Source organism: Pseudomonas sp. GW821-FHT02B10, assembly GCF_059421865.1.
Map to the genome: position 1 here is coordinate 29701 of NZ_JBWKVU010000003.1, position 57671 is coordinate 87371.

General features: G+C 65.0%; 48 protein-coding genes and 2 pseudogenes (1 of these 50 running past the window's edge). 27 read left to right on the forward strand and 23 right to left on the reverse strand.

Annotated elements, in window-relative coordinates; translation table 11 throughout:
- Window positions 1-133: 133 nt before the first annotated feature.
- Both AC07VU_RS07600 and vimR read right to left on the reverse strand, forming a co-directional pair.
- Window positions 134-1510: an MFS transporter gene (locus tag AC07VU_RS07600; protein ID WP_007923281.1), complete on the reverse strand. Its 1377-nt coding sequence runs from the start codon at window positions 1508-1510 to the stop codon at window positions 134-136.
- Window positions 1511-1619: 109 nt separating this feature from the next.
- On the reverse strand, window positions 1620-2549 hold the full coding sequence (gene vimR / locus AC07VU_RS07605) for a transcription regulator VimR (protein WP_277587773.1): 930 nt from the start codon (window positions 2547-2549) through the stop codon (window positions 1620-1622).
- A gap of 134 nt (window positions 2550-2683) precedes the next feature.
- Here vimR and AC07VU_RS07610 point away from each other — a divergent pair, with 134 nt between their 5' ends.
- From AC07VU_RS07610 to AC07VU_RS07620, 3 genes are all read left to right on the forward strand, one after another.
- Entirely contained in the window at window positions 2684-2974 is a 291-nt protein-coding gene (locus AC07VU_RS07610; RefSeq protein ID WP_274305422.1) for a putative quinol monooxygenase, read from the forward strand.
- Window positions 2975-3007: 33 nt separating this feature from the next.
- On the forward strand, window positions 3008-4021 hold the full coding sequence (locus tag AC07VU_RS07615; protein WP_495029676.1) for a zinc-binding alcohol dehydrogenase family protein: 1014 nt from the start codon (window positions 3008-3010) through the stop codon (window positions 4019-4021).
- 145 nt (window positions 4022-4166) lie between these two features.
- Complete coding sequence (locus tag AC07VU_RS07620; protein WP_007923286.1) at window positions 4167-4346, forward strand: hypothetical protein; 180 nt, start codon at window positions 4167-4169, stop codon at window positions 4344-4346.
- Here the strand turns inward: AC07VU_RS07620 and AC07VU_RS07625 are convergent, their stop codons facing one another.
- Both AC07VU_RS07625 and AC07VU_RS07630 read right to left on the reverse strand, forming a co-directional pair.
- Entirely contained in the window at window positions 4347-5543 is a 1197-nt protein-coding gene (locus tag AC07VU_RS07625; protein WP_102680518.1) for a multidrug effflux MFS transporter, read from the reverse strand.
- A gap of 107 nt (window positions 5544-5650) precedes the next feature.
- Window positions 5651-5848 (reverse strand): heavy-metal-associated domain-containing protein, encoded by a 198-nt coding sequence (locus AC07VU_RS07630; RefSeq protein ID WP_007923288.1) that lies wholly within the window; start codon window positions 5846-5848, stop codon window positions 5651-5653.
- 148 nt (window positions 5849-5996) lie between these two features.
- On the opposite strand from AC07VU_RS07630, the gene AC07VU_RS07635 reads away from it, so the two are divergent.
- The 3 genes from AC07VU_RS07635 to cueR all read left to right on the forward strand — a co-directional run bounded on the left by AC07VU_RS07635 (window position 5997) and on the right by cueR (window position 9346).
- The gene (locus AC07VU_RS07635) at window positions 5997-6380 is read left to right on the forward strand and encodes a hypothetical protein (RefSeq protein WP_007923289.1); all 384 of its coding nucleotides are present in this window, start codon (window positions 5997-5999) and stop codon (window positions 6378-6380) included.
- A 165-nt stretch (window positions 6381-6545) separates the two neighbouring features.
- Window positions 6546-8942, forward strand: a complete 2397-nt coding sequence (locus tag AC07VU_RS07640) for a heavy metal translocating P-type ATPase (RefSeq protein ID WP_274305420.1) — start codon at window positions 6546-6548, stop codon at window positions 8940-8942.
- Window positions 8939-9346 carry a Cu(I)-responsive transcriptional regulator gene (gene cueR / locus AC07VU_RS07645; protein ID WP_053259511.1) on the forward strand — a complete coding sequence of 136 codons (408 nt, stop codon included), beginning with the start codon at window positions 8939-8941 and terminating at the stop codon, window positions 9344-9346. The genes AC07VU_RS07640 and cueR overlap by 4 nt, the downstream gene beginning before the upstream one ends.
- A 159-nt stretch (window positions 9347-9505) precedes the next feature.
- Here the strand turns inward: cueR and AC07VU_RS07650 are convergent, their stop codons facing one another.
- A complete protein-coding gene (locus AC07VU_RS07650) occupies window positions 9506-10402 on the reverse strand; it encodes a PA4780 family RIO1-like protein kinase (RefSeq protein ID WP_495029677.1) in 897 nt (298 codons plus the stop codon).
- Window positions 10403-10674: 272 nt separating this feature from the next.
- Window positions 10675-11952 carry an acetyl-CoA C-acetyltransferase gene (locus tag AC07VU_RS07655; RefSeq protein WP_457275566.1) on the reverse strand — a complete coding sequence of 426 codons (1278 nt, stop codon included), beginning with the start codon at window positions 11950-11952 and terminating at the stop codon, window positions 10675-10677.
- 174 nt (window positions 11953-12126) lie between these two features.
- Here AC07VU_RS07655 and AC07VU_RS07660 point away from each other — a divergent pair, with 174 nt between their 5' ends.
- The gene (locus tag AC07VU_RS07660; RefSeq protein WP_495029678.1) at window positions 12127-13479 is read left to right on the forward strand and encodes a 3-oxoacyl-ACP reductase; all 1353 of its coding nucleotides are present in this window, start codon (window positions 12127-12129) and stop codon (window positions 13477-13479) included.
- 2 nt (window positions 13480-13481) lie between these two features.
- Window positions 13482-14336, forward strand: a complete 855-nt coding sequence (locus tag AC07VU_RS07665; RefSeq protein WP_457275564.1) for a MaoC family dehydratase — start codon at window positions 13482-13484, stop codon at window positions 14334-14336.
- A gap of 7 nt (window positions 14337-14343) precedes the next feature.
- Here AC07VU_RS07665 and AC07VU_RS07670 read toward each other — a convergent pair whose 3' ends face one another.
- On the reverse strand, window positions 14344-14793 hold the full coding sequence (locus AC07VU_RS07670; RefSeq protein ID WP_007928728.1) for a DMT family transporter: 450 nt from the start codon (window positions 14791-14793) through the stop codon (window positions 14344-14346).
- Window positions 14794-15167: 374 nt separating this feature from the next.
- On the opposite strand from AC07VU_RS07670, the gene AC07VU_RS07675 reads away from it, so the two are divergent.
- Both AC07VU_RS07675 and AC07VU_RS07680 read left to right on the forward strand, forming a co-directional pair.
- Window positions 15168-16766 carry a collagen-like triple helix repeat-containing protein gene (locus tag AC07VU_RS07675; protein WP_495029679.1) on the forward strand — a complete coding sequence of 533 codons (1599 nt, stop codon included), beginning with the start codon at window positions 15168-15170 and terminating at the stop codon, window positions 16764-16766.
- A gap of 198 nt (window positions 16767-16964) precedes the next feature.
- The gene (locus tag AC07VU_RS07680) at window positions 16965-18635 is read left to right on the forward strand and encodes a ShlB/FhaC/HecB family hemolysin secretion/activation protein (RefSeq protein ID WP_495029680.1); all 1671 of its coding nucleotides are present in this window, start codon (window positions 16965-16967) and stop codon (window positions 18633-18635) included.
- A gap of 63 nt (window positions 18636-18698) precedes the next feature.
- Here the strand turns inward: AC07VU_RS07680 and AC07VU_RS07685 are convergent.
- From AC07VU_RS07685 to AC07VU_RS07695, 3 genes and pseudogenes are all read right to left on the reverse strand, one after another.
- A pseudogene (locus tag AC07VU_RS07685) lies at window positions 18699-19079 on the reverse strand (autotransporter outer membrane beta-barrel domain-containing protein); the annotation flags it as partial.
- 6 nt (window positions 19080-19085) lie between these two features.
- Window positions 19086-19499 (reverse strand): response regulator, encoded by a 414-nt coding sequence (locus AC07VU_RS07690; RefSeq protein WP_457275559.1) that lies wholly within the window; start codon window positions 19497-19499, stop codon window positions 19086-19088.
- A 68-nt stretch (window positions 19500-19567) separates the two neighbouring features.
- Window positions 19568-19801, reverse strand: coding sequence for a Flp family type IVb pilin (locus AC07VU_RS07695; RefSeq protein WP_101336736.1), 234 nt, complete (start codon window positions 19799-19801; stop codon window positions 19568-19570).
- Window positions 19802-20123: 322 nt separating this feature from the next.
- Here AC07VU_RS07695 and cpaB point away from each other — a divergent pair, with 322 nt between their 5' ends.
- From cpaB to AC07VU_RS07725, 6 genes are read left to right on the forward strand one after another with little or no spacing between them, the layout of a single operon-like run.
- Window positions 20124-21062, forward strand: coding sequence for a Flp pilus assembly protein CpaB (gene cpaB, locus AC07VU_RS07700; RefSeq protein WP_493185783.1), 939 nt, complete (start codon window positions 20124-20126; stop codon window positions 21060-21062).
- Window positions 21063-21082: 20 nt separating this feature from the next.
- Window positions 21083-21241 (forward strand): hypothetical protein, encoded by a 159-nt coding sequence (locus AC07VU_RS07705; RefSeq protein ID WP_495029681.1) that lies wholly within the window; start codon window positions 21083-21085, stop codon window positions 21239-21241.
- Window positions 21238-22428 (forward strand): CpaE/TadZ family protein, encoded by a 1191-nt coding sequence (locus AC07VU_RS07710; protein ID WP_087092537.1) that lies wholly within the window; start codon window positions 21238-21240, stop codon window positions 22426-22428. The genes AC07VU_RS07705 and AC07VU_RS07710 overlap by 4 nt, the downstream gene beginning before the upstream one ends.
- A complete protein-coding gene (locus AC07VU_RS07715; RefSeq protein ID WP_495029682.1) occupies window positions 22425-23699 on the forward strand; it encodes a TadA family conjugal transfer-associated ATPase in 1275 nt (424 codons plus the stop codon). The genes AC07VU_RS07710 and AC07VU_RS07715 overlap by 4 nt, the downstream gene beginning before the upstream one ends.
- An 18-nt stretch (window positions 23700-23717) precedes the next feature.
- A complete protein-coding gene (locus AC07VU_RS07720) occupies window positions 23718-24602 on the forward strand; it encodes a type II secretion system F family protein (RefSeq protein ID WP_495029683.1) in 885 nt (294 codons plus the stop codon).
- A 1-nt stretch (window position 24603) separates the two neighbouring features.
- Complete coding sequence (locus AC07VU_RS07725) at window positions 24604-25494, forward strand: type II secretion system F family protein (protein ID WP_495029684.1); 891 nt, start codon at window positions 24604-24606, stop codon at window positions 25492-25494.
- 97 nt (window positions 25495-25591) lie between these two features.
- Here the strand turns inward: AC07VU_RS07725 and AC07VU_RS07730 are convergent, their stop codons facing one another.
- Together AC07VU_RS07730 and AC07VU_RS07735 are read right to left on the reverse strand one after the other, a co-directional pair.
- A complete protein-coding gene (locus AC07VU_RS07730) occupies window positions 25592-26380 on the reverse strand; it encodes a response regulator transcription factor (RefSeq protein ID WP_495029685.1) in 789 nt (262 codons plus the stop codon).
- 121 nt (window positions 26381-26501) lie between these two features.
- Complete coding sequence (locus AC07VU_RS07735) at window positions 26502-26972, reverse strand: prepilin peptidase (protein WP_102680528.1); 471 nt, start codon at window positions 26970-26972, stop codon at window positions 26502-26504.
- A gap of 75 nt (window positions 26973-27047) precedes the next feature.
- On the opposite strand from AC07VU_RS07735, the gene AC07VU_RS07740 reads away from it, so the two are divergent.
- Together AC07VU_RS07740 and AC07VU_RS07745 are read left to right on the forward strand one after the other, a co-directional pair.
- Window positions 27048-27494, forward strand: a complete 447-nt coding sequence (locus tag AC07VU_RS07740) for a TadE/TadG family type IV pilus assembly protein (protein WP_495029686.1) — start codon at window positions 27048-27050, stop codon at window positions 27492-27494.
- A complete protein-coding gene (locus AC07VU_RS07745) occupies window positions 27491-30259 on the forward strand; it encodes a PAS domain-containing sensor histidine kinase (protein WP_495029687.1) in 2769 nt (922 codons plus the stop codon). Before AC07VU_RS07740 ends, AC07VU_RS07745 begins: the two co-directional genes overlap by 4 nt.
- Here the strand turns inward: AC07VU_RS07745 and AC07VU_RS07750 are convergent.
- The 6 genes from AC07VU_RS07750 to pbpC form a co-directional block, all read right to left on the reverse strand.
- A complete protein-coding gene (locus AC07VU_RS07750; RefSeq protein ID WP_495029688.1) occupies window positions 30244-32169 on the reverse strand; it encodes a TadG family pilus assembly protein in 1926 nt (641 codons plus the stop codon). The genes AC07VU_RS07745 and AC07VU_RS07750 overlap by 16 nt on opposite strands.
- Window positions 32170-32326: 157 nt before the next feature.
- Window positions 32327-32884, reverse strand: coding sequence for a DUF4136 domain-containing protein (locus tag AC07VU_RS07755; protein ID WP_495029689.1), 558 nt, complete (start codon window positions 32882-32884; stop codon window positions 32327-32329).
- Window positions 32885-32925: 41 nt separating this feature from the next.
- Entirely contained in the window at window positions 32926-33537 is a 612-nt protein-coding gene (locus AC07VU_RS07760; protein ID WP_087092542.1) for a DUF4136 domain-containing protein, read from the reverse strand.
- 12 nt (window positions 33538-33549) lie between these two features.
- On the reverse strand, window positions 33550-34299 hold the full coding sequence (locus AC07VU_RS07765) for a methyltransferase (protein WP_007928683.1): 750 nt from the start codon (window positions 34297-34299) through the stop codon (window positions 33550-33552).
- Entirely contained in the window at window positions 34299-34601 is a 303-nt protein-coding gene (locus AC07VU_RS07770) for a MazG-like family protein (RefSeq protein ID WP_007928682.1), read from the reverse strand. Before AC07VU_RS07770 ends, AC07VU_RS07765 begins: the two co-directional genes overlap by 1 nt.
- 66 nt (window positions 34602-34667) lie before the next feature.
- Window positions 34668-36980, reverse strand: a complete 2313-nt coding sequence (pbpC, locus tag AC07VU_RS07775) for a peptidoglycan glycosyltransferase PbpC (protein WP_495029828.1) — start codon at window positions 36978-36980, stop codon at window positions 34668-34670.
- Window positions 36981-37197: 217 nt separating this feature from the next.
- Here pbpC and AC07VU_RS07780 point away from each other — a divergent pair, with 217 nt between their 5' ends.
- On the forward strand, window positions 37198-37491 hold the full coding sequence (locus AC07VU_RS07780) for a hypothetical protein (RefSeq protein WP_007921634.1): 294 nt from the start codon (window positions 37198-37200) through the stop codon (window positions 37489-37491).
- Window positions 37492-37571: 80 nt separating this feature from the next.
- Here AC07VU_RS07780 and AC07VU_RS07785 read toward each other — a convergent pair whose 3' ends face one another.
- A complete protein-coding gene (locus AC07VU_RS07785) occupies window positions 37572-42476 on the reverse strand; it encodes an alpha-2-macroglobulin family protein (protein ID WP_495029690.1) in 4905 nt (1634 codons plus the stop codon).
- 178 nt (window positions 42477-42654) lie between these two features.
- Between AC07VU_RS07785 and AC07VU_RS07790 the strand changes: the two genes are divergently transcribed.
- Window positions 42655-44001, forward strand: coding sequence for an MATE family efflux transporter (locus AC07VU_RS07790; RefSeq protein WP_495029691.1), 1347 nt, complete (start codon window positions 42655-42657; stop codon window positions 43999-44001).
- Window positions 44002-44061: 60 nt separating this feature from the next.
- Here the strand turns inward: AC07VU_RS07790 and speA are convergent, their stop codons facing one another.
- The 4 genes from speA to AC07VU_RS07810 form a co-directional block, all read right to left on the reverse strand.
- Window positions 44062-45975: an arginine decarboxylase gene (gene speA, locus AC07VU_RS07795; protein ID WP_009041986.1), complete on the reverse strand. Its 1914-nt coding sequence runs from the start codon at window positions 45973-45975 to the stop codon at window positions 44062-44064.
- 223 nt (window positions 45976-46198) lie between these two features.
- Entirely contained in the window at window positions 46199-46570 is a 372-nt protein-coding gene (locus AC07VU_RS07800) for a translation initiation factor Sui1 (RefSeq protein WP_007921638.1), read from the reverse strand.
- A 296-nt stretch (window positions 46571-46866) separates the two neighbouring features.
- Entirely contained in the window at window positions 46867-47403 is a 537-nt protein-coding gene (locus AC07VU_RS07805) for an NUDIX hydrolase (RefSeq protein ID WP_495029692.1), read from the reverse strand.
- 3 nt (window positions 47404-47406) lie between these two features.
- Entirely contained in the window at window positions 47407-48474 is a 1068-nt protein-coding gene (locus AC07VU_RS07810; protein WP_274305401.1) for a DUF2333 family protein, read from the reverse strand.
- A 292-nt stretch (window positions 48475-48766) separates the two neighbouring features.
- Here AC07VU_RS07810 and AC07VU_RS07815 point away from each other — a divergent pair, with 292 nt between their 5' ends.
- The 7 genes and pseudogenes from AC07VU_RS07815 to prmA form a co-directional block, all read left to right on the forward strand.
- Window positions 48767-50431: a response regulator gene (locus AC07VU_RS07815; protein WP_007921641.1), complete on the forward strand. Its 1665-nt coding sequence runs from the start codon at window positions 48767-48769 to the stop codon at window positions 50429-50431.
- 1510 nt (window positions 50432-51941) lie between these two features.
- Window positions 51942-52448 (forward strand): annotated as a pseudogene (locus AC07VU_RS07820) (methyl-accepting chemotaxis protein); the annotation flags it as partial.
- 185 nt (window positions 52449-52633) lie between these two features.
- Window positions 52634-54427 carry a protein-disulfide reductase DsbD gene (locus AC07VU_RS07825; RefSeq protein WP_495029693.1) on the forward strand — a complete coding sequence of 598 codons (1794 nt, stop codon included), beginning with the start codon at window positions 52634-52636 and terminating at the stop codon, window positions 54425-54427.
- Between the two features lie 144 nt (window positions 54428-54571).
- Complete coding sequence (aroQ, locus tag AC07VU_RS07830) at window positions 54572-55027, forward strand: type II 3-dehydroquinate dehydratase (RefSeq protein WP_007921644.1); 456 nt, start codon at window positions 54572-54574, stop codon at window positions 55025-55027.
- Window positions 55028-55051: 24 nt separating this feature from the next.
- Entirely contained in the window at window positions 55052-55513 is a 462-nt protein-coding gene (gene accB / locus AC07VU_RS07835) for an acetyl-CoA carboxylase biotin carboxyl carrier protein (RefSeq protein WP_007921645.1), read from the forward strand.
- Window positions 55514-55530: 17 nt separating this feature from the next.
- A complete protein-coding gene (gene accC / locus AC07VU_RS07840) occupies window positions 55531-56886 on the forward strand; it encodes an acetyl-CoA carboxylase biotin carboxylase subunit (RefSeq protein ID WP_007921646.1) in 1356 nt (451 codons plus the stop codon).
- 288 nt (window positions 56887-57174) lie between these two features.
- Window positions 57175-57671 carry the 5' portion of a 50S ribosomal protein L11 methyltransferase gene (prmA, locus tag AC07VU_RS07845; RefSeq protein WP_102680536.1) on the forward strand. The gene runs 382 nt beyond the window's last position, so 497 of the gene's 879 nt are visible here — the first part of the coding sequence; the start codon lies at window positions 57175-57177; its stop codon lies beyond the right edge, outside the window.

A 57671-nucleotide genomic window follows, 5' to 3' on the forward strand; every position in this document is an offset into this window, starting at 1 on the left:
GAACCACCCGACCACGCCGCGACCGCACTATGTAGCCGCTGCCGAAGGCTGCGCTCGACCGCGAAGCGGGCGCCGCTTGAGGGCCTCGAAAGGTTCTTCGAACCTTATCGCAGCCTGCGGCAGCGGCTACAGATCAAACGCCGACTTCGCTCAACTCTTCCAGCGTCTTGCCCCGGGTCTCCATCCCGAACAGCCAGACCACCGCCGCGGCGACCGCGAAACACAGCGCGCCCAGGGCGAACACCCCACCCTGCCCGGTCATCGGGAACACCACGCCGGTCACCAACGGCCCGAGCAGCGACCCGATGCGCCCCACCGCCGAGGCGAACCCGGAGCCGGTAGCCCGCGCCGAGGTGGGATACAACTCGGGCGTGTAGGTGTAGAGCACCGCCCACATGCCGAACAGGAAGAACTGCATCAACAGGCCGGAGCTGATCAGCAGCGCCACGTTGCCGCCGAACACCGCGCTCTGCCCGTAGAAGAACGCCATGACCCCACCGCCCAGCAAGGTGATCACGCACACCGGCTTGCGCCCCCAACGTTCCACCAGCCAGGCGGCCATGAGGAAGCCGGGAATCCCGCCGAGGGAAATCAGCACCGTGTAGTACACCGACTGGGTCACGGCGAAACCCGACTGCTGCAACAAGGCACTGAGCCACGAGGTCAGGCCATAAAAACCCAGCAGGGCAAAGAACCACACACTCCAGATCATCATCGTGCGCTGGCGATAGAGCGGCGACCAGATCTCGCGCAAGGCCGAGAAGAAGTGCCCCGGCACGCTCTCCACCCGCGGCAGGCGCACCGGCTCGGGCAGGTCCGCGCGCTGCAGCGAGGCGCGGACCTTATCCTCGATCCGCCGCAGCACCTGGTCGGCATCGGCGTGCCGCCCGGCCTGCTCCAGCCAACGCGGCGACTCGGGGATGAAGAAACGGATCGCCAGCACGAACACCGCCGGGATCGCCAGGACCAGGAAGATGTCGCGCCAGCCGATCAGCGGCAGCAGGAAGTACGAGAGCACGCCCGCCGCGACAAAACCCAGCGGCCAGAAGCCGTCCATCAAGGCGATATAGCGCCCGCGCCGCTTGGCCGGGATCATCTCCGAGAGCATCGACTGGGCGATGGGAAACTCCATGCCCATGCCGATCCCCAGCAGCACCCGGAACAGGGTCAGGCTGTCCACCGTCTGCGCCGTGGAGCACAGGTAACTGGCGATGCCCCAGAGCACGATGCTCCACTGGAACACCGGCTTGCGCCCGAAGCGGTCGGCGAGCATGCCCGACAGCGACGCGCCGACCACCATGCCGAAGAAGCTCGAACTGGCCAGCAGGCCGGCCTGGGCCGTGCTCAGGCCGAACTCGGCTTTGATCGAGCCGAGCAGGAACGTCATCATCGCCAGGTCCATGGAGTCGAAGAAAAACGCCAGGGCGATGATGATGAAAATGACCCGGTGATAACCGCTGATGGGCAAGCGTTCCAGACGCTCTGCCGCACTGTACCCCTGACTTGCCATGCCCCGCCCCCCCGATTGAATGGTCTGCAATCGAGTGTGCAAGATCGACGCCGCCGCTCAGTGCTGGATGCGACCTGCCCGCACCCGGCAACGACGCCGCCGGCCTGGGTCAGTGATCGGCATGGGTTGGCTTGGGGTAATGCGCGGAAACTTCAGCGCAGCGCACCTGCAACATGTCCCGCAGCAGCTTCACCGGTTTGCTCAGTTGCGCCCGATGCGCGCACAACAGGTTCAGCGGTGCCCGTTCGCAGCGCAGCTCCGGCAGCAGCACCTTGAGCCGCCCGGCCAGCACATCGGCCGCCACGTCGAGCCAGGACTTGTAGGCGATGCCCCGCCCCGCCACCGCCCACAGGCGCACCACATCGGCGTCGTCGCTGAAGCGATCGCCGCTGACCGTCAGGCCGACCTCGCGCTTGCCGTCATGGAAACTCCAATGGTCATGCACCCGGCTGCCAAGCATGTAGAGCAGGCAATTGTGCTGGGCCAGTTGCTCCAGCTGACGCGGCTCGCCGTGGCGGGCCAGGTACTCGGGGGCGGCCACCAGCACCCGGCGGTTCTGCGGCGCGACCGGCAAGGCCACCAGGCTGGAATCTTCCGGTTCGCCGTAACGCAGGGCAATGTCCACCGGCTGGCGAAACAGGTCGGCGATACGGTCGCCCAGCAGCAGGCGCAGCGTGAGCTTGGGGTGCTCCAGCTGGAACTGGTCGAGCCAGGGCAGCAACAGATTGCGGCCGAAATCCGAGGGCGCGGACAGCTGGAGAACGCCGCTGACCTGATCCTGCCCGCTGGCCAGCAGGCGCCGGCCTTCCTCCAGGTTGCTCAAGGCCGCGCGGGCGTATTCGAGAAACCCTTCGCCCTCGGCGGTCAGGCGCAGGCTGCGGGTCGAACGCGCCAGCAGCCGGGCGCCGAGCTGCTGCTCGATACGCTTGAGCGCAGCGCTGGCCACCGCCGCCGACAGGTCCATGACCCGCGCCGCGGCGGACAGGCTGCCGAGGTCGGCGGCGCGCACGAACAATTGCAGGTCATCGAATCGCAACATCTGGCTCACCGGGCATTATCAAAAAAATGTTGAAAGAGACTGCTGTTTTAGCCGGTTTTATCTTCAGGGGAAATGGCCAATGATCGGCCTACCGTCATATCAGCTCGTCACGCCAGCCTTTGAAGGAACTCCCTATGTCGCAAGCCTTTACCGCCATCGCCACCCTTGTCGCCAAGAGCGACCAGCAGGCCGTGCTCAAGCGCGAACTCAGCGCCCTGGTGCAACCGAGCCGCGAAGAAGCCGGCTGCCAGTACTACAACCTGCACCAGGACGCCGAAGCCCCAGGCACCTTTTATGTACTGGAGCGCTGGGACGACGAGGCGGCCCTGGAATTTCACAACGCCACGCCGCACTTCCAGCATTTTCTCAGCCAGACCCGCGAGGCGATCGAGCACTTCGAGCTCAAGCGCCTGCTGCTCCTCTGACCCCAACCTTCATCTTCATCAGGAACCCCCACCATGAAAGCCATCGCCTACTACGCCTCCCTGCCAATCGACGATCCCCTGTCCCTGCAAGACATCGAACTGCCGGAACCGCTCGCCGGCCCCCGGGACCTGCTGGTGGAAGTCAAAGCCATCTCGGTCAACCCGGTGGACACCAAGGTCCGCCAGAACGTCCAGCCTGAAGGTGGCGCCGCCAAGGTGCTGGGCTGGGACGTGGCCGGGGTGGTCAAGGCGGTGGGCAGCGACGTCAGCCTGTTCAAGGCCGGCGACAAGGTGTTCTACGCCGGCTCGATCGCCCGCGCCGGTGGCAACAGCGAATTGCACGTGGTCGACGAACGCATCGTCGGCCATATGCCCAAGAGCCTGGGCTTCGCCGAAGCCGCCGCCCTGCCGCTGACCGCGATTACCGCCTGGGAACTATTGTTCGAACGCCTGCAGATCGCCGAAGGCCAGGCCGATCGGCAGCAGAGCCTGTTGATCGTCGGCGCGGCCGGCGGCGTCGGTTCGATCCTCACCCAACTGGCCAGCCAGCTCACCGGGCTCAACGTCATCGGCAGCGCCTCGCGCGCCGAAACCCAGGGTTGGGTACGCGAGCTGGGCGCCGACCTGGTGATCGACCATAGCCAGCCGTTGAGCCAGGAACTGAAAAAAGCCGGCCAGGCCAGCGTCACCCATGTCGCCAGCCTGACCCAGACCGATACGCACCTGGACGAGTTGGTCGAGGCCCTCGCGCCCCAGGGCCGGCTGGCGCTGATCGACGATCCGAAAACCCTCGACGTGACCAAGCTCAAGCGCAAGAGCCTGTCGCTGCACTGGGAGTTCATGTACACCCGCTCGCTGTTCGAAACCGCGGACATGCAGGAGCAGCACAAGCTGCTCAATCGCGTCGCCGAGCTGATCGACGCCGGCACCTTGAAGACCACCCTGGGCGAGCACTTCGGCACGATCAACGCGGCCAACCTGCGGCGCGCTCACGCGTTGCTGGAAAGCGGCAAAGCCAAGGGCAAGATCGTGCTGGAAGGCTTCTGAAGCGGGGAGCGGACGGCATCCTGCCTGCGCTAAAAAGGGGCAGGATGCCGTCAGTCCGAGAGTTGATCCTTGTCATACTTGTGACCGTATTCGGGTCTACACTGGGGGCCTTTGCAATGCAGTCTTTTACGCTAGGAGGTCAGCAATGAAGATCCTGATAAAAGAATTGGCAAAATCCAAAGGCACCCAATGGCAGGTTCAACTCGACCAGCATGCGGTGACTTTCCGCAGCGAGGCCGAAGCCCGAGCCTTCGCCAATACGCTGGAAACGCGTCTGCAAGCCCCCCACCGATTCCCCGAAAGCCAACAGCGCGCCGCCGGCTGATTACAGCTGGGCGGCTTGCAGCGCCCTGGCGTTCTGCAATTTGCGGGTGACCATCGCCAGCGTCACCACCAGAACCCCACACAGGCTGATGACCGTTGCCATCGGCACGGCGCTGCCATCGTGCAACACGCCCACCAACGCCGCGGCGCCGGCCGCCACGCTGAACTGCAGGCAGCCGAGCATCGCCGAGGCACTGCCGGCCCGCGCACCCTGACCGTTCATGGCGCAGGCCGAGGCATTGGGAAGGATGCAGCCCAGGCTGGCGATACAAATGAACAGCGGCGCCAGCAGCGGCCAGAGTTGTGCCGGGTGCAGCGAACTGACGGCGAGCAAGGCCAGGCCACCCAGCAGGTAGATCCACACCGTGCGTGCCAGCAGGAACGCCGGGCCACGCTTGGCCAGCAACCGCGCATTGATTTGCGCCACCAGGATGAAGCCGCCGGCGTTGATCCCGAAGAACCAGCCGAAATGCTCGGCCGGCACGCCATAGAGCTTGATGAAGACAAAAGGCGAACCGGCGATGTAGGCGAACATCCCGGCGATGGCGATGCCCCCGGTCAGGGCATGGCCGAGGAACACCCGGTCAGCCAGCAACCGACCGTACTGGCGCAAGGCCCCGGACAACGGCTGGCGCGGCACATGGGCCGGCAGGCTTTCCGGCAAGCCCAGCGCTACCGCCAGGCCGGCCAGGGCGCTGAACAGGGTCAGCATGATGAAGATCGACTGCCAGCCGTAGAGATTCACCAGCAGGCCGCCGAGCATCGGCGCCAGGATCGGCGCCAGGCCCATGACCAGCATCAGCTGGGAAAACACCTTGGCCGAACCCACCGCATCGCACTTGTCGCTGACCACCGCCCGAGAAATCACCATGCCCGCGCAGCCGCCCAGGGCCTGGACGAACCGCGCGCCGATCAGCCATTCCAGGTTCGGTGCGTAGGCACAGGCCAGGGACGCCAAGGTGAACAGCCCCACCCCGGCCAGCAACGGGATGCGCCGTCCAAAGCGGTCGGCCACCGGGCCGTAGGCCAGCTGGCCGATGGACAGGCCGAGGAAGTAGGCCGCCAGGGTCAGCTGAACGTGTTTTTCATCGGTGCCAAAGGCCAGCGCCATCGCCGGGAACGCCGGCAGATAGAAATCGATGGCCAGAGGACCGAAGGCGCTCAAGGCGCCGAGAATCAGGATTGTGCGAAGGTTCATCAGGCATCCAGGTGCGGGTCGGTCGGCAGCCCGACAGTTTATCCGCGCTTGGAGGCCTTGAACATTCCGATAGGTCGCTAACTATTAAAAAGACCGGCTAAATCCGCTCAGGCCAGCTTGACCGCATAGCCTTCTTCGCTGATCAGGCTGATCACCTCGTCGGCGGACAAGCGGCTTTCCACACCCACTTCCCTGGCCCCGAGATCGACCTTGACGCTGGCCGCCGGATCCTTGCTCTGCACCGCCTGGGTGATGGCCCGGACGCAGTGACCGCAGGACATCCCTTCGACATTGAACACTTGCATGACGCTTCTCCTGTAGTGAGGGTTGTCGCCAGTCTCGACCTTGCCATCATGGCAAGGTCAAGTTCCGGATGCATCTGCCGGGCTGGCAATCGGCGACGCGCTCGGCCAAGCTTCACCCCTCAACGACACGACACTAGGAGATTCAGCCATGCGCTGGTCGGTTATCAGCCTGTTCAGCCTCCTCGGCCTGATCGCGGCATCCCCTTCGGTCAACGCCGCCGGCGAGGACTACGGCGTCCTGATCATTTCCCGGGAACGCCTGGAAGTCGCCACGTCCTGCGAAATCGGCCTGTACATCGAGGACCAGTTGGCGGGCCGGCTGTTCCAGGAACAAGCCACGTCCTTCAACCTGCCGCCGGGCAAAGTCTCGCTGCGCCTGAAACTGCTGCCGGGGCAGATGCCGGGCTGCAACCCGGGCATGCTCGCGCCAGGCTCTCAGGACATCAGCCTCAAGGCCGGTGACGTACTGAAGTTCCGCATCGCCATGAGCCCGTCGGGCCTGCTCCTCCAGCGCACCGGCCTGGGATACTGATCGCGGATCGTCGCCCGGGCCTGCCCTTCCCTCCCCGGAACCGGCACGGGCGACTATCCGGGTGCTACCCCCGAGACAGATTGAAGCACCCCGCACCATGGCGCTTGACCTTGCCAGCATGGCAAGGTTGATCCTGTAGACCACCGTTTACAGGGAGTGTCAGTGATGTCCGAATCAACCACTTTTGACCTGCCGATTGCCGGCATGACCTGCGCCAGCTGCGCCGGGCGCGTGGAACGCGCCTTGAACAAGGTCGCGGGCGCCGCGGCCGTCAGCGTCAACCTCGCCACCGAACAGGCCCGTGTCCAGGCGCCCAGCGACAGCCTGCCGGCGCTGATGGCCGCGGTGCAGGATGCCGGCTACAGCGTGCCGGCCCACAGCCTGGAGCTGAACATCGGCGGCATGACCTGCGCCTCCTGCGTCGGTCGCGTGGAACGCGCACTGAGCAAGGTGGCCGGGGTCACCCGGGTCAGCGTCAACCTGGCCAACGAACGCGCGCACATCGATCTGCTGGGCCAGGTCGATAGCGCCGACTTGATCGCCGCCGTCAGCAAGGCCGGCTATTCCGCCACCCTGTGGCAGGCCGAACACCCCGAGCGCGACGATCAGGAACAACGCCTGCGGCGCGAACGCTGGTCCCTGGTGCTGGCGATCCTGCTGGCCCTGCCGCTGGTGCTGCCCATGGTGGTGCAACCCTTTGGCCTGCACTGGATGCTCCCGGCCTGGGCGCAGTTCGTCCTGGCCACGCCGGTGCAATTCATCTTCGGTGCGCGTTTTTATGTCGCCGCCTGGAAAGCCGTGCGCGCCGGCGCCGGCAACATGGACCTGCTGGTGGCCCTGGGCACCAGCGCCGGTTACGGCTTGAGCCTCTACCAATGGGCCATCACCCCCGCCGGCGGCATGCCGCACCTGTACTTCGAGGCCTCGGCCGTGGTCATCGCCCTGGTGCTGCTGGGCAAGTACCTGGAAAGCCGTGCCAAGCGCCAGACCGCCAGCGCCATCCGCGCCCTCGAAGCCTTGCGCCCGGAACGGGCGATCCAGGTCGTCGATGGCCGTGAGCAGGAAGTGGCGATCAGCGCCCTGCGCCTGAACGACCTGGTGCTGGTCAAGCCCGGCGAGCGCTTCCCGGTGGACGGCGAAGTGGTCGAAGGCCAGAGCCATGCCGACGAAGCCCTGATCAGCGGTGAAAGCCTACCGGTGCCGAAACAGCCCGGCGACCCGGTCACCGGCGGCGCCATCAACGGCGAAGGCCGGCTGCTGGTGCGGACCCTGGCCCTCGGCGCGGAAACCGTGCTGGCGCGCATCATCCGCCTGGTGGAAGACGCCCAGGCCGGCAAGGCACCGATCCAGAAACTGGTGGACCGGGTCAGCCAGGTGTTCGTGCCAGCGGTGCTGGTGCTGGCCCTGGCGACGCTGATCGGCTGGTGGCTGTATGGCGCGCCGCTGGAAACCGCGCTGATCAATGCGGTCGCGGTGCTGGTCATCGCCTGTCCCTGCGCACTGGGGCTGGCCACGCCGACCGCGATCATGGCCGGCACCGGCGTCGCCGCCCGCCACGGAATCCTGATCAAGGACGCCGAAGCCCTGGAGCGTGCCCATGAAGTCAGCACGGTGGTCTTCGACAAGACCGGCACCCTGACCTCCGGCACGCCACGCATCGCTCACCTGGATGCGGTCGACGGCGACGAAGACCGCCTGCTGCAACTGGCCGGCGCCCTGCAACGCGGCAGCGAACACCCGCTGGCCAAGGCGGTTCTCGACCTGTGCGCCGAACGCCAGCTGGCGGTAGCCGACGTCAGCGCCAGCCAGTCCCTGACCGGCCGCGGCATCGCCGGCACCCTGGACGGCCGCCAACTAGCCCTGGGCAACCGGCGCCTGCTGGAAGAAAGCGGCCTGCAGGCCGGCGACCTGGCAGCCTCGGCCCAGGCCTGGGAAACCGAAGGCCGCACCCTGTCCTGGCTGATCGAACAACAGCCGCAATCGCGGGTGCTGGGCCTGTTCGCCTTTGGCGACACCCTCAAGCCCGGCGCCCTGCAAGCGGTGCAGCAACTGAGTGCGCGTCATATCGGCAGCCACCTGCTGACCGGCGACAACCGCGGCAGCGCCAAGGTGGTCGCCGAGGCCCTGGGCATTACCGACGTGCACGCCGAAGTGCTGCCCGCCGACAAGGCCGCCACAGTCGCCGAACTGAAAAAGACCGGCGTGGTGGCGATGGTCGGCGACGGCATCAACGACGCCCCGGCCCTGGCCGCCGCCGATATCGGCATCGCCATGGGCGGAGGGACCGATGTGGCGATGCACGCGGCGGGGATCACCCTGATGCGCGGCGATCCGCGCCTGGTGCCGGCGGCCCTGGAGATCAGCCGCAAGACCTACGCGAAGATCCGCCAGAACCTGTTCTGGGCCTTCGTCTACAACCTGATCGGCATTCCGTTGGCGGCGTTCGGCCTGCTCAACCCGGTGCTGGCCGGGGCGGCCATGGCGCTGTCCAGCGTCAGCGTGGTGAGCAATGCGCTACTGTTGAAAACCTGGAAACCCAAAGACCTGGAGGACGCGCGATGAACATCGGCCAAGCAGCCCGCAAAAGCGGCCTGAGCGCCAAGATGATCCGCTACTACGAGTCCATCGGCCTGCTCCGGCCGGCCCATCGCAGCGACAGCGGCTACCGCCTGTACGGTGACGACGACCTGCACAGCCTGGCCTTTATCAAGCGCTCGCGGGACCTGGGGTTTTCCCTGGAGGAAGTGGGCAAGCTGCTGACCCTGTGGCAGGACCGCCAGCGCGCCAGCGCCGATGTCAAAGCCCTGGCCCGCCAGCACATCGACGAGCTCAACCGGAAAATCGCCGAGCTGGCCGGGCTGCGCGACACCTTGCAGGACCTGGTGCAGCACTGCCACGGCGACCATCGCCCGGATTGCCCGATTCTCAAGGACCTGGCCTCCGGCGGATGCTGCACGCCCCCATGACCTGTAGCCGCTGCCGCAGGCTGCGACAAGGGCCGAAGGCCCTTCTGACGGTTTCAAGAGCAGCGCCTGCTTCGCAGTCGATCGCAGCCTATCGGCAGCGGCTACGTGATTCACGGGCACAAAAAATCCGGCAATTGCCGGATTTTTTGTATTCGGGAATCACTGCATCCAGGGCGGAGGCGGTGGCTCCTCGGACTTGGCCGGTGGCGCGTCGTCGGCCATGCGCATGGCCTGGCGCCGTTCCTCGTCCAGGCGCGCCGCCTCGATCTCCCGCAACACGCCGCCGACATCCGCCAGTTCTTGCGGATCGTCGAACTCGCCGGTCAGGACGCTGGTCGGGTGCAGGGTGCCGGCTTCGTACAGGGCCCACATCTCCTTGGCGTAGCGGGTGCGCTTGAGCTCCGGGGCGAAACGCCCGAAGTAGGACGCCATGTTGCCGACATCCCGCTCCAGCATGCTGAAGGCGTGGTTGTTGCCCGCCGCATCCACCGCCTGGGGCAGGTCGATGATCACCGGGCCGTCGGGGGTCAGCAGCACGTTGAACTCGGACAGGTCACCGTGCACCAGGCCGGTACACAGCATCAGCACGATCTGGGAAATCAGGAAGGCGTGATATTCGCGGGCCTGATCCGGCTCCAGCACCACGTCATTCAGGCGCGGCGCGGCATCGCCGTATTCATCCGCCACCAACTCCATCAGCAGCACGCCTTCGAGGAAGTCGAACGGCTTGGGCACCCGCACCCCGGCGTTGGCCAGGCGGAACAGGGCCGCCACTTCGGCGTTCTGCCAGGCGTCCTCGGTCTCCTTGCGCCCGAACTTGGACCCCTTGGCCATCGCGCGAGCCTGACGGCTGTTGCGCACCTTGCGGCCTTCCTGATACTCGGCCGCCTGACGAAAACTTCGTTTGTTCGCCTCCTTGTAAACCTTGGCGCAACGTAATTCGTTGCCGCAGCGCACCACATAAACAGCTGCTTCTTTACCACTCATGAGTGGGCGCAGCACCTCGTCGACCAGACCGTCCTCGATCAGGGGTTCAATGCGTTTTGGAGTCTTCATCAGCTTTTATCAGGGGTCCTTTATTACCAAACACGCGAATGTCACTCGTTATACGGCAATCCTCGCACCACGGGGAGAGGTTACCGACCTACGACAGTGCCGATGCACTCAATGTGCCAGGTCAACCCGTCATGTCGACAGGCTCGACCGACCAGGATCATAGCCCAGTGCTCAGTGGCTGCCCGTTACTAAAGGGCGGGGTAGATGTGACAGAAGCAGGCGAGCAAGCTCGCTCCTACAGAGGGGCCGCCACTGCGCAAACACCTGGCCCCTCAGCGCTCGACAATCGCCGTCACGCCCTGGCCTCCGGCGGCGCAGATCGAAATCAGGCCACGCCCCTGCCCCGCCACCTCCAGCAGCTTCGCCAAATTGGCGACAATGCGCCCGCCGGTGGCGGCGAACGGATGCCCGGCGGCCAGCGAGCTGCCTTTGACATTCAGCCGGCTGCGGTCGATGGAACCCAAGGGCGCGTCCAGCCCCAGGCGGGTCTTGCAGTAGTCCGCGTCCTCCCAGGCCTTGAGCGTGCACAGCACCTGCGCGGCGAAGGCCTCATGGATTTCGTAGTAATCGAAGTCCTGCAGTGTCAGGCCGTTGCGGGCCAACAAGCGTGGCACCGCGTAGACCGGCGCCATCAGCAGCCCTTCCGCGCCGTGGACGAAATCCACCGCCGCCGCTTCGCCGTCGCGCAGATAGGCGAGGATCGGCAAGCCACGTTCCTTTGCCCATTCCTCGCTGCCCAGCAGCACCAGGGACGCACCATCGGTCAACGGCGTGGAGTTGCCCGCAGTCAGGGTGCCTTTGTCGCTGCGTTCGAACACTGGTTTCAACGACGCCAGCTTTTCCAGGGTCAGGTCCGGGCGCAGGTTGTTGTCGCGGGTCAGGCCGAGGAAGGGGGTCATCAGGTCGTCGTGCCAACCCTCGGCATAGGCGGCGGCCATTTTCTGATGGCTCTCCAGCGCCAACTGATCCTGCTCATCGCGGGGAATGTTCCAGGTTTGCGCCATCCGCTCGCAGTGCTGGCCCATGGACAAGCCGGTCCGCGGTTCGCCATTGCGCGGCAGTTCCGGCTTGAGGTGCCGGGGGCGCAGTTGCAGGAAGGTCAGGAGCTTGTCACCCAGGGTCTTGCCGCGGTTGGCTTGCAGCAGGATCTCGCGCAGCCCCTCGTTGACCCCGATCGGCGCGTCCGAGGTGGTATCGACGCCGCCGGCGATGCCGCATTCGATCTGCCCCAGGGCGATCTTGTTGGCCACCAGCAACGCCGCTTCCAGGCCGGTGCCGCAGGCTTGCTGGATATCGTAGGCCGGGGTGGTCGGCGACAGCCGCGAGCCGAGCACGCATTCGCGGGTCAGGTTGAAATCCCGGGAATGCTTGAGCACCGCGCCGGCGGCCACTTCGCCCAGGCGCAGGCCGTGCAGGCGGTAGCGCTCGATCAGGCCTTCCAGGGCCGCGGTAAGCATGGCCTGGTTGCTCGCGGTGGCGTAAGGCCCGTTGGAACGGGCAAAGGGGATACGGTTGCCGCCGATAATCGCAACACGACGCAGCTGAGTCATGGAAAGCTCCCTATTCTGTGAGTGGCACAACCGACAAGCGTAGGTTCTGTAAGAAAAGTCGCCGAGCAGCGATCAGGCCGTTCATATGCAGAACCCAGCTTGTATCTCATGGACCGAACGACCAAAGGCCCCTCGTGGTCCACACTTTGAACCTCAGTTCCTGGAGCGTGTTCCATGTCAGATCGTTACATCGACTTCGCCAACTCGTCCATCGGCTACCGCCTGGTCGGGGCCCTTGGCCTGCCGTCGCCGGTACGTCTGGAGCGCTGGCAGGCCGGCCGCATGCGCCCGGTCGAGGGTGCGCTGCTGATGGGCGGCGGCCCGCTGACCCAGCAGGTCGGCGCCATCGCCCCGCGGCTGACCGAGAGCATCTACAGCTACGGCACCGATCCGACCCTCGCCACCGCCTGGATTCCCGGCCACGGTCCCAAGCTCAAGGCCGTGGTGTTCGACGCCAGCGACCTCCTGCAGACCGACCAGCTCAAGCAGTTGCGCGAATTTTTCCAGCCGCTGATGAAGAACCTTGAGCCCAGCGCGCACCTGGTGATTCTCGGCCGCGCCCCCGAAACCCTCAGCGATCCGTTCGCCGCCAGCGCCCAGCGCGCCCTGGAGGGTTTCAGCCGTTCGCTGGCCAAGGAGCTGCGCAGCGGTGCCACCCTGCAATTGCTCTATGTCGGCGAGGGTGCCGAAAGCCAGCTGGAAGGCGCGCTGCGCTTCTTCCTCTCGCCGAAAAGCGCTTACATCTCCGGCCAGGCGATCCGCCTGAACCCCTGCGCGACCCAGGTCCAGGACTGGACCCGACCGCTGGCCGGCACGCGGGCACTGGTCACTGGCGCGGCGCGCGGCATCGGCGCCTCGATCGCCGAAACCCTGGCCCGGGATGGCGCCCAGGTGGTGCTGCTGGACGTGCCCGCCGCCAAGACCGACCTCGAAGCCCTGGCCGCGCGCCTCGGTGGCCACGCGATCACCCTGGATATCTGCGCCGAGGACGCCGCGACCCGGCTGGTGGAACAGTTGCCGGACGGCATCGACATCGTGGTGCACAACGCCGGCATCACCCGCGACAAGACCCTGGCCAACATGACCCCGGAATTCTGGGACGCGGTGCTGGCGGTCAACCTCAATGCCCCGCAGGTACTGACCAAGGCCCTGCTGGACAGCGGCTGCCTGCACGACAACGGCCGGCTGATCCTGCTGGCGTCCATCAGCGGTATCGCCGGCAATCGCGGGCAGACCAACTATGCGGCGAGCAAGGCCGGGCTGATCGGCCTGGCCCAGTCCTGGGCCCCGCTGTTGCAAGAGCGTGGCATCAGCATCAACGCCGTGGCCCCGGGCTTTATCGAAACCCAGATGACCGCGCACATTCCGTTCGCCCTGCGCGAGGCCGGGCGGCGCATGAGTTCGCTGGGGCAAGGCGGCCTGCCGCAGGACGTCGCCGAAGCCGTGGCCTGGCTCGCCCAGCCGGGCAGTGGCGCGGTCAGCGGGCAAGCGCTGCGAGTCTGTGGGCAAAGCGTATTGGGAGCGTGAACATGAGCCTGCAATGGCATGAGCTGGATACTCCGCCGAACCTGCCCGAGCTGTACTGGAAGGCCGCGATCCGCCGCAAGATCACCGGCACCGAGCTGCCTGAATATGGCCTGCGCCGCCAGGTGAGCGTGCAACCGGCGAAGCTTGCGGCCTATCGCCAGGTCTGCGGTTTTACCGAGAACGGCCTGCTGCCGCCAACCTACCCCCATGTGCTGGCGTTCGCCCTGCAGATGCAATTACTGACCGCCAGGGACTTCCCCTTTCCACTGCTGGGGCTGATCCATCTGGCCAACCGCATTCGCGTGCTACGGCCCATGGGTGGGGTCGGCAACTTGAGCATCGGGGTGCGTGCGGACAACGTGCAGCCCCATGCCAAAGGCGCGGTTTTCGATCTGTTGACCTACGTCGACGACGCCCTGGGACCGCTGTGGGAAGCACAAAGCCGGATGCTCTGTCGGGGTGTGCAACTGCCGGGCGAAGCATCGGCCGAAGAACCGTCGACCGAGGCCAGTCTCAGCGAGCTGACGCGCTGGCAAGCCCCCGCCGACATCGGCCGGCGTTATGCCCGGGTGTCCGGCGACTACAACCCGATTCACCTGAGCGCCATCAGCGCCCGAATGTTCGGTTTCCCCCAGGCCATCGCCCACGGCCTGTGGAACAAGGCGCGGGCCCTGGCGGCGTTGAGCGAGCATTTGCCGGCGGCCCCTATCGAGATTGCCGTGGACTTTCGAAAGCCGGTGCGCCTGCCCAGCGAGGTGTGCCTGCTGGCAAGCGCCGCGGGTTCGAGCGGCGACCTGCGCCTGACCGGCGCTGGCGACCTGGAACATATGAGCGGGCACTGGCAGCCGCTGGCCTGAGCCCGCCTCAACCGCGACGAATCAGGAACACTCCTGCCAGGATCAGCACCAGCCCGGCAATCTTGCCGAGGCTGATGGGCGCCTCGCGAAACCCCGCCCAGCCGAAATGGTCCAGCGCCAGGGCCATGCCCAACTGCCCGGCGAGTACCAGGGCCATGAACAGCATCGCGCCGATCCGTGGCCCGGCGAAGGCCGCGGTGGCAATGAAAAATGCTCCCAGCAGACCGCCGCACCAGTGCCACCAGGTCAGGCTTTTCAAGGCCGTCAGGCCGGGCACTTCGCGCTGGGCCATGGCCAGGACCAGCAAGGCCACGGTGCCGACAAAAAACGAGATCAGCGCCGCCGCCAGCACGCTGGAAACCTGCTTGGCCAATTGGCCGTTGATTCCCGCTTGCAGGGGTAAAAAAGCACCGGCAATCACCGGCAGGCAAAGCAGCCACCAGACAGGGGCAGGCATAAAGTTTCTCCAGAAAAAAAGCCAGGCTGCGGATTATAAGGCAAGTTGACGCCAAATCCGTGGCGGGGCCGCCAGGCAATTAATTGTATATATATAACTTTCGTTGGCGCGACCTAAGAGCCTTCACTTAAAAAACACAACATACTGATTAATAACACCTTTTAAAAAACATATTCGCTTGGCACACCTTTGGTATTAGTCCCTCCGCAGGAGCAAAAACAGTCAATATATAAGTTGTTAATACCAACTTGAGAATGGTGAAAAAAAGTACTTGGACCTTTTATAGCGACTACGGACGAAAACATCTCCAGCAACAGAACTGGAGAGTTATCGAAGACAACAAAACGTTGTAACAGGTGCAAGGAATCTCACTCATGAAAACTCAAGTCTGGTTGAAAACAAGCACAGCGCTGGCCCTGATCCTGGCCCTCGGCCTGACCGGTTGCAGCAGCGGCGGTGGCGGCCACAAGAGCAGCTCCGGCAGCTCCTCGCCCGACAGCGCGGCAGGTACCGACAGTGGCTCTGGCGGCTCCGGCGATGGTTCGGGCGGTGCCGGCGGCACCGCAGGCACTGGCGGGACCGGCGGAATCGATGGCGGCACTGATGGTACAGGCGGGATCGGCGGCGGAACCGCAGGGACGGGAGGTACTGGCGGGACCGGAGGTACTGGTGGAGGCACTGGTGGCGGCACCGATCCGACCAACCCAACGGATCCGACCGACCCGACAACCCCCACCACTACCCCGTTGGTCACCTCGACCCTGGTGTCCGACCTCGGCACCACCATCAGCGGCGTCGGTGACGGTGTCAGCACCCTCAGCAGCGCGCTGGCTCCGCTTCCGGTAGTCGGCGGGGTCCTGCAAAGCGCGGTGAACACTTCCGGCAATGTGGTCGACACCGTAGGCGATGGCCTGACCAATGGCCTCGGCCAACTGGGCAGCGATCCACAGGCCTTGAGCAAGACCACGGCCATAGTCGGCAACGTGGTGTCGGACGTCGGCGATGGCGTCTCGGACATCAGCGGCAAGCTGGCCACCAGCACCAGCAGCATTCCCCTGGTGGGCGGCGTGGTCACCCGGGTGGCGCCGGTACTCGACGGCGTCGGCGACAAGGTCAGCATGCTCGGCGACACCCTCACCACCGTGACCAGTAGCGGCCCCCTGGGGACAGTGACAGACAAGGTGGGCAACAACCTGCTGGTGCCGGTCGTCACCCTGGCAGAAGGCCTGACCGGCAAGGTGGTCAGCGCCACGGGCCTGAGCGCTCCGGTCGGCGGCCTGATCAACAAGGTGGCAACGACCGTCGACGGCCTGGGCGACAAAGTCACCGCCACGGGCAGTGGCAACACGCTGACCAATACCCTGGGCGGCACCCTGAACAATGTCGCCACCACCATCGGCAATACCAGCAGCCTGACGACCGCCCCGAGCACCGGCGGTGGAACCATCGGCGGCACCGGCCTGCTGGAAACCGTCGGCGGTGCGGTGGTCAACCTGGGTACCGGCTTGAATGCCGGCAACACCAACACCCTGGTCAGCGCCACAGGGGTAAGCACAGCCTCGGTCGGCAACGTCGTAGCCTCGGTGGGTGGAGCCCTGGGCGGCACGGGTGTGGCCAATGTCGGCGCCACTGCGCCACTGGCCGGTGTCGGCGCCACGGTCGGCGCAGCGTTGAACCCGGTCACCACGACCGTCACCGGCCTGACCCAGCAAGTGGGCGCCACGACCGGCACCGGCACACCCATCGCCGGCCTGCTCACCCAGGTAGGCGGCGCCGTCAGCACGGTAGGCACCACCCTCACCGCCAGCGCCCCCAACCCTGTGGTGAGCACCGTCGGCCAGACCGTGAACACTCTGGGGACCACGGTCACCTCGGTCGGGACCCTGGTCGACGGTGGCACCACTGGCGGCACCACGGGCAGCCTCGGTGGTGTGCTCGGCGGGCTGACCGGAACCCTGAGCGGCACCCGATAAGCGTTTTGCACCTGGCCGATTCGACGGCCCTACCTACAGCGCCTACGCTTGGTTGGAGACGAGGGATTCGATTGAGTCTCTCGTCTTTTTCTTGCCTGGAGCATGACGGTTGCAGTCCTTGATCAAGGCCAAGACCCTGACAAGCGCCGCCGACTGAAGTACCTCTCGCGTTGCTGCGACTTGACCATGGAGTGTCCTATGCGCGCTTTGGCTCCCTTGCTGTTAGTCTCGCTTTGCTCATACGTCCACGCCGAAAACCTTCCCAGCTTTCTCAATAGCAACGAAACCATCCGCAACCTGCCGGTGCCCAACCTGCCGGCCGACGCCTACCGCCCCACGACCCCGGCGCCCAAACTGCCCCCCCCCACGGAACCCCAGGCCCAGCCCCTGATGATGGGCACCACAGTCAACGTCAGCACCGTGCAGATCGAGGGCGGCACCCTCTATCCGCTGAGCGAGCTGGCAGAGATCTACAAGCCGCTGATCGGCCATGCAAGCACCCTGGGGCAACTGATCGAAGCCACCCGGGAAATCACCCGCCGCTACCAGCAGGACGGCTACCTGTTGTCCTATGCGTTCCTGCCGCAACAGAGCTTCGACCAGGGCACCGTGCGCGTGGTCCTGGTGGAGGGCTACATCAAGGACTACCAGCTGCAGGGCGATATCGGCCCGGTCTCGGCCTACCTCGACAAACTGGTGGCAAAGCTCAAGGCCGAACGGCCGCTGACCCGCAAGACCTTCGAGCACTACACCACCCTGATGAGCCGCATTCCCGGGGTCACCCTGCAAGCCCAGGTGCCGCCACCGGGAACCACCGACGGCGCGGCCTACCTGATTGCCCAGGCCAGCCGCAAACCCTTCACCAGCAACCTCAGCGCCACCGACGACAACCGCAATGGCCTGCAAGCGCTGCTCGCGGTCAGCAGCAACTCGCAGACCTCCATGGGCGAGCAGGTAACCCTCAGCGGCCTGTTCCCGCCGGGGGACGATCACGAGCACTACTACCGCCTGGACTACAACCAGTTTCTCAATGACGAAGGCACCCAGCTGAGCCTGTACGGCACGCGCTACCGCGCCGACCCGGGGACCAATGTGCGGCTCGACAACGGCCTCGAACTCAAGCCCCATCGGGAGAACGATCGCTACTCCATAGGCTTGAGCCACCCGGTCATCGCCGCGCCCAACGAGCTGCTGATCCTGGGTTCGCGCCTGTATGCGGTCAACGACAAGACCCGCTATCAAGTGGTGGGTTATCCGCAGAGCGTCGAACTGAAAACCGACATTCGCGCCCTGGCCTTCGAGGGCGACTGGCGCAAGGCCAACGCACGCCAACTAAGGATTCTCAGTGCCGGGGTGTACCAGGGGCTGGACGCCCTGGGCGCGAAGACCAACGACAACCTGTACGACCTGGACTTCTTCCGCGTGCGCCTGTCCGGCGTGCAGAGCGACAAGTTCTTCGACAACTGGCAAGGGGTGCTGTCGGCGGCCCTGTACTGGAGCCGCGACAACCTGCCCGACAGCGAGCGCGCGGTGTTCGGCGGGCAGAACTTCGGCCGTGGCTACCCCGACGACCAGGCGTCCGGCGACAAGGGCTGGGGCGCGGCCTACGAGGTGAACTACAGCTTCAATCGCGAAGACCGCTGGCTGCGAATCCTCCAGCCGTACGTGGTGCTGGATCGCTCGCGGACCTGGTTCAACGAACTGCCGGTCCAGGGCAACGACCTGTCATCGGCCGCCGTCGGCCTGCGCTTTGGCGACGCCAAGTACTACAACATCTCCCTCGAAGCGGCCAAGCCGATGTCCGATGAAGCCCTGGACACCCACAACCGGCGCCCGCGCTACACCCTGAGTTTCAGCTACCAGCTGTAAAAAGCCCCTCAAGCCAAACGAAAACGACCCGCTCCAAGGCGGGTCGTTGTGTTCAGGCGAGCATCAGAAGTCGTAGCGCACCTTGGCGGTGAAGGTGTCAGCAGAGAAGTCGGTCTTGGTCAGGTAGTTGTACGAACCGCCCAGGCTCCAGGCACCGACGCGATAGGTCGCGCCCAGGCTCGTTTCATAACTGTCGCGTACCGGCGATGCGCCGCTGGTGGTGAATGGCGTGCCCCCCAGGACAAAGGTCGAGGTGGTGTTGGCCCTGTCGGCGATGAAGTCGTGCCAGGCCATGACCCTGGCTTCCGGCTCCAGGCTGCCCCGGCCCAGATCGAACGCGGCGGCCAGGCGCGCGCCAATGCCCAGCTCGCCCACTTCATAACGCTGGCTGGCGACATTCAAGGCCGCCGAGCTGCCTTTTTCGCGATACGAATCGATCATCACGCAGGTTCAGGGATTGACCAGATGGATACGTGGCAGCGGGAACAGCGTGTTCAGGGTTTCCAGCAGGCGCACGTGATAGATGGGTTTGCGGAACAGGTCCAGCACTTGCAGGCGCAGCAGGTCGCTGACGTCATCCATGTCGGCATGCCCCGAGGTGACGATCACCGGCAGGTGCTGGCGGGAGGTGTGATCGCGCAGGCGCCTGATCAGCGACAGGCCACTCTCCTCCGGCATGCGCAGGTCGGTGATGACCAGCGCGATGTCCGGGTGTTGAGTGAGATGGGCCAGGGCGAGCTTGACCGAGGTCGCGGTGAAGCAGCAAAAGCCTTCACCTTCCAGCAATTCGGCGAGCTCGAGCAGCGCGTCCTCTTCATCGTCCACGAGAAGAAGCTGCTGACGTGGAAACGAAGAGGCGCTCATGGGCAATACCTGAAAGTGACTGAATACCGATGGGTATCGACGCCTCGATAAAGCCTTGAGGACCGGTGTTACGGGGTACTAGGAGCAGCAGCGCTAGTGTCGCCCTCCAACGCCCCTTGCAAAGTCGTGAAGGTGGTGGTGATAGCGCTTGAAATGTCAGGTACGAATGCCGCAATGGCCACGGCCACCATACCGGCGATAAGTGCGTACTCGATCCCTGACGCGCCCTCGTTATTCTTGAGGAACCGCAGGAGCCGGGAGGCCAGAAGGGTGATCCATTGGGTAGCGAGAATGAAGAACATCTAGTTTCTCCTCAATGCATCGGGTGTTGCAGCGTTGCAACATGATTCCCCTGTGCCACCACAGCATTGTCAACAAAATTCCAGCCAACAACTGTAAGAACGAATTAATCATTAAGTATTAGCTCGTCTCTTTGACGTCAAAAAAAACGCGACATCAGACAGGGCACGGATGAGCCAAGTTATTTTCTCGACAGTAATGGCGTTTTGTTGCAGCTGTTCTACCTTCAAATAGCGAAATAGTTGCTTGTTCATAGCTGCCTGATTGCGAAATTGACTCATTGGATGTGCGAGTCGGTAATGCAGCGGGAAAGGGAGAGCCGTCATGAACAGTCGTATCACTATGGGGTTGGCTGGGGTGTTTCTGGTGGGGGCTCTCATTGCCGGTTACTGGGGCCTGGCATTGAGTCGCCGGCCCGCAGCGCAACCTGTAGCGCAGCCTTCCCCCGACGCCGTGCAAACCGTCACCGCTTCCGCCGAAGATGCGACACGCCAGCCCGTCGCGGTGCTGGTACGCGACATACCTCCGTTCGTTCCCATCAAGGCCGGCGATGTCACGCTGGAGCGGCTGCGCACCGCGCCCGCCGGCAGCCTCAAAAGCCTCGATCAAGTCATCGGACGCACGCCATGGCGGGCGTTGCCCGCGGGGACCTGGCTGAGCGAGGAAAGCTTCGAAGCCGGGGGCAGCGTGGCCCGCATGATCCGTGCCGACGAGCGCGCCCTGGCCGTCGCGGTAGACGAAGTCATCGGCGCCAGCGGGCAACTGAGCCCTGGCGACTACGTCGATGTGCTGCTGTTCCTGCGCCAAGACAGCAACAACCTGCTGCCCTCGGCCCAGGTCGTGGTGCCGGCCCTGCGGGTGCTGGGCATTGGCGAGCAACTGGGCCTGACCAACGATGGCAAGCCGGGCTCGCCGCCCGCCAGTGCCGAGGAAAAACTCAAACAGGATCAGCGTCGCCTGAACGCGCGCAGCGTGTTGCTGGCCGTCCCGGAACCCTTGCTGAGCCGCTTGATGCTCGCGGCTCAAGCCGGCGTTCTGCGCCTGGCGGTACGCAGCGCCGACGAGAAACGCCTGGCGCATTACTGGGCCGGCGAAAAAAGCGCGTCGAAGCATCTGCAAAACGCCGATAGATCCTTGATCCAGTTCAACCAGTTGGCCCTGTCCACACCCTCTCCCTCCACCACCAGAACGTTCGACGCCACATCGCGTCGCGCCCAAATAGAAGTCATACGCGGCATCGAAGCGAGCCAACAAACACCCTGATCATGCAAGGACACCTCTTCATGTCCAATGATTCCCCACCCCTGTTCCAAGGCCTGATCCGGGCCCTGATGTCGAGCGGTGTACCTGCCGAGGGCGAGGCACCGCTGTGTAAGCACGACCCGAACGGGTACTCCCTGGAAAACCGCAACTTCAATCAACGCAGTGGGCTATCGCAATGAGCCAGAACCTGAGCCAGACCTTCCTCGCGATCACCCGCAACGGCACCGACCTGGAATGGCTGCAAGGCGCCCTGGCGCCACTCGGGCAGGTGGTCAGCGCTGGCAGCGGCAGCCTCGACGAATTGCTGGCACTGGTGGATGTGACATTCGCCAGCCTGGTCTTCGTCGGCCTCGATCGCGAGCATGTGGTCACCCAGTCGGCGTTGATCGAGGGCGCGCTGGAGGCCAAGCCGATGCTGGCCATCGTCGCCCTGGGCGACGGCATGGACAACCAACTGGTACTCAACGCCATGCGCGCCGGGGCCCGCGACTTCGTGGCCTACGGCTCGCGCTCCAGCGAGGTGGCCGGCCTGGTACGGCGCCTGAGCAAACGCCTGCCCCAGGTCACGCCGAGCACCCAACTCGGCGGCCTGACCGTGCTCTACGGCACCCAGAGCGATGCCGATGGCGCCCTGCTCGCCAGCCATCTGGCGCTGGTGGTACAGAAGAGCGGCCAGCAGACGCTGTTGCTCGACCTCGGCCTACCGCGCGGCGACAGCCTGGCGCTGCTGGGGCTGGAAAGCTCGTTCCACTTCGGCGATGCCTTGCGCCATCTGCGGCGCCTGGATGCGACCCTGATCGACAGCGCCTTCACCAGCACCGAAGCCGGGCTGCGGATCCTGGCCTATGCCGGCCATGACGAGCCTCTGGAACGCACCAGCGCCGCCGAGTTGTACATGCTGCTCAGCGCCCTGCGCCAGCACTTCCAGCACATCGTGGTGAACCTCACCGGACAACCGGACAGCGAAGCCCTGCGCACCTTCGTCGGCCATTGCGACAAGTTGCTCTGGTACACCGACCAGAGCGTGCTCGACTGCCGCCGCAACCTGGCGGTGCTCAATCTCTGGCGTGAAAAAGGCATGAAGCTGGAACACGCCCGCCTGCTGGTCGACCGCTACCTGCGCGGGGTCGCTCCGGATGCGGAAACCCTGGGCAAGACCTTTGCCCTGGAAGTGATCGCGGTCCTGGCCTATAGCCCCGAGGTACGCCTCAACGCGAAAAACCAGGGCGTCACGCTGTTCGAACTGGCCCCCCGCGAAGGCCTGACCCAAGCCCTGAAGACCCTCGGCGAGCGCCTGGCCAGACGCTCCCAAGGGCTGCCCACGGCGAAGCCCGGCTGGTTCGAGCGCCTCAGGGGAAGTCGATGAGCAGAGAAAAACTTTTCGGCGCCCAGTCCCACAGCCCGGTCGGCAACACCGATCACGAGGGCCTGAAACTGGTGCTGCATCGCTACGTCATCGACGCCATCGAAGAGTCGGGGAAAAACCTGCTGGAAGGTTCGCGCCAGTCACTGGCGCACTTCATTACCGACAAGGTGGCCGAATACATCTCGCGCCTGCACCTGGCGATCTCCCGCTATGAAATGGAGCGCCTGGCCGAAGAACTGGTGGACGAGCTCACCGGTTTCGGCCCACTGGAAGTCTTGCTACGCGATCCGGCGGTGACCGAGATCCTGGTCAACGGCCCGCACCGGGTGTTCGTCGAGCGCGATGGCGTGCTGCACCAGAGCGACCTGCGTTTCATCGACGCGCACCATGTGGAGCGGGTCATGCAACGCATCCTCGCGCCCCTGGGCCGACGCCTCGACGAGTCTTCGCCCATGGTCGATGCACGGATGCCCGACGGCAGCCGGGTCAACGCGATCATCCCGCCGATCGCCCTCGACGGCCCTTGCCTGTCGATCCGCAAATTCCGCAAGGACATGCTCAAGAGCAGCGACCTGATGGCCATGCAGACCATCGACCAGGCGATCTTCGAATTCGTCCAGGAGGCCGTGGGCAAGCGTTGCAACATCCTGATCAGCGGCGGCACCGGCACCGGCAAGACCACCCTGTTGAATATCCTCAGCCAGTTGATCAACCCTCACGAACGGCTGGTGACCATCGAGGACGTGGCCGAACTGCAACTGGGCCATCCCCATGTGGTGCGCCTGGAAACCCGTCCGCCGAACGCCGAAGGCCATGGCGAGGTCAAGGCCAGCGATCTGATCCGCAACGCCCTGCGCATGCGCCCGGACCGGATCATCCTCGGCGAGATCCGTGGCGTCGAAGTGCTCGATGTGCTGACGGCGATGAACACCGGCCACGACGGTTCCATGAGCACCGTGCACGCCAACAATGCCCAGGATGCCCTGCTGCGCCTGGAAACCCTGGTGGGTCTGACCGGGCGCCAGGTGGCCGAACGCACCCTGCGGCAGATGATCTGCGCGGCCCTGGACGTGGTGATTCAGCTGACGCGCCTGCCCGATGGCCGGCGCTGCGTCAGCGAAGTGGTGGAAGTGGTCGGCGTACGCGAAAACATTTACGTCACCAACACCCTGTTCCGTCTGAACCGACGTAGCGGTTTCGGCTTTCTGCGCGAAGCGGCCAACCCCGCTGGCGACAAGCTGCGACGCGACGCCGACCTGCCCGTCAACTGAGCCAGGGAGCGCCACCGCATGTTAGGTCCCGTGCTGCTTGCCCTCCTGTGCCTGACCCTGCTGGGGCTGTCGGGCTGGATGTTCTACAGCGGCCTGCGCCAGGCCCGCACTGCCCGGGTGCTCGACCGCCTGGCCCAGGGGCAACCGCAACCAAGCGAGGAAAAGACCTCGTGGATCCGGCTCGAAAGGGCCTTTCTGCGCGCGGGCCTCGGTCGTCCCACCGAACGCCTGGGGCTATGGCTGGTGGTCTGGGCCCTGGGCTGCATGCTCGGGTATGGGTTGGGCAAGTGGCCGGGGCTGCTCGCCCTGCTCGTCGCACCGCCTGTGCTGCTGCGCCTGTATATCAGCTGGCTGTACCGGCGGCGCCTCAAGCGCATGATCGAGCAGCTGCCGCCCTTGCTCGACCATGCCGTGCGCAGCCTCAAGTCGGGACGCACCCTGGCCGACGCGGTGCTGGGCGGCATCGAGGCCGCCGACAATCCCTTGAAGCACGCCATGGGCCGGGTCCAGCGCAACGTGTTGCTGGGGGTCAACCTGCCGGATGCGGTGGCGGACTTCGCCGAATTGTACGAGCGCGATGAACTGCGCCTGTTCGCCCTGGGGCTCAAGGTCAACCACCGCTATGGCGGCAATGCCAGCGAGCTGCTGGAAAACCTGATCAAGCTGATCCGCGAGCGCGACCAGGCCGCCCGGCAACTGCGCGCGATGACCGGCGAAACCCGTATCACGGCGATGGTCCTCGCGGCCCTGCCGGTGTCATTGGCCGGCTATTTCCTGATAGCCAACCCGACCTACCTGATGAGCATGTGGAACCAGAGCGGCGGCCGGATGATGCTGCTGGCCGCCTTCGGTTTGCAGGTCATGGGCTGCGCGCTGCTGTGGCGCATGCTGCGGAGTGTTTGACATGACGGCCTTGCTGATCAGCGCACTGTTGTTTCTCGCGGCCATGCTGCTGGTGCTGGGCAACTGGCTGGAACAGCGCCGACGAACGCGCCAGGTGACCGAGCGCCTGCAGGGGCACCTGGCGCGCGACAACACTCTCGGCAACTGGCTGCACGTGCTGGGCGACAGCAAGATCGGCCAGCACGCGGTCAGGCTCGACGATGAAACCCAGTTGCTGCTCAACCGCCTGGGCTGGCGCAGCGCGCGGCAACGCTCGCTGTTCGCCGCCTGCCAGATCGGCGCACCGATTCTCGCCCTGGGCCTGACCCTGGTGATCCAGGGGGCGTTTTTCCCGGCGGCGAAAAACCACTGGGCCGCCCCGCTGTTCGCCCTAAGCCTCGGTTACCTGTTGCCCAAACGTCTGTTGGCCATGGCCGCCGGCAGGCGGCAGAAACAACTGGCGGTCGATATCTCCACCTTCATTCCTCTGGTGCGCATCCTGTTCGAATCGGGCATGGCGGTGGAACAGGCCCTGCGGGTGTTGAGCAAGGACGCGCAGAAACTGCTGCCGGCCCTGACCCAGGAATTACGCATGGTGCTGGCCCGGGTGGATTCCGGCCTGGAACTGGGGGACGAACTGAACAAGTCCGCGCGGCTGCTGGCCGTCGATGAGTTCACCGACACCTGCGTGATCCTTCAACAGTTGATTTACCAGGGCGGCGGGGCAATGAAGTCGTTGCAGTCGCTCAAGCTGCTGCTCGATGACCGGCGCCTGACGCGCCTGCAGGAATACATCTCGAAGATGTCGGCGAAAATGTCCGTCGTGATGATGCTGTTTCTCTTCCCGGCGTTACTGATCGTCCTGGCCGGACCTGGCGTCAGCGCCATTGCCCGGGCTTTCGCCCACCAATAGAAGGACGCAGCGGCCTGCACTGCGCGGCAAAAGCCGGCCGGCATGCGCAGCAAACCCTCGCTCGCTACTGCTGGGGTTTACTGCGTGGCGGGAGGCGTCAGTGGGCGGTCACGCGCTGGCGCAACCCCGAGTTGCTCGGTGCCAGCGCCAATGCCAGTTGGGTACGGTTGTGCATATGGGTCAGGCGCAGCACCTGGGACACGTAGAGCTTCACGGTGTTTTCCGTGATCCCCAGTTCACAGGCGATCTGGTAGTTGGTCTGCCCCTTGCCTACCAGGCGGGCCACATCCAGTTGCCGGGGCGACAGCTGATTGAAGATCGCCGGGATTTCGATCTGCTCCGCCTCGCCGCCCTGGTCCGACGCCTGCGTCGTCGGTGGCGCGAGTGGCGCGCGACGTACTTTGTCCAGATCCTGGTAAAGATCGTCAATGGATTCGGAAAGGAACTGCAGCTTCTGGTTCAGGTGCCCCAGCTGCAGGTTTTTCTGCCGCTCCTGCAACGCTTCCTCCTGGCGTTGCAGACCGGCCAGCAGCTCATCGAGGTCGATCGGTTTCTGGTAGTAATCGGCGATGCCGGCGCGCAAGGCCTTGATCACATCCTGCTTGTCGGCCTGGCCGGTGAGCATGATGGCCTCGAAGACCCGATGCTTGCCGGCGAGACGCTGCAGCTCCTGCACCAACTGGATGCCATCGAGATCGGGCATGTGCAGGTCGCACAGTACCAGGCCGATTTCGGCATCTTCATTGAACTGCTGGATCGCCTGGCGGCTGGACTCACAAGGGACGCAGCGATAACCGCTGCCTTCAAGAAACTCGCAAAGCTCTTCGACTATCAACGGCTGGTCGTCGACCACGAGTACTTTGATGCGGGATATAAGCTTGTTCACGCGCAACTCCATGCCTGGCAAGCCCAAGACGAATGTTCCTGCCCTGCCGCGTCCACTTCGGGCAGGTACAGAATAAACGTAGACTACTTTCCGACTATGTACATAGAGATAGGCGGCACGACTAGCGGGCCCACAGCAGGGTCAGGGCCATGCCGACCAGGACGAAAGGGGCAAAGGCGTACTTTTGCCCCTGCCGCGGATCGAGGTATCGCAAGGACCTTGCCAGCGGTTGGTCGGCCGCGGGCAACAGCCTGGGCGCGAGCAACCACCACAGGCCGCTGGCCAACGCGGCACCGATGAAGGTACCCAGCAGGTGCAGGGGGTCGGACGCCAGCCCCAGGGCCGCCAGGAGCTTCACGTCGCCGCCGCCCATCCGGCCCAGCACATAGCCCGGCACGGTCAGCAGCAACGCCAGCAACAGCGCCCTGCCCCCCTGCACCGCGTCGGCGCCCAGCCAGGTGTTGCCGGCCCACAGCAAGTACCCCAACGCCAGCAGCGCGACACCCAGGGTCAAGCCGTTGGCGAGATGACGCTGGCGGATATCCTGCACCGCGCACAGCCCCAGCCAAGCCAATAGAATCCAATGCTGCATCGGTTAAAAAACATCCCTTCTGGCTGAATGATTCTATGCTGACTTGACCTACTAGCAGTCAGGGTAGACGCCGCCGTGAAAGTCGACCTGCCAGAAAAACAAAAAGGTGCCGTGGCCATCGAGTTCGCCATGGTCTTCATCATTTTTTTCGCCGTGTTTTATGCCCTGGTCAGCTACAGCGTGCCGCTTTTGATGGTGCAGTCCTTCAATAAGGCCACTGCCGAAGCGGTGCGGCGCAGCGTTGCCCTGGACCCCGCCACGCCCGGCTATGACGCCGCCCTGATAGCACGCGCGAAGAACACCTTGCGCGAGCAACTGACCTGGATTCCGCAGGCTTTCAACTTCAATACCAACAACGCCAGCGATGCCACCGTGACTTACGCGGGTGGCCTGCTCACGGTCCGTGTCCACTACTCCACCGACAAGCTCAGACAGGTCATCCCCTTCCTGGTGCTGCCGGGCCTGGGCAGCGTGCCCGCCCTGCCCGCGAACCTCAGCGCCCAGTCGAGTCTGCAATTTTGAGCTCGGGCGACAAACTCCTCGGGCGCTTTCTCGGCCGGACGACGCCCCAGGCGCTTCCTCCCGCGCCGCCCCTGGCCACGCCCGGGGTCGGCCTGCTGGTGCACCTGGACCACAACGCCCAGGTGCTGCAAATGACCGGTCCGCTGCGCCACGCCCTGGCCCAGCCGCCGGCCGCCGAAGGGCCGGCGCCGCTGCTGGACTACCTGCTGGCGCACAGCGCGCTGAGTGTCGAAGGCAGCCCTGGCGACTGGCAGGGGCACATGCTCGACCTGGACTTCCATGGCGCCGGCGGGCAAACCCTGCACCTGCGCGGCTGGGTGCAACCGTCCACCCAAGGCTGGCTCCTGCACCTGCTGGACATCGGCGACCTGTTGCTGGAACGCCAGCAGGCGCAGCAACGCCAGGACTGCCAGCAGTTCGCCGTGCAGATCAGCGAACAGCTGCGCCTGTGCAGCCTCTTTCGCCTGCCCGAGGTGCTGCATGAGCAACTCCATGCCCTGGCCCAGCACTGGCATATCCCCTGCCTCGCCCTGGCGCTGCTCGACGACCTGGAACAGGGCTGGTACATCCATGGCCTGTATCAGGCCGCCGATGCACCGCAGTTGTGGCACAAGGGCCAGGTCCTGGGCACCGGGCTGGACAGCCTGAACGGCAATGCCCCGCAGTCGCTGATCTTCACTCAAGGCCTTGGCGAGCATCCGCGCCTGCAACGTGCGTTCGGCAGCAGCGAGGGCTTTGTCGTGCCCTTTCGCGACGATCACGGTGTCGCGGCCTGGCTGCTCTGCGGCTTCTACCCGGTACGCCAGCAGGCACCGCAGTTGAGCGAACGGGACTGGCTGCAATTGAGTGCCGCCCTGGCCGGCCCCTTGCTCGGACGCTTGCGCGAACAGCAGCACCATCACCAGCTGGAGCGCCTGGAGGCCTTGCAAGGTTTGCTCGGCACCGGTTGGTGGGAGTTGTTCGCGCAGGACAACGAGATCCAGCTGGCGCCGCAGCTGGCCCTCAACCTGCTGCTGGAACCCCAGACCCGGCGCCTGTCGCTGCAGGCCTGGCTGGCCCTGATCCACCCCGCCGATCGCCAGGAACTGAGCAGCCGCCTGCAAGAGTTGCGACAGGGCAAACCGCTGCTGCTCTGCGTACGGTTGCAGCGGGCCGACCCGCACCTGCCGGCCATCTGGTACCGCCTGCAGGGGCAAGCCCTGGGCATTGGCCAGAACCAGCGCTTCGTCGGTTTCATGCTGGACATCAGCGACATCAAGAACCAGGAGCAGCAGGCCGCCGCGGCCCACGCCCGGCTGGACAACCTGATCGCCCATTCGCCGGCGGTGATCTATGTCCAGCGCTATGTCGAGGGTGCGCTGCAGCCGACGTTTTTCAGCGACAGCCTGCAGCCGTTGCTCGGCTGGACCCTGAACGACTGCAAGGACGGCGCACTGGCGGAACGGGTGCATGCCGACGACCGCGACCGCTACTTCGAGCGCAACCGGCAACTGCTGCGCGAAGGCGCGGTGCGCAGCCGCTACCGCCTGCTCGACAGCCGTGGCGCATACCACTGGGTGCTCGACGAGGCCAGGCTGCTGCGCGACGACCTGGGCATGCCGGTCGAAGCCGTCGGCCTGTGGCTGGACGTCACCGACGCCACCCTGGCCGCCGAGCAGATACGACTCAGCGAGGAGCGTTACCGGATCCTGGTGGAAGACTCCCCGGCGATGATCTGCCGCTACCTGCCCGACCTGACCCTGACCTTCGGCAACCGGCCCCTGGCGACCTACCTGGAATGCCCACCCGAACAACTGGCCGGAGCCAACCTCGGTGACTGGCTGTCCGCCGAACAACACGCCGCCTTCGTGCAGCGCATCCGCCAGCTGACCCCGGAATTCCCGGTCAGCACCGCGGAAATCAACCTGCAACTGCCGGGGCGCGAACATGCCTGGTGGGTCTGGTCCGACCGCGGGGTGTTCGACGAGCAAGGACGCCTGCGGGAGATCCAGGCCGTCGGCCGCGACAACACCGAAGTCCGCCGCTCCCAGCTGCAACTCATGCAAAGCGCGAAGATGGCCACCCTGGGCGAAATGGCCACCGGGCTGGCCCATGAAATCAACCAGCCGCTGAATGTGATGCGCATGGCCATCATCAACGTGCTCAAGCGCCTGAACAACGGCGACGTGCAACTCGACTACCTGCAGGACAAGCTCAAGCGCATCGATGCCCAGGTCCAGCGGGCCGGCCGGGTGGTGGACCATATGCGGGTGTTTGGCCGCAGCTCGGAGATCGAGCAACAACCTTTCGATCCGGCCCAGGCGGTGGAAGGCTGCCTGTCGCTGCTGGCCGACGGCATGCGCGGCAAAGGTGTTGAATTGCGTGTCACGCCAATCGACTTCAACGTGCAGGTGCGGGGCCATGTCGACCAGCTTGAGCAAGTCTTGATCAACCTGCTGGTCAATGCCCGGGATGCGCTGCTCGGCCGGCGCGAGCAGGATCCGGACTTGCGGCCCTGGATCGCCATACGCGCCGAATATGACCCGCAGCGGGTGCGGCTGCTGGTCGAAGACAATGCCGGCGGCATCGACCCGCGCCTGCTGGGGCGCATCTTCGAGCCGTTCTTTACCACCAAGCCGGTCGGCGTGGGCACCGGCCTGGGGCTCTCGGTGAGCTACGGCATAGTCGAGAACATGGGCGGGCGCCTGAGCGTGAGCAACACCGGCGAAGGCGCCTGCTTCTGCATCGACCTGCCGTTGGTACAGACCGATCAGATCACCAGATAGGCCCGGCCGGTTTGGCCGCAGGTGAGGTTGGCGCCCACCTCGACCTTGCTCAGATCGATGCCCAACACCGCCAGGACATTGTTCAGCAATGGGTCCAGCAACGGGCCGAGCAAGGCGCCGATAGCCGTGGCCAGCAGGCCGACTACGGTGTTCAACGCCGACAGCAAGGTATTGAGCACCACCCCGAGCAGGCTGCCGATGCTGGGCGGATGCTCAATCAGAGTGATGCCGGTCAGCGACGCGCGCAGGCTGCTGACCACATTGGAGGCGGTCACGCTGTGCCAATCGTCGTCCGCCAGTTCCTGCTTCATTTTCGGCGGATTGACGAAGGTGAAATTCGGCTCGTGGGTACCGGCGACCGATGTGTCGATCATCAACTCGCTGCCACCACCGGCAAACGAGACGCGCGCCCCACAAGGGCCAAGCAGCCCCTGGCAGGTCCTCGCGCCGATATCCACCAGAGGCAACGGGCTCACGCTGACTTGAGCGGTCGAAGACGCCCAGTTGCTGGCGTCCACTCGACCGACCTTGAGCTTGACCGCGGAGGTGGTGGTGTCGACGGAAAGACTGTTGTCGCTGTCGCTGACGCAGGTATAGCCGGTGACATGACTGTCGCCGGCCGCCACTTCGAGGCTGACATCCAGGTTCGCGCCGTTCGGCAGGATCAGCAGGTCAGTCTTTACACAGGGGCCACCGAGCACACAGCTGAGATTGGCGCTGAGCACCGTATTGAGCGTGACCACCACCGGCGACAGCAGGGCATTCACCGCCTGCAGCACGCTGTTGATCAGCGAGAGATCCACCGTCAGCAACGCCCGCACCTGAGCGGTACGTACATAGATGCGATTGGGTCCCAGCGGGTCGACGGCGGCCAGTTCCGGGTTGCCAATGGCGAACTCGGGAGGTGAAACGATCTTGACCCGGGTGGTGACGCCCGCCAGCCCCAACACACTCACCGGCAGCTCGACCGCCGCGGCGCTCTGGCTGCTGGCCAGTTGCAGGAACGCCTCGACCAGGCTCAGCAATTGGACGCTGGCATCCAGCCCGGAGTCCGCGGTGCCGGTCTGCAACTTCAACAGGTCACCCAGTTTCACCGGGGCCGTATTGATCGCAGCGGCCTTGATGCTGCCCAGGGCCGTCAGGACCTCGGCGGTGGCGCCGTTCTTCTGGGCCACGCTGATGCTGGTCTGGAGCAGTTGGGTGACGTCGGTATCGACGTCGAGCAGTTCGCTGTAGTTTCCGGCGCTCACATTCAGGTCGACGGCCAGCTGCTTCAGGTAACCGAGCAGGCTGATGTCGGTATCGACCAGGCCCTGCCAACCGAGCAGGCTGACATTGATCGCGCTACCCGCGAGGCCGCTGAGGGCGCCGTTCAACAGATTGAGGTCGACCAGCGTGCTGCGAATCGTCAATTGCGCCAGCGGTGGCTTGGGTTGAGCTGCTACCGCCGTGGCACTCAACGAGGTCGTGGTGCTGACGGGATTGTCGGAAAACAGATTGGTTACGCCGAGGGCGATGCTGGTGGGCACCGCTTCACTGACCACCACTCGGATGGCGCTGGCCTGGCTGGCGTTGGGGCTGAAGGTGCGCAGGTTGTCGGCACCGGTCTGCAGCGAGCCACAGGTGGCTGTCAGCGGTCTGTCGTCTCCCACCGCAAAGCCGTTGCGCACCGCGCTTTCTCTTGCAAATACCGCCGCGCTGCCCCCCGCCAGGCAATTGCCACCCCGCGCCACCGCCTCCAGCGCAGCGTTATCGGCCACCCGCTGCAACTCACGCTGATCCAGGTACAGGCGCCCGCTGTCGACCACCACCAGGGTGCACAACACCGCCGTGCCCAGCGCCAGCGCCCCTATCAGACCAATAGCGCCACGCTGCCGAGCCGGTCCGGAAAACTGCGTGCGGGAAAACATGGAGCACTCCTTTGCCGGCGCACCGCCGGGCGCAACCTCCGCTGGGTGAAAGGAGTGTAGTCAAGGCTGGAATACAACGCTGGCGACTTGCCAGCGCTGTGTTTGGGCATGGGGCAAGGGCCCGTGCAGCCCCCGCCCCGTGGTGGAATGCAGCAACTTACCTGGGCGGATAGTTCGCCAGGATCCGGCCGACGGTCTCCCTGATCGCCGTGCTGCGATCGGCGGGGTTCGGCGTGCTGCTGAGTATCTGCTCGTCGCTGCCGCGCCACACCAGCCTGCCGTCCTTGCCATCGAGCAGGTCGATCTGGATGGTGGCGACCTTGTAGGTGATGTTGCGGGTTTCGTTGTACATCGGCGCGCCCCAGTAGCCGTTCCACGGGCCACCCCAGCCGCCACCGTAATTGGTGGTGACCTGTTGCTGGCGGTTCTCGACGATCAGGTAGGTCTGGACGTTGAGATCGGCCTTTTTACCCGCCGCGGCCGGACGCAGGCCGCGCTGGTCGAGCTGATCGCTGACGGCCTGGCGGATGCGCTGCTCGGTGAGGTCGCTCTTGATCCGCGGATCGTCGGGGCGGTATTGCAGGGCGGGTTCCTTGAAGCTCCAGCTGCGATAGGCCGCGAAGTCGCGGCTGGCGTCGAAGTCATGGTTGACCTGGTTGGCGGCGCAGGCGCTGAGCAGCGCGGCCAGGGCCAGTAAAGCAAGAGGGCGGAACATGATGTTTCTCCAGAAGAGCAAATGCACCTGAAGGGATGTCGCTAACTAGGAGGATACGCCGCCATGGCCTTTTCCACAGCCTCGCGCAGCGCATCGGCGCGCTCGCTCAGGCTGCCCTGGCTCGAGGTTTCCGCGCTGGCGCTCCACACCGGCTGGCCACTGCTAGCGTCGAACAGGTTGACCCGTACCACCACGACTTCTACCTCGTAGGTACGCACCACCGGCACTGTGTTGTACATGCCATAGCCGGGGCCGTAGCGGTTGTAGCCATAACCGCCGTAACCGTAGCCGTAGTCGTCCTGCACCTGGCGCAGGCGTTTTTCCAGGTGCAGGTCGGCGCTGACCCACAGGTCCGCCGGACGGTTGTCGTGCAGCGGGCGCAGGCCGCGCTGGTCGAGAGCGTTGCTGACCGCCTCGGCGACCTGCGCCGAATCGGCCCAGGCCGAGCCATTGGGCAGGCGCCCGTTGCGCCAGGCCCAGCTGCGATAGCGCCCATAGTCGCGCTGGGGCGCTGGGTAGGCGCTGCGGTCGAAGGTCCCGGCCGCCTGTGGCGGTGCCGGCGGCAGTGGATTGGAACTGGCGACATAGGGGTTGGGGCTCTGGCAGGCCGCCAGCCCCAGGCACAGCACAAGCAAACCAGCGTGGCGTTTCATTTCGAGCTCCGCTCAGACCGGACGACAAATCCAGTGCAGGTAACGCCCAAGCCCGGCAAAGCTTGGGTGACGACGATGGGCCAACTCCATTTCCAACAGGTCCAGCAACTCGGCGCGGGCCTGGAATTCCACCGGCATGTAGTCATGGAAAACCCGTACCCCGCTCTGGGTTTCGACCCGCCACAAACCGTCGAGTTGCGCCGCCAGTTCCCGCGGATCGAGGGGCTGTTGCGGGGTCAGGCTCTGCTTCTCGCCGGCCATGTCGTTCTTGCGCATCTTGCGAAAGTGGCCCTTGAGCAGGTTGCGATAGATCAGCGCATCGCGGTTGTAGAAGGCCAGCGACAGCCAGCCGTCCTGGGTGGTCAGTTGATGCAGCACCGGCAGGATCGCGTGGGGCTCGGCCAGCCATTCCAGCACCGCATGGCACAGCACCAGGTCGTAGGGTTCGGTGAGCTGGCCCAGCAGGTCCTGCCAGGGCGCCTGGATAAAGGTCGCCTGCTGGCCGGCCTCGGCGAAACGCTGGCGGGCACCCTCGAGCATCGGTTCGGCCGGTTCGGCCAGGGTCACCTGATGGCCACGCTGGGCCAGCCACAGCGACATATGCCCCAGCCCGGCGCCGATATCCAGCACCCGCAGCGGGCGGTCCGGCAAGGCTTCGGCCAGGTCGGCCTGGAGCACCGCCAGGCGGATCGCGCCCTTGGCGCCGCCGTAGATCTTTTCGGCGAAACGGGTCGCCAGCTGGTCGAAATGACGGTCGCTCATCAGCCGAACCGCCGTTCGCTGTCGGCCAGCTTACTGCGCACCACCTGCTCCAGGTCCAGGCCCAGTTCGCTGCACAGCAGCAACAGGTACAGCACGATGTCACCGACTTCCTGGCCGGCATGGGCCAGCTTGTCGGCCGGCAGTTGCCGCGACTGGTCTTCGCTCAGCCACTGGAAGATTTCCACCAGCTCGGCCATCTCCACGCTGGCGGCCATGGCGAGGTTCTTCGGGCTGTGAAATGGCCGCCAGTCATTGCGGTCGCGAATGGCGTGCAGGCGTTGGGTCAGTTCGTCTAGGTTCATCGGGGTCTCCTGAAGGCGTATAGCTTCGGGGGGATGGCGAATGAAGGCAAGGCCCGCACCGCCCCCTCAATCGATAACGCTGAACTCGACCCGCGCCGTCTGCCCGCCTTCGTCCAGCACGCTGAGTTGATATGGCCCCAACCGTTCGAAGCTGGCGTTGATGCTGTCCTGGTTGGCACTCTCGCCCAGCGGCTCGCCGTTGACGAACCACCAGCGCCGGCCGCTGCCGCCCAGGGCCGACAGCTTGAGCCGCAGCAGGTCCTGGCTGGCCGCCGGGCGGCGCAAGCGATCACCCTCGCGCACGCCGACGATGGACAACGGCGCCGCTGCCGCCAGGGCTGGCCCCGGGCACTCCGGGTCGTTGGCCGGCAGGCGCGCTTCACGCCGTTCGATGCGCGGCAGCCAGGGCTCCAGCGGCGCCGGCCACAGCGCGATATCCCGCGCCTGTGCCCCCGGGCACTTGGCGTCGACCCGCAGGCCCTTGGCATTGACCCAGACTTTTTCCAGCAGGCCGACGCCCAAGGGTTGATCCGCCGCCTGCAAGGTCGGCGGCGTGGTGCCGTCCAGGGTCCAGGCGAAACGCTGGCGGCGGCAGTTCGGATCGCTGCGGCTCATGGGCTGGCCCAGGGGCCAACAGATCGCCGCCACCCCGACATTCATCGGCACCGGCTGCACCGGTGCGCTGATGCCGCGCTGGCTGTCGCGGTTGATCAGCACATCGTGCACTTGCAGCATCAACGGCGCCGCCGAAGCCAGGCCGAACTGCCCCGGCACCGGGGTGCCGTCCGGGCGGCCGATCCAGATGCCTACCAGGTAGCGCGGCCCGACGCCAATCGCCCAGGCGTCGCGAAAGCCGTAGCTGGTGCCGGTCTTCCAGGCCAGCACCGGGCGCTGTACCAGCTCAGCCCGCGGGTCGCGGTCCGGGCGCGCCTGGCCGCTGAGAATGCGCCGCACGATCCACGCCGAACCGGGGGACAGCAAGGGCCGCTCGCGCAACTCATCGTCCGGTTGCAGGCGGATGCTGGCGCTCTTGCCGCCACGGGCGAAGGCGCTGTAGCCGCTGACCAGATCCTCCAGGCGGCTGCCGGCACCGCCGAGAATCAGCGCCAGGTTCGGTTCCGCCAGCGCCGGCAGGGTCAGCGGCATGCCGCCGATGCGCATCTCGGCGGCAAACCGTTTCGGCCCGTAGGCTTCCAGCAGTTGCACCGCCGGCAGGTTCAGCGAGGTGGCCAGGGCGGTGCTGGCCGACACCGCGCCGCTGAAGCCCATGGAAAAGTTGCCCGGCCGGTAGTCGCCATACCGCCGTGGCACGTCCTGCAGCAGCGATTCGGAATGGATCAGCCCGGCATCCAGCGCCATGCCATAGAGGAAGGGCTTGAGGGTCGAACCCGGCGAGCGCATGGCGCTGATCATGTCCACATGGCCGAAGCGCCGGGCGTCGTTGATATCCACCGAGCCCAGGTAGGCGCGCACCGCCATGGTCTGCGCCTCGACCACCAGGATCGCCGCCGAGGTGTGTTCCGGCAGGCGCGCGCGCCAGCCCAAAAGCAGGTCTTCCAGGCGCCGTTGCAGGTTGGCGTCCAGGGTGGTGCGGATCAGCGGTGGGCTGTCCGGGCGGTTCAGCCGGCGCGCCAGCAGGGGCGCCAGGCTCGGCTCCAGCCGCGGCGCCAGCAACAGGGGTTCCTGCAAGGCTTCGGCCACCGCCGATTGCGGCCAGACCTGGAACTGCGCCAGGCGCTGCAACACCTTGTCCCGGGCCGCCTGTGCCCGCGTGGCATGCCGGTCCGGGCGCAGCCGGCTCGGCGCCTGGGGCAGTACCGCCAGCAGCGCCGCTTCGGCGTGGGTCAGGTGCTGCGGCGACTTGCCCAGGTAAGCCCAACTGGCCGCGGCCACCCCTTGCAAGGTTCCGCCGAACGGCGCGCGGTTGAGGTAGAGCGTGAGAATCTGCTGCTTGCTCAGGTGCCATTCCAGCTGCGCGGTGCGCCACAGCTGGCGCAGCTTGCCGTGCCAGGTTCGCGAGTGAGGATCGAGCAGGCGCGCCACCTGCATCGACAGGGTGCTGCCGCCGGACAACACCCGCCCGCCCGTGAGGTTCTGCCAGGCGGCACGCGCCAGCGCCATCGGGTTGACCCCGGGATGGCTGTAGAACCAGCGGTCTTCGTAGGTCAGCAGCGCGTCCAGGTAATAGGGCGAGACTTCGTCGGTGCGCACCGGATAGCGCCAGACGCCATTGGCATCGGCAAAGCGCCACAGTGGCGTGCCATCCTCGGCCAGCACCACCCGCGCCAGATCATCCTTGGGCAGCGGCAACGGCCAGATGCGGTCGGCCAGCCAGAGCCCGGCCCATAGCAGCAACAGGCCGCCCAGCACGGCCCGCAGGATGCGCCAGCCTCGGCGACCGCTTGGTTGCGGCGATGGCAAGCCGGGCGACTGTGCCTGGCCAAATATTCGCCACCAAAAACTGCGCAGGCGCGATGCAACTAATCGAAAAATCAAACCCGCGAACCTCTATGCTTGGAACGGAACTCGCCAGCGCGATTGATGGCCAAAGGCTCAGGTCTGGCAAGCACGCCAACTTTTTCATCAGGATGCACGCATGCAGGTAGAAAGCTTTTTTGAATGGCTCGGCCAGGCGCTGGGCTCGGTCATACGGTTTATCGTCGATGGCCTCAGCGGTCTGTTCAACGCCCTGACCAACGCCGGCGGCAACTTTATCGACGGCCTGTCGCGGGCGCTGGGCATGGACACCTCGATCATCAGCATCATCACCCTGATCGTCGGGCTGATGCTGCTGTACTCGGCGGTCCGCGCCTTCATGCGCGCCTCGATCGTCATGGGCATTATCTGGCTGCTGCTGGGGTTGTGGCTGCTGAGCTGGGTGGTGCACTGACCGATAGACGACCGCTGCGCGGTCGTATCGCGAGCAAGCCCGCTCCTACATAAGGAACGCGCTTGCCGCGATCGCCCTTCTCAACGCCCCTTGATCACCATCTCCGGCAGGGTTTCACCCACGGCCTGCCAGTTCGGCCGGTACATCGACTCCACTTGCGGCGGCGGCACACGGTAAGTGCCGGGCGTGACTGCCCGTGCCAGGTACAGCAGGTGCGTGACGCTGTCGTAGCCGTCCAGGTTCAGCGCCGCCACATAGCGGTCATCGCGGAACTCCTGGTGCTTGAGGCTGGCGTTCTGCATCGACTCGCGCCATTCCTTGACCTGGCTGCTGGCGTTTTCCAGGCTGGCGGCGCTCTGCGCCAGGTTCTGGTTTTCCAGTTCCAGGCCGGCCGGCAGCAGGTCCACCACCAGGGCATCCGGCACCCGCTGCTTGGCGCTGACCGCCAGGTGCACCAGCACCAGGTCGCCGCTGCCCAGGGCCCGCAGGTTCAGTGGCTGGCCGTTCATCCCCAGGTATTCGCGCCGAATGCTCAGGTTCTCGCCACCGGCCAGCGGCGCATGCTGTGGATAACCGGAAATGGTCAGTTGCTGGTACACCGGCTCGCTGCCCTGATTGCTGATCGACAACGGCGACGCCAGCAACGCGCCTTGCAGCTTCAGGCCGGGCTGACTGTTGTTCAGCTCGCGGCTTTCGGCGCCACTGCTCAGTTGCGCGGTCCAGTTGGCTTCCGGCTTACCCAGCAGGCCGCGACCGGCGAGGAACAGCGAGTTGCGCTCCTGGGTCGACAGGTACGGGCTGGCCGCCAGTTGGTCGGACAACTCGAACAGCCGCTCCTCGCGCTTGCCCTTGGCCAGGTCGTTCTCTTCCAGCAGCGCCAGGATCAGCGCCTGATCCCGTAGCGGGCTGCCGTAGTCGGCCAGCCAGTCCTTGCTGTTGCGCGAAGCCGCGAGGCCCGCGGTCAAGGCCTGCTCGGCCCGTGGCTGATCGCCCATTTTCTGCAAGGCGATGGCCAGCTGTACCAACGGCAGGCCGGAGCGCGCATCGGTACGCCGTTCGAACAGGCTGCGCAGCGCGCCCAGCGGCGCCTGTTGACTGCGTGCCAATACCAGAGCGGCGTAGGCCTGCACGGCAAAGCGCGTGTGCTCGGCGTTTTCGCTGTAGTTGACCTCGATCAGGTTGCGCTCCTGCAGGTAACGCAGCAGGCGTTCATTGGCCTTCTTCAGCGCCTCGGCCGGCACCGCGAAACCCTGGTCGCGGGCCCGCAGCAGGAAGTCGGTGACATAGGCGGTCAGCCAGTATTCCTCCTCGCCGTCCGCGCCCCACAGGCCGAAGCTGCCGTTGTAGCGCTGCATGCCCAGCAGGCGTTCGATGCCCAGCTCGATCTTGCGCTTGCGCTCGGCATCCGGCTCGCCTTCCAGGCCCAGGCGTTTCAGGCTGACGGCATCGGCGTACAGCGCCGGGTACAGGCCGCTGGTGGTCTGCTCCAGGCAGCCGTAGGGGTAGGCCTTGAGTGCGCGGATCTGCTCGCCGAGGTTCAGCGGCGGCCGGCTCGACAGGCTCAGCAATGCTTCACGCCCGGCCGGCTCGAACGCCGCCAGCTCGCCTTCCGGCAGGCTCCAGGGCTGATCCTTGAGTACCGCGCGGTAATGCCTGAGCAACGCCGGGTAAGCCGGTCGCACCCCCAGGGTCCATTCGCGGCTGAACGGTGGCAGGCTCTCGCCCGGAAGGTCCAGGCCATTGACCAGCACCTTGACCTTGCCCTGGCCGAAGCCGCCCAGCGCCCGCACCGGAATCCGCAACGTGGTGCGCTGGCCCTGAGTCAGTTGCACGCTCTGACGGGTTTCGTTGACCAGCGCCAGCTGGCCTTCGGCGCTCAGTTGCACATCGAGTTTCTGCGCCTTGCCCGACAGGTTGGACAGGTCCAGCGCCAGGGTGGTCTGGTCGCCGCCGGCGAGGAAACGCGGCGCCGACAGCTCGGCGATCAGCGGCGCGGCGATCACCGTCTTGCCTTCGGCCATGCCGTAGCGTTCGTCGGTCCAGGCCTGGGCCATCAGGCGCAGTTCACCGTTGAAGTCGGGGATGTCGACGCTGACTTCGCCTTCACCCTGCTCGTTCAGGGTCACCGGCGCGCTTTGCAGGGCGACTATGGTGACGCTGGTGTCCGGACGCTTGCCGCCCTTGGCCAGCGCCGCGTCGCCACCGAAGGCCAGGCTGGCCAGGCGGCCCTGGCCGGCTTCGATCAGCTGGCCGTAGATATCCAGCTGGTCGGCGCCATAGGCCTTGCGCCCGAACAGACTGGAGTAAGGGTCCGGGGTCGGGTATTCGGTGATGTTGAGGATGCCCACGTCCACCGCCGCCAACAGCACATGGGCCTGCTTCGGCACGCTGCCATCGGCGTTCCTGGCCTGGATCTTCACCTTGAGCGGCTGTTTGGGGCGCATTTTTTCCGGCGCGCTCAGGGTCAGGCCGAGCTTGCGCTGGGTGCGATCCAGGGGCAGGTGCAACACGCCCACCGCGCGTTTCGGGGTGATGTTGGCCTTGCGCTCGCCGGGGCGGATCACCAGCGCACTGACGTACAGGTCGTGGCGCGCCCATTTCGGATCGAGCTTGATCGCATAGCTCTTGCCTTCGGCCGGCACGTCGATTTCCTGCCACCACAACGGACCGTCGCTGGACTCCACCAGCAGGTAACCCTTGCCGGCGGCCGGCGGGGTCACCGTGACATTGGCGGTGTCGTCGTCGCCATACAGCGGCTTGTCCAGCGCCAGCTTGACCTGGTCGGGCCGCACCGCGCCGCCTTCGGCGTTGTCCTGGGAACGGTAACCGGCCCAGAAACGCAGGCTGCTGACCAGCCCGGTCTGCGGGTCTTCGACCTCGACGCGATAAGGGCCCCACTCCACCGGGAAGCTGACCTTCGCGGTATCGCCGGCCTTGATGCTCAGGACCTGTTCGTCCTGGGTGAGGAATTTCTCGTTGAAGTGATAACTCCAGCCGTCGCTTTCCGAGTAGTTCCAGTAGTAGTCGCGGCGCTCGCGCACCAGGCGCACCTTGAGGTTGTCCGCCGCCAGCTTCTGGCCTTCATTGTTGGCCACCAGCAGTTCGAACTCGGCCGGGCCATCGCCGTCGGTTTCCGCGCCGTCGAACAGCGCGCGCAGCCCCGGCAACCTGTCCGCCGGCCATACCGGCAGCACCACCCGCCGGGTGATCGGGCGACCGCCCGACTCCTGCAGGCTGCCCTGGACGATCAGTTGCAGCGGCGAACGGGCCTCGGCCCATTTGCTTTCCAGGGCGATCAGTTCTTCGCCGTTTTCATCCAGCGTCGACTCTTCTATCTCCAGGTCCTGGCTCAGCTCTTCTTCGGTGACCGAGCCGAACTGGTAGCCCGGCAAGGCCTTGACCGCCTCGCGCAGCGGCCGCACGTAGATCTGGCCGCTCAGGCGATTGCCGGCGGCCGGGGCGCCATACAGGTAACGGCCATTGACGCTGATCTCGACGGTCTCGTCCGGTTTGAGCGGTGTGTCGCTGCCCTTGAGTTCCAGCGCCAGGCGCTCGGGCAGGAAGTCTTCCACGAGGAATTCGTACAGTTGCGGCTTGCCGTCGCCGAGGTCGAACACCAGTTGCCAGCGCCCGGTCGGCGCTTCGCCGGCCAGTTGCAACTGGTACTGATAGAGCCCCGAGGCATCGGCGTCCCAGACGAACTTGCGGCTGACCTGCTCATCCGGCCGGCGCACTTCGACGCTCACCGGCTGCGGCTTGACCGCATTGCCGTCCTTGTCCCGCAGCAGCGCGTTGAGCAGCACGGTTTCGCCCGGGCGATACAGGTCGCGGGGGCCGAACACGAAGAACTGCAACGGATGGGGCTGGGGGCCGCCGATATTGAATTCGGCCAGGTCCAGGGCGGCGCCGTTCAAGCGCAGCAGGCTGGTCTGCTCGCCCTGGTGGGCCAGCAGCACTTCGGCTTTCTTCGGCAGCGGCAACTCGGCATGGCCGCCCTTCTCGGTCTTGCCCTGGCCGAGCACGCGGCCTTCGCCGTCCAGCAGTTCCAGGCTGACGCCGTCCAGCGCCTTACCGCCTTCCAGGGCCTGGGTGAAGACATCCAGGCGGTTCTGGTAACGGTGCACCGACAGGCCGATGTCGCTGAGGGTGAACAGGGTCGCCGGTTGCGAATAGTTGTAGGTGCCCGAGGCGCGCATCACCGCCAGGTACACGCCCGGCTGTTGCAGCGGCTTGAGCCCGGCGATCGGCAGCAGCAGGGTTTCCCGGGTATTGCGCGCCGGGTTGAGGTCGAAGCGGCCGCCATACACCAGGTCGGCCATCGGCAGCAGTTCCCGGGACTCGTAACTGTGCAGGCTGTTATTGCGCCCCCACTGGGCGAGGAACACCGGCAGCGACTCAGGCTTGATGCGGAAGAACTCGACATCGACCTTGTCGACGTTCAGCGCAATCACCGGCAGGCCTTCGGCGAGGCGGGTCGGCAACAGGGTGCCGCGGCTGGCGAACCCGACTGTGGCCTGCAGGTCGCGGGTTTCCAGGCGACTGACGTATTCGGCGGCCAGGGTCGCGTCGTTCACTGCGCGCAGCCCGGCGTCGACGGTCAGCACCAGTTTGCGCTGCGGCTCGAGATGACGCAGGCGCAGTTCCATGAAGTTGTCCGACAGCTCCCAGGCACCGTCGACCTTGCCGCTCTTGCTGTCCACCAGGTGCAGCTTATCGGCGAACTTCTGCTGCGGGTCCAGGGGCACCGAGAAACTCACCGACAGGGTGCTGGCCCCGTCGAGTTGCACCTCGGACACGTCCACCACGTTCAACTCGCGACCGGCGTAGCGTTGCTTGAGCACAGCGACATCCTGCACGGGCCGGGCCTTGGCCGCGGGCACTGCCGCTGTCGGAGCCGAAGGGGTCGCCGCCTTGTCGGAGGTCGAGGAATCGCAAGCGCTCAGCAAGGCCAGCGCACAGGCCAGGAACAATCCTTTGTTAAACATGGGGCACTCATTGGCAGGAGTATCGAAGGGTTGAACTATATCTCACCGCCGTCCGGCTGGCTGTGGCGCAGCGCACATTGATCGACTGAGGGCGGCTTCTTTGTAGGATTCGGGCCGTGATCGGGATGGCATGGCCGGGCGGGCAAGCGGCTACAATGCCCGCTCTCAAGGAGCCTGCATGTCCAGCCTGATTTCTGCCTGGCGCCACCGTCCGACCCATGCTCGGGTGTGGGCGCTGGCCGCGCCGATGATTCTTTCCAATATTTCCGTGCCGCTGGTGGCGCTGGTCGACAGCACCGTCATCGGCCATTTGCCCCACGCCCACCAGCTCGGCGCGGTGGCGGTCGGCGCCAGCCTCTATACCTTCCTGGCCTGGGCCATGGGCTTTCTGCGCATGGGCGCCACCGGCTTTGCCGCCCAGGCCGCCGGGCGCGCCGACGGTGCGGCGCTGCGGCAGATCCTGGTGCAAGGCCTGCTGCTGGCCATGGGGCTGGCCCTGCTGCTGGGCGCCATAGGCGTGCCGTTGAGCGGCGCGGCCTTGCAGCTGATGCAGCCTTCGGCCGAGCTGGACGAAATGACCCGCACCTTCTTCCATACCCGCTTGCTCGGGCTGCCGGCGGCGCTGGCCAGCATGGCCCTGGTCGGCTGGTTCCTCGGCACCCAGAACGCCCGGGCGCCGCTGGCGATCCTGCTGAGCACCAACCTGATCAACATCGCCCTCAACCTGTGGTTCGTGCTGGGCCTGGACTGGGGCGTGGCCGGCTCGGCCAGGGCCTCGGTGATCGCCGAATGGACCGGCGCGCTGATCGGCCTGGCCATGACCCGCCCGGCCCTGCGCGCCTACCCGGGGCGGATTGCCTGGGCGGCGTTGCAGCGCTGGGCCAGTTGGCGGCCGTTGCTGGCGGTCAATCGCGACATCTTCATCCGCAGCCTGGCCCTGCAATCGGTGTTCTTTCTGATCACCGTGCAAGGCGCGCGGCTGGGGGACGCGACCGTGGCCGCCAACGCGCTGCTGCTCAACGGCCTGCTGCTGACCGCCCACGCCCTGGACGGCCTGGCCCACGCGGTGGAAGCCCTGTGCGGCCACGCCATCGGCGCCCGCGATCACCTGACCCTGCGCCGCTCGCTGGTGGTCGCCGGCGGCTGGTCGCTGCTGGCCAGCATCGGTTTTGCCGTGCTGTTCCTGTGCGCCGGGCACCTGTTCATCGAGATGCAGACCGATATCGCCGAAGTGCGGCAGACCGCCTTCACCTACCTGCCCTACCTCGCCGCCCTGCCGCTGATCGCAGTCTGGAGCTACCTGCTGGACGGCCTGTTCATCGGCGCCACCCGCGCCCGGGAAATGCGTAACGGCATGCTGCTCAGCGTGCTCATCACCCTGCCCTGCGCCTGGGCCTTGCAGGGCCTGGGCAACCACGGCCTGTGGCTGACCTTCCTGCTGTTCATGCTGGTGCGCAGCCTGACCCTGCTGGCCTTCGCCCTCGGGCTGCACCGGCACGACGGCTGGTTCAGCCCGGCCCGCTGAGCTTTGCGGCGCGCATAAAAAACCACCGCAAGCGGTGGTTTTTCTTGAGCCGTCGAAACCTCAGGAAGACAGGTACGACGAGCGGGTCAGGCCCAGACGCAGGGCGTCGAGGAACTGGGTACGCTCGCTGGCGCTGATCTTCGCGCTGGCCACCTTGTCGCGGTAATGAGTCATCAACTCCTCCGGCGACAAGTGCACGTAACGCAGCATGTCTTCGATGGTGTCGTGGGTCTCGATCCCGGCGTGGTACACGGTGCCGTTCGGGTTCTGGTAGATGTTCACCGAGTCGGTATCGCCGAACAGGTTGTGCATGTCGCCGAGGATCTCCTGGTAGGCACCGACCAGGAACACGCCCAGCAGATAGTCCTCACCCTCTTTCAGGCCATGCACCGGCAGGCTGGTCTCGATGCTCTGCTCGTCGACGTACTGGTTGATCTTGCCGTCGGAGTCACAGGTCAGGTCTTGCAACACCGCGCGGCGCAGCGGCTCTTCGTCCAGGCGATGCAGCGGGATGATCGGCAGGACCTGGTCGATGGCCCAGGTGTCCGGTAGGCTCTGGAACACCGAGAAGTTGCAGATGTACTTGTCGGCCAGCTTGTCGTTGAGTTCGTCCAGCACCTGGCGGTGCGAGCGCTGGCGCGCCTTCAGCGAGTTGTGCAGGCGCCGGCACACGGCGAAGTAGCACTGCTCGGCCAGGGCTTTCTCGGCCAGGGTCAGCTTGCCGTCGGCGTACTGGGCGGCCACGTCGCTCATGTAGTGGGTGGCGCGCCAGTAGGTTTCGGTGACCATCTCGATATCGGTCGGGCCCAGCAGATCCACCAGCCATTGCACGGTTTCCGGCAGGCTTTCCTTGTTCTCGATCAGCGGCACGTCGTCGTTGTGTTTCTCGACGTCGGTCACCTGCACCACCAGCATGGCGTGGTGCGCGGTCAGCGAACGGCCGCTTTCGGAGAAGATGTGCGGATGCGGCAGGCTCTGCGCGTCGCAGAACTCCTTGAGCATGCCGACCACGACACCGGCGTAGTCATCCATGTCGTAGTTGATCGAACTGGCGTTGCGCGAGTGGGTACCGTCGTAGTCCACGCCCAGGCCGCCGCCGACGTCGATGTGATCCACCGGCAGGCCGAGGTTGCGCAGCTCGCCGTAGTAACGGATGGCTTCCTTGAAGCCATGCTGGTAGTCCGCCAGGTTGGCGATCTGCGAGCCCATGTGGAAGTGCAGCAGGCGGATGCCCTGGTCCAGGCCGGCGCCGCGGAAACGCTCGACCACCGACAGCAGCTGCGCCGCCGACAAGCCGAACTTGGATTTCTCGCCACCGGTGTCGGCCCACTTGCTCGACGCCAGGGACGACAGCCGCACGCGCAGGCCGACCTGCGGCTTGACCTTGAGCGAGGCGGCTTCTTCGATCACCAGGGCGACTTCGGATTCCTTCTCGATCACGATGAACACGTTGTGGCCCAGCTTCTGGCCCATCAGCGCCAGGCGGATGAACTCACGGTCCTTGTAACCGTTGCAGACGATGGTGCCGCCTTTCGGCGCCAGCGCCAGCACCGCCAGCAGCTCGGGCTTGGAGCCGGCTTCCAGGCCGATGGAGACGTTCTGGGTGGCGATGATGTTCTCGATCACCGCTTCCTGCTGGTTGACCTTGATCGGGTACAGCGCGGTGTACTTGCTCTGGTATTCCAGGCGCTCGATGTTGGCGTCGAAAGCACCGGTCAGCTGGCGCACGCGGTCCTGCAGGATATCCGGGAAGCGCACCAGCAGCGGCAGGGACAAGCCGCTCTTGCGCAGCTCCTCGACTTGTTCGAACAGGTCGATGGGCGAGCTGTTCGGGCCGTTCGGACGAACTTCGACGCGACCGGCGTCATTGATCGCGAAATACCCGGCCCCCCAATGGCGAATCCCATAAACACTGCGGCTATCCGCAACTGTCCATTGGCTGCCATCGTCTTTGCGTGTGCGTCGTACGGACATCGAAGTCCCCTATAGAGAAGTCATAGAGCGCCACCCCGGTCCGGGGCTGGCGCAGTCTAAAGAATGAAAATGACGATTAGCCTGCAACGAGGACGTAGACCTCGGTTACAGCGCTGAGTTTAGAAACCGGTCATGAACAGGCTCTGTGAAAACCATGAAGACGACGGCAAGCCTGAATCGGATCAGGGCTGCATCAAGTCGGGGGTGGTTTTCACAGAGGCTGCTAGCCGCCGGACTTCTTCGCCTTGAAACCGTGCTTGATCAGCTCTGCCAAGAGTAGCTCGACATGATCGCCCTGGATCTCGATGACGCCGTCTTTCAGCGCGCCACCGGTGCCACAACGTTTCTTCAACGTGGTCGCCAGTTCCTTGAGCGCGTCTTCGGCCAACGGCACGCCGGTGATGGTGGTCACCGTCTTGCCGCCACGGCCCTTGCTTTCGCGACGCACGCGAGCGATGCCGTCGCCGGCAGGGATAACGGTTTGTTTGCAGATGCAGGCTGCCACCGGCTGGCTACAGTCCGGGCAATGTCGACCTGCGTCGGTGGAAAATACCAGGCCACCAAGGGCGGCGAAGGATGCGGCTTTTTTGGCCACCGGCAATCCTCTTGGGAGGACAAAGACTGGTCGAAGCACATGGCCTGTGCCATCGACCGCGAAGCCCCACTCAGGCAGGGGCAGCGCTACTGGGCCGGTACACCTTGTAGGAGCGAGCTTGCTCGCGATGGACGTCAGCGATAACGCGTGCTTTCAGATAGCACCCATCATCCTTGCGTTCTTCGCGAGCAAGCTCGCTCCTACAAAAGCAAGCCGGCTCAGCTTGAAAAAGGTCGCGCAGTGTAACGGCAAAAAGCCGACTTGCTAAGAGCCTAACCGCGCCAATTTATACAACTTTAACGACGCCGCGCCAGATAGCGCTGCAAAGCCGCCAGGGAGTCCGGGCAATAGGGCTTTTCGGTGATTTCCCGCATCACTTCGTCGATCGCAATGAAGCGCGCTTCCAGCACCTCTTCCGGCTGCAGGCGCAGAGGCCCGTCCCAGACCGCCGAAAAGGCCGAACACCAGAGACGATTGCCGGTGTCTTCGAAAAAGAAATGGTCATGGGCGGTCAATTCCACCCCGCTCACGCCCAACTCTTCCTCCAGCTCCCGGGCAGCCGACTCGGCGTAGCTTTCGACGGCCAGCACCATGCCGCCCGCGGCCACGTCCCAATAACCGGGATAAATGGCCTTGCTCAGGGTGCGCCGATGCACGCACAGCTCACCGGCGGAATTGAACAGCAGGATATAGGTACCGCGCCCGATCAGGCCGCGCTCACGCAACTCCGAGCGGGCCAGCGTGCCCAGCAACTGGTCTTCGCCATCGACCCAGGCGACTTGTTCGGCATCGGAGGCCGCGCGATGCGCGGCCTCATTGGAGGTAACCACCATGAATCAACCCTGATTGAGCAATTGACGCAAGTCGATGACAGCCGCGTTGGCGCGGGAAATATAGTTGGCCATGACCAGCGAGTGGTTGGCCAGCACGCCGAAGCCGCTGCCGTTGAGAATCATCGGGCTCCAGATCGGCTCCTGGGACGCTTCCAGTTCACGGATGATCTGACGCACGCTGACAGTGGCGTTCTTCTTGGCCAGCACGTCGGCGAAGTCGACCTCGATGGCGCGCAGCAGGTGCGACAGGGCCCAGGCCTGGCCGCGCGCTTCATAGAACACGTTGTCGATCTGCATCCAAGGGGTTTCCACCACCTCTTCGTCAACCTGCGGCGACTGGCCCGGCGCCGGGGTTTCGGTTTTCAGCGCGGTATTGAGCTTGACCCGACCGACGCTGGCCGACAGGCGCTGGGACAACGAGCCCAGGCGGGTCCCGACATCACCCAGCCAGTTGTTCAGGTTGTCGGCACGGGCGTAAAACAGCGCGCTCTTCTGGTTCGGATCGGACAGGCGCGCCTGGTAGCGGCTCAGGGAGTTGATGCCTTCCTGGTACTCGGACTCGCTGGACGGCAGCACCCAGCTCTTGTTGTCGAAGTTGAAGCGCGGCTCGGCCTTGGCCAGGTCGGCGTCCTCGGCGGACTGCGACTGGGAACGGGCGAAGTCCTTGCGCAAGGCGCGGGTCAGGTCGCGGACCTGCACCAGCACGCCGTATTCCCAGCTCGGCATATTGTCCATCCACAGGCCCGGCGGGAAACGGTCGTTGGAGATATAGCCACCCGGCTTGTTCAGCAGGGTGCCGGCCACGGTCTTGAGGGTTTCCACCGTGGTGTAGCCCACGACCATCTGCTTGCCTTCCTTCTCGGCGGCAACCTGCGCGCTTTGCTGGACGGGGAACAGCGACGGTTCCTGGCTCCAGTACCAGCCCAGGGCACCGGCCACCAGCAGGTACAAGGCCACCAGGGTGCCCAGGGCGCGGCTGAACAGCAAGCCACCAAAGTAGCTGCGTGTCGCCGACGTGGGTTCGGCAGCACGATCCGGCGCGCTGCCCGCGCGGTTCTTCCAGTCCAGCATGGCTATATCCTTTCAATCACTTGGGTTCATCGGTTCGACCACAACCCTACTCCATCGTGCCTCGAACCGAACGGATTAAAAATCATCCGCCGCGCAAGGCGCCACATGCCGGGTGTACATCGAGCGGCCACTATAAATGAAGCACAGTTCAGAACCTATGCGACCAGTCGGTCGGGAACTGAATAAGGTCGCTTTGCAGATTGTTGACGTACGACACTCGTACAATCCATAAGAGGTGCTAGCATAGAGCCACCAGTCGATCTCAGCATGCACCCTAACTAGTAGTCAGGATATGACCGAGCCAGAAGACCCCAGCCGTGAGCGCCTCAAGCACCACTTTGCCCAGCGGGTCATTCACCAGGCTCGTCAGATCCTCGAGATATGGCAGCGCCTGCAGCGCAGCGAATGGTCGACCGCCGACATGTCCGAACTCAGCGAGGCCAACCTGCGCCTGCTGCGTTTCGCCGAACGTTTCGAACAACCCGAACATACCCAGCTGGCGCGCAGCATCAGCGACTCGCTGGAAGCGGTGGACGCCAACCGCGGACGCCTGAGCAGCGGCCTGATCACCGACCTCAACCGCCTGATGCAACGCCTGTCGCGCACCGGCCTGCGCCATGGCGACCAGTTGGAGCAGACCTTCCTGCCGCCCCTGCGCAAGCCGATCTACGTGATGCTGCAAGACCACGATCGCGGCGAGCGCCTGGCCAAGCAGCTGGAATTCTTCGGTCTCAGCGCCCAGTCTCTGGACAGCATCGCCGCGTTTCGCTCCTCGATGGTCGAGCGCCTGCCGGCGGCGATCGTCATCGACGTCGACTTCTGCGGCAACGGCATGGGCCTGCAACTGGCCGCCGAAGCCCAGGAAGGCCTGGAGCAGAAGCTGCCCCTGCTGTTCTTCAGCCTCCACGAAACCGACACCCCGACCCGCCTGGCCGCCGTGCGCGCCGGCGGCCAGGAGTTCCTCACCGGTACCCTGGAAGCCTCGAGCCTGCTGGAGAAGATCGAGATCCTCACCTGCGTCGCCCAGTACGAACCTTATAAAGTGCTGATCATCGACGACTCCCGCGCCCAGGCCCTGCACACCGAGCGCCTGCTCAACAGCGCCGGGATCATCACCCGGACCCTGATCGAACCGATCCAGGCCATGGCCGAACTGGCCGACTTCCAGCCGGACCTGATCATCCTCGACATGTACATGCCGGCCTGTACCGGCACCGAGCTGGCCAAGGTAATCCGCCATAACGACCGTTATGTCAGCGTGCCGATCATCTACCTGTCGGCCGAAGACGACCTGGACAAGCAGCTGGACGCCATGAGCGAAGGCGGCGACGACTTCCTGACCAAGCCGATCAAGCCGCGCCACCTGATCACCACCGTGCGCAACCGCGCCGCCCGCGCGCGCAACCTCAAGGCGCGCATGGTCCGCGACAGCCTGACCGGGCTGTACAACCACACCCATATCCTGCAACTGCTCGAAGACTGCAGCTTCCGCGCGCGCCGCGAAAACAAGCCGCTGAGCTTCGCCATGCTGGATATCGACCACTTCAAGCGGGTCAACGACAGCCACGGCCACCCCATGGGCGACCGGGTGATCAAGAGCCTGGCGCTGTTTCTCAAGCAACGCCTGCGCAAGACCGACTTCATCGGCCGCTACGGCGGCGAAGAATTCGCCATCGTCATGCCCGACACCGACCTGGAAGCGGCCTGCAAGGTGCTGGATGAAATCCGCCAGCGCTTTGCCGAAATCCATTACCCGGCCCAGCCCCAGGACCTGTGGTGCACCTTCAGCGCCGGAGTGGTCGAACTGCGGGAAGACTCCGACAGCCTGATGATGGCCAGCCAGGCCGACGAAGCGCTCTACCGCGCCAAGGACAGCGGGCGCAACCGGGTCCAGGCGGCGCGCCATCAAAGCGCCACTTTTTCACCGGAATCCACCGATTCGGTCATAACCTTGTAATACAAACGCAATAAATTCAGGCGCTTACCATTCAAGTCGTTGGTAGGACGCGATGCGCCTGAAGCTGCTGACCAATCTCAATACCCTGCTACTAGTTGCCGTTTGCCTGGCCCTGGGCGCCACGCTCTGGTGGTCGCAACGCGCCCTCGAGCGCCCCTACCTATTGATGGAGCGCTACCTGGGGCTGTCCCAGCAGTTCCAGAACCAGGTGGCGCGCAACATCGAGGACTACCTGGCCAGCGGCGACGCCCTGCGCCTGAGCAGCGCCAGCCAGGCCATCGAAACCCTGCAAGCCCAGCTCGGCGAATTGCCCACGGAACTGGCGCAAAGCCTGCGCCCGAGCCTGTCGGGCCTGGCCGAGTTCAGCAAGACCGACCTGCTGGCCGCCGGCAAACTGGCCGGCGATCCGCAGGCGCTACTGCTGCAGGCCGAGCGCGAGCTGGGGGCCAGCCTCGAACAACTGAGCCAGTACGCGACCGGGGCGGCCAGCAATCCCAGCGCCGCGACCTACCTGCCGTTGCTGCTGACCGCCTCCCAGCACCTGGGCAAGCTGTCCTTGGCCCGCGACAAACTGGTGAGCAGCGGCCGCAGCGAACTGGCCGCCGATGTCGAGCGCGAAGTGAGCAACATGCGCGCCCAGGCCGAGCAGCTGGAAACCCTGCCGTTGCTGGGTGTCGCGGCCAGCAATGCGTCAAACACCGATGACTTCGCGGCCATGATGGGCCTGGAGAACACTGAGAAGGCCGCCGTCGAAGACGCCGGCATCGGCCTCAAGCGCGAACTCAACAGCTTGCTCGGCCGCTATCCCGCCGAGCTGAACCGCACCCGCGAACAGATCCAGAAACGCGCCGACCTCAGCGCCGCCACCCACCTGAAAATCACCGCCGTGCAGCAGGCCATCGCCGAACTGGAACCGGTCGTGCGCGCCCAGCACGGGCAGATCCAGGGCGAAGTGCGGCTGATGCAGGGTTTGATGATCGGCCTGATCCTGCTGATCGCCCTGCTGATCGACACCTTGCAGCGTCGGCTGGCACGGGTCCTGACCAATCTGGCGCCGGCCCTGTCGACCTGGGCCGAAGGCGACTTCAGCCGCGACATCCAGCTGGGCCGGACCAACCGCGAACTGCACGATATAGAAGAATCCCTGAACCGCCTGCGCGCCTACCTGGTGGACCTGGTGGGCACCATCCGGCAGAACGCCGAACAGGTCGCCGGCAGCAGCCGCGCCCTGGCGGAACTGAGCAGTGGCCTGCACGGCGGGGCCGAGCGCCAGGCCGGCGACACCGCGCAGATCCGCGACGCCCTCGGCGAGCTGGAAGCGACCATCCAGCAAGTCGCCGGCGATGCCAGCCAGGCCGCCGATGCCAGCCGCAGTGCCGGAATGGCGGTGGAACAGGGGCAGAAAGTGATCGGCCTGAGCCTGACCGGGTTGCATGCCCTGGTCGGCGAAGTGCAAGGCAACGCGCAGATGATCGAACAGCTGGCCGAGGAGTCGGCAACCATCGGCGGCGTGCTCACGGTGATCCGTTCCATTGCCGACCAGACCAACCTGCTGGCCCTGAACGCCGCCATCGAAGCCGCGCGAGCCGGGGAAATGGGCCGCGGTTTTGCCGTGGTCGCCGAAGAAGTGCGCTCCCTGGCCCAACGCACGGCGGGTGCCACCGCCGAGATCCAGACCCTGATCGCCGGCCTGCAGGCCGCCGCCCGGCAATCGGTGGAAGGCATGCGCGCCCAGGTCGAACATGCCGAAGCCACGGCCAGCCAGGCCCAGGCCGCCGACGGTGCACTGGATGAAATCGTCGGGGCGATCCAGACCATTTCCGACACCGCCATCCGCATCGCCGATGTCACGGCTCAGCAAAGCGGCGCCGTCAGCGAAATCCGCGACCACAGCGAGCGCATCCATCAATTGGGCGGGGATAACCTGCAACGCATCGGCGAAGGCCGCGAACAAGGCGAGAACCTGCTGGCCCTGGGCGGCCAGCTGCACACGGCGGTGCAGGCGTTCCGCGTCTAGCCCTGTAGCCCTGTAGCCGCTGCCGAGCCTGCGAGGCTGCGATCGAGGACGCAGTCCTCGCAAAACCGGCCTATGCAGGTTGCCTGAAAGAACGCGGTCGCAGGCTCGGCAGCGGCTACGGGGCGCATACGCATACCCCACCGCTCTCCGCTATCATGCGCACACCTTCGATTCGCGAGATTGCCATGCGTCGCCTGCTTTGCCTGATGCTGTTTGTGCTTGCCCTGCCGGCGACCGCCGCCGGGTTGCTGGACAGCCGCCCCAGCTCAACCCTGGGCTCGATCAATAACAGCGCCGACTTCCTGCCGGTGCGCGAAGCGTTCCAACTGAGCCTGCTGCAAAGCACGCCGCAGTCGATCAAGCTGCGTTTCGTCGCCACCGAGGGTTACTACCTCTATCGCCACCGCTTCCAGTTCCGCGCCGAGCCCGCCGACATCACCCTGGGTGCCGCCCAACTGCCCAAGGGCGAACAGAAACACGATGAGTTTTTCGGCGACGTCGAGGTCTACCACGGCATTGTCGATGTCGAACTGCCGCGCAGCGCCACGGACCAACGAGGCTTCACCCTGGCCGTGACCTACCAGGGCTGCGCCGACAAGGGCCTGTGTTATCCACCGGAAACCGAGCGTTTGCAGATCGATGGCGCGGCCTCTTCGGCCAATGCCTCAAGTGCCGGCGGCCCCGCTACCGACAATGGGAAAACCGCCTGGAGCTGGCGCGAACTGGCGCTGTTCTTCCTGGCCGGCATCGGCCTGACCTTCACCCCCTGCGTCCTGCCGATGCTGCCGATCCTGTCCGGCGTGGTCCTCAAGGGCCAGGTCGGCGGCTGGCGCGGCTTCAATCTGTCGCTCGCCTACGTGTTGCCGATGGCCGCCTGTTTCGCCCTGCTCGGCGCCTTGATGGGGCTGTTCGGCGCCCAGCTCAATTTGCAGGCACGCCTGCAATCGGCCTGGGTACTGGTGCCCTTTGCGTTGTTCTTCGTCGTGTTCGCCCTGGCGATGTTCGATGTCTTCGAACTCAAGCTTCCGCGCTTTATCAGCCAGCGCCTGGAACGCATCGCCGGGCGCACCGAAGGTGGCTCGCTGTGGGGCGCGGCGATTCTCGGGGTGGTGTCCAGCCTGCTGGTATCGCCCTGCGTTTCGGCGCCGCTGGCAGGCGCCCTGCTGTATATCAGCGCCAGCGGCGACGCCCTGGGCGGTGCCCTGAAACTGTTCGCCCTGGGCCTGGGCATGGGCGCGCCGCTGTTGCTGGTGGCCACCGGCGGCGCGGCCTGGCTGCCGAAAAGCGGGCCATGGCTGGTCTACGTGAAAAACGCCATTGGCGTGCTGTTGCTCGGCCTGGCGATCGGCCTGCTGAGCCGGGTCTTGCCGGGCCAGGTCAGCCTGTTGCTGATTGGTGCGCTGGCGGCCGGTGTCGGCCTGTTTCTCGGCGCCCTGGAGTTTGTCTACAAGGCGCCACGCGCGCGCCTGGCGCAGCTGTGCGGGCTGTTCCTGCTGTTTTATGCCCTGGCCTGCTGGTACGGCGCGCTCAGTGGTCAGACCGATCCGTTCAGCCCGCTCGCCCGCCCACCGGTCGCGGTCATCGGCAACAGCCCCGAGCAAACCAGCGCCGGCCAGTGGCAGACCGTCACCACCCCCGGTGAGCTGGAGCAGGCCCTGGCCGATGCCCGGAATGCCGGTACCCCGCTGCTGCTCGACTGGTACGCCGACTGGTGCATCAGTTGCAAAGTCATCGAACGCGAGGTGCTCAACGACCGCCAGGTCGTCGAACGCCTGCGGGGCTACCGCCTGGTGCGCTTCGATATCACCGCCAGCAACCGCGAACAGCGCGCCCTGCTGGACCGCTACCAACTGTTCGGCCCACCGGCGCTGATGTTCTTCGGCAAAGATGGCGTCGAACGTGCCGATGTGCGTGTGGTCGGCGAAATCAGCGCCGCGGACTTCGCTGAACGCATTGCTGCAGCAAATGACCGGATTTAGTCAGTTGGTCACATATTTTAGGTAAACATCGGTCATCGTGCTGCCTATTGCAGAGAACTGGACAGTCACAAAGGCTTTGCGGCATAGTCGCCGGGTTCTGATAACCGCACATTCCAATCACTGCGCAATAACAAGGAACGGCAGATGGCGACCCTACTGGTTCTTCACGGACCCAACCTGAACCTGCTCGGCACCCGTGAACCGGGGGTCTACGGTGCAGTCACCCTGGCTGAGATCAACCAGGACCTGGAACGCCGGGCCCGCGAGGCCGGCCACCATTTGCTCTACCTGCAAAGCAACGCCGAGTACGAATTGATCGACCGTATCCACGCCGCCCGCGATGAAGGCGTGGACTTCATTCTGATCAATCCAGCAGCTTTTACGCATACAAGCGTCGCATTACGTGACGCGCTGCTGGCGGTGAGCATCCCATTCATCGAAGTGCATTTGTCTAACGTGCACAAACGCGAACCTTTCCGCCATCACTCCTACTTCTCCGACGTTGCGGTGGGAGTGATCTGCGGCCTTGGCGCCAGCGGTTACCGACTGGCCCTGGAGGCCGCACTAGAGCAGCTTGAACAACAAGCTAAACGCCCCTGACCGACCCTTGGGAGTTGATGATTCATGGATATCCGTAAAGTTAAGAAACTGATCGAACTGCTGGAAGAATCCGGCATCGACGAGCTCGAGATCAAGGAAGGCGAAGAGTCCGTACGCATCAGCCGCCACAGCAAGACTCCAGCCCAGCAGTACTACGCACCGGCACCGATGGCCGCTCCAGTTGCCGCTCCTGCCGCTGCCGCTCCGGCCGCCGCTGCCGCACCAGCAGCTCCAGCTGCCCCAGCGCTGAACGGCACCGTTGCCCGTTCGCCGATGGTCGGCACCTTCTACCGCAAATCCTCGCCAACCTCGCCAGCCTTCGTTGAAGTCGGCCAGAGCGTGAAGAAAGGCGACACCCTGTGCATCGTCGAAGCCATGAAGATGATGAACCACATCGAAGCTGAAACCAGCGGTGTGATCGAATCCATCCTCGTCGAAGACGGCCAGCCGGTTGAGTACGACCAACCGCTGTTCACCATCGTTTGAACCGCGGAGAGCCAACGATGTCTGCGAAGTTGGAAAAAGTTCTGATCGCCAACCGCGGTGAAATCGCCCTGCGGATTCTGCGTGCCTGCAAAGAGATGGGCATCAAGACCGTCGCCGTTTACTCCAAGGCCGACAAGGAACTGATGCACCTGGGTCTGGCGGACGAATCCGTCTGCATCGGCCCGGCCTCCGCCGCGCACTCCTACCTGCACATTCCGGCGATCATCGCGGCCGCCGAAGTGACCGGCGCCACCGCCATTCACCCAGGCTACGGCTTCCTCGCGGAAAACGCCGACTTCGCCGAGCAGGTCGAGAACTCCGGCTTCGCCTTCATCGGCCCGAAAGCCGAGACCATTCGCCTGATGGGCGACAAGGTATCGGCCAAGCACGCGATGATCGCTGCCGGCGTACCTACGGTGCCCGGTTCCGACGGCCCGCTGCCGGAAGACGAAGAAACCGCGTTGCGCATCGGCCGCGAAGTCGGCTACCCGGTGATCATCAAGGCCGCTGGCGGCGGCGGTGGTCGCGGCATGCGCGTGGTGCATAAAGAAGAAGACCTGATCTCCTCGGCCAAGCTGACCCGCTCCGAAGCTGGCGCGGCGTTCGGCAACCCGATGGTCTACCTGGAGAAGTTCCTGACCAACCCACGTCACGTGGAAGTCCAGGTGCTGTCCGACGGCCAGGGCAACGCGATCCACCTGGGCGACCGCGACTGCTCCCTGCAGCGTCGTCACCAGAAGGTGCTTGAAGAAGCGCCGGCTCCGGGCATCGACGAAACCGCGCGCCAGGAAGTCTTCGCCCGCTGCGTCAAGGCGTGCATCGACATCGGCTACCGCGGCGCCGGCACCTTCGAGTTCCTGTACGAGAACGGCCGTTTCTACTTCATCGAGATGAACACTCGCGTGCAGGTAGAGCACCCGGTATCGGAAATGGTCACTGGCGTCGACATCGTCAAGGAGATGCTGAGCATCGCCGCTGGCAACAAGCTGTCGATCTCCCAGAAGGACGTGGTCATTCGTGGCCACGCCCTGGAATGCCGGATCAACGCCGAAGACCCGAAAACCTTCATGCCAAGCCCAGGCACGGTCAAGCATTTCCATGCTCCGGGCGGCAATGGCGTGCGCGTCGACTCGCACCTGTACAGCGGTTACGCGGTTCCACCGAACTACGACTCGTTGATCGGCAAGCTGATCACTTACGGGGCAACCCGTGAAGAAGCCATGGCGCGCATGCGCAATGCGCTGGACGAAATCGTGGTCGACGGGATCAAGACCAACATCCCGCTGCACCGCGACCTGACCCGTGACGAAGGCTTCTGCAAAGGTGGCGTGAACATTCACTACCTGGAGCACAAGCTGGCCGGTCAACACTGATCGACACCGCACCAGAACGACAAGGCCGCTTTCGAGCGGCCTTGTCGTTTCTGCCCCCCCTTGCAGGAGCGAGCTTGCTCGCGATAGGGCCATCAGCGACAGCGCGCATTTTCCTGGCGTCATGCGGCGCCCTTGCAGGCATCGCGAGCAAGCTCGCGCCTACAGAGAGGCGGTGCGGACAAGTGGAAATGGCGCCTGGCGTGTCGTTTTCTGCGCCTCGCTCGCGTAAACTTGCGCGCTTCTCGCAGCCCGCTAGGCTGCACATTACATATTTCAAAGGTGCCCGCCATGCCTTGGCTGCAAGTCCGTCTCGCCATCAGCCCAGAACAAGCCGAAACCTACGAAGACGCTTTTCTCGAAGTTGGCGCCGTTTCGGTGACTTTCATGGACGCCGAGGATCAACCGATCTTCGAACCGGAACTCAACACCACCCCGCTGTGGAACCACACTCACCTGCTGGCCCTGTTCGAAGACGGCACCGAGGCCGCCAGCGTGCTGGCCCACCTTGAGCTGCTGACCGGCAGCCCGCTGCCCGAACATCACAGCGAAGTGATCGAAGACCAGGACTGGGAACGCAGCTGGATGGACAACTTCCAGCCGATGCGTTTCGGCCAGCGCCTGTGGATCGTCCCGAGCTGGCACGCCGCTCCCGAGCCGGACGCGGTCAACCTGTTGCTCGATCCGGGCCTGGCCTTCGGCACCGGCACGCACCCGACCACCGCCCTGTGCCTGGAATGGCTCGACGGCCAGGACCTGGAAGGCTGCAACGTGCTGGACTTCGGTTG

Coding starts and splice junctions, on each gene's coding strand:
- AC07VU_RS07635 (WP_007923289.1), top strand. CDS start 5,997: ATGCGCTGGTCGGTTATCAGCCTGTTCAGCCTCCTCGGCCTGATCGCG.
- speA (WP_009041986.1), bottom strand. CDS start 45,975: ATGTCCGTACGACGCACACGCAAAGACGATGGCAGCCAATGGACAGTT.
- AC07VU_RS07630 (WP_007923288.1), bottom strand. CDS start 5,848: ATGCAAGTGTTCAATGTCGAAGGGATGTCCTGCGGTCACTGCGTCCGG.
- cpaB (WP_493185783.1), top strand. CDS start 20,124: ATGAACAGTCGTATCACTATGGGGTTGGCTGGGGTGTTTCTGGTGGGG.
- AC07VU_RS07760 (WP_087092542.1), bottom strand. CDS start 33,537: ATGAAACGCCACGCTGGTTTGCTTGTGCTGTGCCTGGGGCTGGCGGCC.
- AC07VU_RS07720 (WP_495029683.1), top strand. CDS start 23,718: ATGTTAGGTCCCGTGCTGCTTGCCCTCCTGTGCCTGACCCTGCTGGGG.
- cueR (WP_053259511.1), top strand. CDS start 8,939: ATGAACATCGGCCAAGCAGCCCGCAAAAGCGGCCTGAGCGCCAAGATG.
- AC07VU_RS07765 (WP_007928683.1), bottom strand. CDS start 34,299: ATGAGCGACCGTCATTTCGACCAGCTGGCGACCCGTTTCGCCGAAAAG.
- AC07VU_RS07770 (WP_007928682.1), bottom strand. CDS start 34,601: ATGAACCTAGACGAACTGACCCAACGCCTGCACGCCATTCGCGACCGC.
- AC07VU_RS07690 (WP_457275559.1), bottom strand. CDS start 19,499: ATGAGCGCCTCTTCGTTTCCACGTCAGCAGCTTCTTCTCGTGGACGAT.
- AC07VU_RS07780 (WP_007921634.1), top strand. CDS start 37,198: ATGCAGGTAGAAAGCTTTTTTGAATGGCTCGGCCAGGCGCTGGGCTCG.
- AC07VU_RS07650 (WP_495029677.1), bottom strand. CDS start 10,402: ATGAAGACTCCAAAACGCATTGAACCCCTGATCGAGGACGGTCTGGTC.
- AC07VU_RS07805 (WP_495029692.1), bottom strand. CDS start 47,403: ATGGTGGTTACCTCCAATGAGGCCGCGCATCGCGCGGCCTCCGATGCC.
- AC07VU_RS07790 (WP_495029691.1), top strand. CDS start 42,655: ATGTCCAGCCTGATTTCTGCCTGGCGCCACCGTCCGACCCATGCTCGG.
- AC07VU_RS07735 (WP_102680528.1), bottom strand. CDS start 26,972: ATGCAGCATTGGATTCTATTGGCTTGGCTGGGGCTGTGCGCGGTGCAG.
- AC07VU_RS07785 (WP_495029690.1), bottom strand. CDS start 42,476: ATGTTTAACAAAGGATTGTTCCTGGCCTGTGCGCTGGCCTTGCTGAGC.
- vimR (WP_277587773.1), bottom strand. CDS start 2,549: ATGTTGCGATTCGATGACCTGCAATTGTTCGTGCGCGCCGCCGACCTC.
- AC07VU_RS07750 (WP_495029688.1), bottom strand. CDS start 32,169: ATGTTTTCCCGCACGCAGTTTTCCGGACCGGCTCGGCAGCGTGGCGCT.
- AC07VU_RS07615 (WP_495029676.1), top strand. CDS start 3,008: ATGAAAGCCATCGCCTACTACGCCTCCCTGCCAATCGACGATCCCCTG.
- AC07VU_RS07670 (WP_007928728.1), bottom strand. CDS start 14,793: ATGCCTGCCCCTGTCTGGTGGCTGCTTTGCCTGCCGGTGATTGCCGGT.
- AC07VU_RS07815 (WP_007921641.1), top strand. CDS start 48,767: ATGACCGAGCCAGAAGACCCCAGCCGTGAGCGCCTCAAGCACCACTTT.
- AC07VU_RS07680 (WP_495029680.1), top strand. CDS start 16,965: ATGCGCGCTTTGGCTCCCTTGCTGTTAGTCTCGCTTTGCTCATACGTC.
- AC07VU_RS07640 (WP_274305420.1), top strand. CDS start 6,546: ATGTCCGAATCAACCACTTTTGACCTGCCGATTGCCGGCATGACCTGC.
- AC07VU_RS07675 (WP_495029679.1), top strand. CDS start 15,168: ATGAAAACTCAAGTCTGGTTGAAAACAAGCACAGCGCTGGCCCTGATC.
- AC07VU_RS07660 (WP_495029678.1), top strand. CDS start 12,127: ATGTCAGATCGTTACATCGACTTCGCCAACTCGTCCATCGGCTACCGC.
- AC07VU_RS07620 (WP_007923286.1), top strand. CDS start 4,167: ATGAAGATCCTGATAAAAGAATTGGCAAAATCCAAAGGCACCCAATGG.
- AC07VU_RS07715 (WP_495029682.1), top strand. CDS start 22,425: ATGAGCAGAGAAAAACTTTTCGGCGCCCAGTCCCACAGCCCGGTCGGC.
- AC07VU_RS07610 (WP_274305422.1), top strand. CDS start 2,684: ATGTCGCAAGCCTTTACCGCCATCGCCACCCTTGTCGCCAAGAGCGAC.
- AC07VU_RS07725 (WP_495029684.1), top strand. CDS start 24,604: ATGACGGCCTTGCTGATCAGCGCACTGTTGTTTCTCGCGGCCATGCTG.
- AC07VU_RS07665 (WP_457275564.1), top strand. CDS start 13,482: ATGAGCCTGCAATGGCATGAGCTGGATACTCCGCCGAACCTGCCCGAG.
- AC07VU_RS07755 (WP_495029689.1), bottom strand. CDS start 32,884: ATGTTCCGCCCTCTTGCTTTACTGGCCCTGGCCGCGCTGCTCAGCGCC.
- accC (WP_007921646.1), top strand. CDS start 55,531: ATGTCTGCGAAGTTGGAAAAAGTTCTGATCGCCAACCGCGGTGAAATC.
- AC07VU_RS07710 (WP_087092537.1), top strand. CDS start 21,238: ATGAGCCAGAACCTGAGCCAGACCTTCCTCGCGATCACCCGCAACGGC.
- aroQ (WP_007921644.1), top strand. CDS start 54,572: ATGGCGACCCTACTGGTTCTTCACGGACCCAACCTGAACCTGCTCGGC.
- accB (WP_007921645.1), top strand. CDS start 55,052: ATGGATATCCGTAAAGTTAAGAAACTGATCGAACTGCTGGAAGAATCC.
- AC07VU_RS07655 (WP_457275566.1), bottom strand. CDS start 11,952: ATGACTCAGCTGCGTCGTGTTGCGATTATCGGCGGCAACCGTATCCCC.
- AC07VU_RS07625 (WP_102680518.1), bottom strand. CDS start 5,543: ATGAACCTTCGCACAATCCTGATTCTCGGCGCCTTGAGCGCCTTCGGT.
- AC07VU_RS07825 (WP_495029693.1), top strand. CDS start 52,634: ATGCGTCGCCTGCTTTGCCTGATGCTGTTTGTGCTTGCCCTGCCGGCG.
- AC07VU_RS07600 (WP_007923281.1), bottom strand. CDS start 1,510: ATGGCAAGTCAGGGGTACAGTGCGGCAGAGCGTCTGGAACGCTTGCCC.
- AC07VU_RS07705 (WP_495029681.1), top strand. CDS start 21,083: ATGTCCAATGATTCCCCACCCCTGTTCCAAGGCCTGATCCGGGCCCTG.
- AC07VU_RS07810 (WP_274305401.1), bottom strand. CDS start 48,474: ATGCTGGACTGGAAGAACCGCGCGGGCAGCGCGCCGGATCGTGCTGCC.
- AC07VU_RS07695 (WP_101336736.1), bottom strand. CDS start 19,801: ATGTTCTTCATTCTCGCTACCCAATGGATCACCCTTCTGGCCTCCCGG.